Here is a 56,758-nt window from a genome sequence, read left to right as displayed (position 1 = left end):
TCGCCCGCCGTCAACTGGCACCGGCAGGGCCGCTACAACCTCCTCGCCGAGCTGAGGCGGGACGGTGCCTCCGCCGCGGAGGCCGCGACCGCCCTGGACCGCCGCGAGACCGGCCTGGAACTCCTGCGGCGCGGCGCCACGTACGAGGAGTACGTCCGCGCCGTCGGCGACCCGAAGGGCATGACCGCCGCCCGCTGGCGGTTCGTCTCCAAGAACCACACGGCGGACGCGAGCGCAGACCTGCCGGCCCTGCGCGCCACTCCCGTTCTCCTGGTGCTCGCGGGACACGACGTCAACGTGGACACAGCGGAGACCGAGGCCGCGTACCGACGCCTGCTACCGGGACCGGCCCTGCGGGTCGCCCACTACCCCGATGCCGCCCACGGCCTGGTCAAACACGCCGTGGAGGATTCTCCGCTGCGCCTGACCCTGACCGCGCTGTGCGCGCCCAGAGCCCTGTTCGCCGAGGGATTCCTCGCCGACCAGGAGCGGTTTTTGACCTCCGTCGGCCCCGAACGAGCCGTGCGATGACCGGGGGCCCCGCCCCGCTGCCCGCGACGCTGCTCCTGCTCCCGCCGTGCACCGATCCGTCCTCGCGCCGGCGCCCCCGGGGCCGTTCGCCGTCACCGGTCCGGGGCACTCGCCCAGGCCGCGGCGCTGCGGGGCTGCGAGGGCTCGGCGATCGGCGCGCATCGGGTGGGTGATGAGCGCCTGCGGCGGGCGGGCACCGGCGGCCCTCGACGCCTCCAGCGGGCCGACTTCAACGCACGGCATTGCGGCCGGCCCGCCCGGGCGCACACCGCGCAGGCCACTTCGCCGCCGCGTAAGCCGCCACGGTGCTGCGGCTGCTCGCCGCCCCGGCCTCGGCGGCCGCCCCGGCCTCGGCGGCGCCCGCCGAGCGGACGGCGCCCGCGTCCCTCCCGGGCCCGCAGCCGCCCGCCGGTCGGCCCCCCAATCCTGCAACCGGTGGAAGGTGCGCTGCGCTCCGGCCCGGCGTCGGCGCTCGAAGGGGGGCGCCGTGACGGCTGCTGCGGACGCACGGCCTACGGCGTCAGCCGGTGGTAGGCGGAGCGGGCGTGCGCGAGCCGGGCAAGGACGGTCCCCGTGCCGGCGGCCGCGAGGAGGCAGACGATCCGGCCGAGGTCGTACGGCGCCTCCCAGGTGAGAGCGCCGATGGGGGCGGTCGCGAAGACGTTGAGCACCAGCCAGCAGAGCAGGGCCGTTCCCGGCGCCGCGGCGAGGCGGGCTCCCGTACTGACCGCGGCCACGGTGACGGAGATCGCCGCCAGGTCGAGGGCGGGGTCCCCCTGTCCGTCGAGGAGATTGAAGACGACGACCAGGGCGAAGGCGGTCGTGGCCGCGAGGGCCCAGATCCTCGATGTCGAGGCCGGAGCGGGCACGGGACGGATGCCGGTCCGGATCTGCTTCCATTCGAGCACGCAAAGCCCCCTTCACGCGGTCCCCGCTCCTTCGCGGCCGAACCGATCGACGCCGTCGCCCACTGTAACGGCGCACACGGCGTGAGGAGTTCGTCGGTATTCGGCATCACATGTCCGAGGATGTGTCGAGGTTCGAGACCGGGGCGGGGATCAGGCGGCGGTGTAGTGGGCGGCGTACTCCCCGCCGGGTGGGACGACGGTGATGACGTCGATCAGTACGCCGTCGGGGGCGCCGAGGACGAAGTGGCGCTGACCGAACTCCTCGGTCCGCAGCGGCAGCAGCGCCTGCAGGCCGGCCGCCACCACGAGCCGCTGGTACTCGGCGTCCACGTCGTCCACCTCGAAGTTCAGCAGCAGGCCGCCCGCGAGGGGGACCCGGTGGCCCTCGGGGACGGTCGGGTGGGAGTGGTCGAGGAGCGCCAGCTCGTACTGAGGTGCGTCGGGACGGCGCAGGCTGACATACCAGTCCGCCTCGAAGGTCACCTCGAAGCCGAAGTGCCGGGTGTAGAAGTCCCGGGCTGCCGCGACATCCCGCGTGGCGAGCACCGGGTAGAAGCCGCCGAGCCCCGTCGCGGGCGTGGTCGTGGGTTCGTTCGTCATGGCAGCCGCCTTCCGGTCCCTTTCGCATACCCGGGGTATGCGAGCTGTGGGGTTAGCATACCTCCGGTATGTGAAACGGGAAGGCGGGTGCGTGCGATGGCGGTCAACCGTGCAGAGCAGCGGGCGGCCACGCGGCGGGCGCTGCTGGCCGAAGGGCAGCGGCGGTTCGCCGCCGACGGCTACCACCACGTGGTGCTCGCCGACGTGGCGCGGGCCGCCGGGGTCACCAAAGGGGCCGCGTACCACCACTTCGACAGCAAGGCAGGGCTCTTCCGGGCCGTCGTCGCCCAGGTCCAGCAGGATCTGGGAGACCGGGTCGCGGCCGCCGCCGAGCGGCACGAGGACCTCTGGGAACAGCTCCGGGCCGGCTGCCGGGCCTTCCTGGCCGCGGCGACCGACCCGGCCGTCCGACAGATCCTGCTGGTGGACGCGCCGACGGTGCTCGGCTGGGACGAGTGGCGGACCCTGGACGACGAGTCCTCGGCCCGGCACCTCGCGGAGGCTCTGACGGCGCTCGCCGCGGCCGGGATCATCGCCGACCGGCCGGTGGAACCCCTGGCCCGGCTGCTCTCGGGGGCGATGAACGAGGCCGCGCTCTGGATCGCCCGGGGCGGAGACGCGCAGGGCGTGGAGCAGGCGCTCGACCAGCTCCTGGCGGGGCTGCGCATCCCCGCCTGAATCCGGCCGAAGTCCCGAGGGGGCCCGGCGGTGCGCCGTGACGACCCTGCTCAGCCCGCAGAGGGACCCTTCCCCCGAGCAGGTTCCGCCGGCGGCAGACCGTGGTCACGTCGGCGAGGCGGCAGAGCTGTTCGAGCGGCGGCCGCTCGTACCGCCTCCCGCGGGTCAGACCTGCACGGGCGCACCCCGGGCGGGCCGCGGCGGGACGACGTGAAGGGGAGTCAGTCCTGCGATCCGGGCGCCGGTGCTGTCCGGTCGCCGCGTCCTCCGGCCTCACGAGGTGCTGCGAGGGCGCTTGCCGTGCTGTCGGCTTCCGCGGCATCGGCGAGGGCCTCCGCAGCGGCTTCCGCCGCCTGTGCCGCGTCGTTCGCCGCCTGGACGGCCAGGTCGTCGGACGACGCCTCGCGGGTGGCGGCGGACTGGGGGAGGATCTCGGTGAAGGCGCGGGTGACGTTCTGGAGGGCGGAGGTGACCTCGCCGGGTATCACCCAGAACGTGTTGCCGGGGCCTTGTGCGATCTGGGGGAGCATCTGGAGGTACTGGTACGCGAGCAGTTTGGGGTCGGGGTCGTTGCGGTGGACGGCCTGGAACACCTCGTCGATGGCGCGCGACTGACCTTCGGCCTTGAGGATCTCCGCGGTCCGGTTGCCCTCCGCCCGGAGGACGGCGGACTGCTTGTCGCCTTCCGCGGTGAGGATCTGGGACTGGCGCTGCCCCTCGGCTCCGAGGATGGCGGCCCGCTTGTCCCGCTCGGCCCGCATCTGCTTCTCCATCGCGTCCTTGATGGACTGCGGCGGGTCGATCGCCTTGATCTCGACCCGGTTGACCCGGAGCCCCCATTTGCCGGTGGCCTCGTCGAGCACACCGCGGAGCTGGTTGTTGATGGTGTCGCGTGAGGTCAGGGTCTTCTCCAGGTCCATGGACCCGACGACATTGCGCAGCGTGGTGACCGTCAGCTGCTCCACAGCCTGGAGGAAGTCGGCGATCTCGTACGCCGCCGCGCGCGGGTCGGTGACCTGGAAGTACAGCACCGTGTCGATCTCGACGACCAGGTTGTCCTCCGTGATGACCGGCTGCGGTTTGAAAGAGACGACCTGCTCGCGCAGGTCGATCACAGGATGGACGCGGTCGATGTACGGGATGACCACGTTGAGTCCGGGCTTCAGCGTGCGGTGGTAGCGGCCGAGACGTTCGACGTTGCGGGCGCGGGCCTGGGGCACGATCCGCACCGCCCGCAGCACGGTGAAGACGGCGAGCGCCGCGACGAGCAGACCGGCTATGAGGAACGCGGAGACCTCCATGGCTCACTCCCGGGGATAGACGAGTGCGGTGGTGCCTTTGATCTCGATGACGTCGACGGTCGTGCCGGGAGGGATCACCAGCGTCTCGTCGTAGGCGCGCGCCGTCCATTCCTCACCGCCGATACGGACTCTGCCACCCAGTTTCGACACCTCCGATGTCACGTAGGCGGCCCCGCCGACCAGGGCGTCCACGCCGAAACGCCCGTCCGGCGGCGGAGACAGGCGGCGGATCGCGATCGGGCGGATGAAGACCACGCCGACCGTCGATACGACCGCGAACACCAGGAACTGCAGGGGAAGGGGCAGACCGATAGCGGCGAATGCGGCTGTGACCAGCGCCGCGCCGCCCAGCAGGCCGAGCGCGGCGGTGAGGGTGAAGATTTCCACGGCGCCCAGAACCAGAGCGACGATCAGCCAGATCAGCCAGGGATCCATGCCTTACGCCTCCGCACGAGGGAAGGGGTATGAATATTTCCATACCTTTTGTGAGGTTTTACCCGTAAGTTCTGTACGGAATCAGGCGGATCTCTCGTCTCCAGCGGCCTGCGGTCGTCGGTGCCCGTCGCCGCCCGTCGGGCGGGCGAGCGGGGGGCGAGCGGGATGGGGGCGGTGACGCGACGGCAGGCGGGCTCACGGCTGGGGCCGGGCGCGTATCCGCAAGGGTCGCCGGCCGGCCCACGGACGGCCGGCCCGACCAGATCCAGGGCGCGGTCGGAGACGTGCACGCCGTGGGCGGCCCGCACCCCGGCCTTCAGGAAGTCCGGGGCTCGTCAGCAGGGGCAGCCGGCCCGCTCGGCGAATGGTCGTCCGCCTCACGCGAATCGGCTGTCGTCGTGTGTCGACGGCGCAGGGCCCAGCCGGCCAGGACTGCGGCTCCGGCGACTGCGTAGGCAACCGTGCCCGTCGCGCCGCCGAGGGACCTGCCGGTGATGTAGACGGCCGCGCCCGCGAGGGCGACGCCGAGCCATTCCCAGCGGCCGTCGAGCGCGACCAGGGCGATCAGCAGGAGCGCGTACCAGGAGTAGCCGGGGGTCAGGAGCAGGAAGGCCGTCCCGGTGACCAGCAGGGCCCCGCTCCAGGGGCGTTCGGGGTCCCCGCGGCGCAGGACGTGGGCGATCACGGCGAGCATGCCGACGACGACCAGCGGCAGCGCCCAGGCGTCCGGGAAGAGGAGACGGAGCAGGGCGTAGCGCCCGCCCGCGGTGGCGTCCTCGTAGCCCTCTTCCTCGGCGTAGCCGCCGAGATAGCCGAACACGGACGATCGGGAGCCCAGGACGTACGGCAGGTAGGCGAGTGCGACGACCGCGGCGGCGGGCAACAGCACGCCGGCCGCGTCTCGCGCACGCCGTACCCCGGACAGGGCACCCGGCAGCAGGACCGCGGGCAGCATCTTGGTGGCGATCGCCAGGCCGAGCAGCGCGCCGCCGGTCACCTTGTGCCGGGCCACCACCCCGAGGGCGGCGACGGACAGGAGCACGGCGAGGACGTCGACGTGTGCGTTGTTCACCGCCTCGATCGGCACTGCGGGGCACCACGCCCAGTAGACGGCGTGACGGGGATCGCCCCGGCGTCGCAGGACGAGCACCAGCGCACAGGCCGTCGCGACCGACAGCAGGGCCGCGCCGGTCTGCAGTGCCGTGTGCCGGACGTCCGGTGGCGAGAGGGCATGGACCAGCAGGAAGTAGCCCTCGGCCACGGGCGGGTAGATCGTGTGTACCCGGGGGCGGTTGATGCGGGTACACGTCCCGTCGCCCACCGGTGCCCGGTCCGGCCCCGAGCAGGCGGCGGAGCCCTGGGGGAAGAGCCAGCCGTCGCGCAGCCGGGCGAGCGCCGGGTCCGCAGGAGGATGGTCGTACGGGGAGATCCCGGCGGCCTGCACCCGCCCGTCCCAGGCGTAGCGGAAGGAGTCGGTGCTCGTACGGGGAGCCGCGACCAGCCCGGTGGCGGCGACCGCCACGGCGCCTGCGAGTACCAGGGGGACGACGTGCCGGGCGGGGACCCGGCGCAGGGCCCACGCCGCAGCGGCGAACAGCGCCCACGTGGCCGCGTACCACCAGAAGAGTCCGACAGGGTCGGCGAAATAGCCGTCCTTGCGTACGGTCGGCACGAGAGTGGCGGTCAGCGCCGCCAGCAGCAGGGCGGCGACGGCGGTGTGGCGGCTGTTCATGGCGACAGCCTGGCAGCGCAAGGGTGCCGGGCCTGCCCCGCCCGGCCCGACGTACGCGTTTCGTAAGGTGTCGAAGGCACCGCCGGACGACCGCGGGCGCTGTGATGGAAAGCATGACTCCCCGAACGCGCCGGCGCCCCCTCCTTCCGTCCGTGCGACCGCCCACCTTCTCGGGACGCCTGCATGACGCACGTACCGCCACGTCCGTCGGACGGTGGCTGGGCCTCGCTTTCGCCGTGTGCTTCGTGACGGGGCTGATCAGCCACTACCTCCAGCACCCGCCGGGCTGGCCGGCCGGCGAACTGCCGAGCCGGCCGGTCTGGGGGTACCGGCTCACGCAAGGACTCCACATCGCCTCCGGACTCGCCGCGATCGTGCTGCTGCTCGCGAAACTGTGGGCGGTCTACCCCCGCTTGTTCGTCCGGCCGCCGGTCCGGTCGGTGCGGCACGCCCTGGAGCGGCTCTCGGTGGCGGTACTGGTGGCGACCGCGGTCTTCCAGGTCTTCACCGGACTCCTCAACGTCGTCGAGTGGTACCCGTGGCCGTTCTCCTTCGTCCCCGTGCACTTCGCCGTGGCCTGGGTGGTGGCGGGCTCGATCCTGTTGCACGTCGCTGTGAAGTGGCCGCAGATCAAGGCCCATTGGGCGCGGCGATCGGCGGGGACCTCGGAACTTGCGGCCGAGGACGCCACGGACCGGCGCTCGCTCCTGCTGGGTGTCGGCGCGGCGGTCGGGGTGGTGACACTGACCACGGTCGGACAGTCCTTCACCCCGCTCAAGCGGCTCGACCTCCTGGCCCCGCGGCATCCCGACCACGGACCGCAGGGGCTTCCGGTGAACCGTACGGCCGCGGCGGCCGGTGTGACGGAAGCGGCCCTGCGCGACTGGCGGCTGGAGGTGACGGGGCCGGTACCGTACAGCCTGACCCTCGACCAACTGCGGTCGCTGCCCCGGACAAAGGTGCGGTTGCCGATCGCATGTGTGGAGGGCTGGAGCGCGGAGGCCCGCTGGAGCGGCCTGCGGGTGCGTGACCTGGTGGCACGCGCCGGCGGGCGGCCGGGCGCCGGAGTGCGCGTGGTCTCTCTGGAAGCGCAGGGTGCCTACCGGGTGATGGAAATGGGCCGGGAGTACGCGGAGGATCCGCTGACCCTGCTCGCTCTCACCCTCAACGGCGAGACCCTGTCGCCGGACCACGGCTACCCGGCGCGGATCATCGCGCCGAACCGGCCGGGCGTCCTGCAGACCAAGTGGGTCACCCGCCTGGAGGTGTTGTGAACAGCGAGGACGCCGGTGCTCGTGCCGTGGGAGCGGTCCGCTACGGCGTGGGCGCCCTCGGACTGCTGCTGATGGGAATCGGAGCGTGGCACCTGTCCGTGGTGCCGGACCCCTGGGAGGTGGGCGTCTGGCTCGTCGGTGCGCTGGTCCTGCACGACGCGCTGATCGCACCCCTTGTCCTGGTCCTCGGGTTCCTGGTCTCGGCCGTCCCGGCCAGGGGAGTGGTGCGGGGTGCCCTGATCACAGGCGGCGCGACGGTGCTGATCACGCTCCCGTTGCTGCTCCGACCGGGCTCCCCGCCCAACCCGTCCGCGCTGCCCCTACCTTACGGGCGGAACCTGCTGCTGGTACTCGGAGCGGTGGTGATCTCGGCCGTCGTGGTGGCGGTGGCGGGGCGCCACCTTCCACGGCGCCCTCGCGGCGGGGGCGGCTCCGCCGCCCGGCCACAGCCGGCAACCGGGCACGGGGCTGCGCCGGACACCGGGTCGGGTCAGCCGCCGGAGCCGGGCTCCGGACCGCAGCGTCGGCCTCGGGGCGGGCCCGGGGATCAGCCGCCAGGAACCGGGAAGACTGCCGAACCCGGGCCCGATCCAGGGTCCGGGCCCGGGCCCGGACCGGGGCGGAAACCCGGGCCCCGGGCCTCCGGCGACGGGTCCTGAGGACGCCGTGAGAGTTGCGCGAACACACGCCCCGCGACCGACCACTCCTGCGTGACGTGCCAGCCGGTGACGCGGGCGTACTCGTGGAGCGCCCGGGCGCCGAGCCGGGCCCAGGTGAAGGGCTCGCCGAGCGCGCCGCTGCCGTTGTCGAGCCGGACCTCGCAGCACTCGTCCACGTCCACCGGTACGCATTCCGCGATGACCCGTGCTGCCGGGCCGGTGACCGACCCGAGTCGGCCCAGCAGCGCCGTGGGATCCCCGCCGATGCCGATGTTGCCGTCGATGAGGAGGGCCGTGTCCCATCGGCCCTCCCCGGGCAGCGGTTCGAAGACCGACCGGCACAGTGCGAGTCCGCCCAGCCGTTCGGTACGGGCCACCGCGGCCGGGCTCACGTCGATGCCCAGCGCCCGGTGGCCCCGGGCCGCGAGGGCTGCGGCGAGGCGTCCGGGGCCGCATCCGATGTCGAGGACGGCCCCTCGGCAGCGGGCCAGGACGCTCTGGTCCGCGGCGTCAGGAGCGGCGCACCAGCGCTCCACATCCAGGGGCAGCAGCCAGCCGTCGCTGCGACGCAGGAACAGAGGGCCCCGCCCGCTGTCGAGCGCGTCGGCGTACGGGTCCTCGCGCCAGGCCGCCGGCCGGGGCAGGCAACCGGGGGCGACGGCCTCGGCGGGAGCCCCGCGCCGCCTCACGGGCGCACCGGGCGAGAGGCGGACGCTGCCGAGGCCGACGCGAACCGGGCGTATCGGGCGGCGAATCGGGTGCCGGCGGCCTCGCCGGCGACCAGCCGAGCGTCCTCGGCGGTGTCCGCGTCCCGCAGCCGGGGCAGCAGCCCGACCCGCAGGCCTGCCGCCAGGAGCCGGCCGTACTGCACCGCGCCCGTCTCGCTCACCGACATCGGAACCCCGCGCAGCAGCGCGGGGTCGGGCGCGGCCAGCCCGAGCGCCCAGAATCCCCCGTCGATCGCGGGGCCGAACCAGGCGTCGTGCTCCTGCCAGGCGTCCGGCCCCGTCGCGGGCGCCAACAGGGCGGGCGTGACCTGAGGGGTGTCCATGCCGATCAGCAGGGCCGGCCCGGAGCAGCAGGCGAAGGCTGCGGCGAGCCGCTCGTCCAGCCCTCCGGAGCACTGCGGGACGACCTCGATACCGGGTGGGAGCCAAGGTCCCGGGCGGCCGTCCAGGACGAGCACCCGGCGTTCGGCGGGGGCCGCGGCGACGGCTTCCAGGGTGTCCGCGAGGGCGGCTTCCGCGAGCAGGGACGCCTGGGCCGGAGTGAAGGCGGGCGTGAGCCGCGTCTTGACCCGCCCCGGCACGGGCTCCTTCGCGATCACCACAAGAGTGGTCACCTCCGGCCCCCCGTCACGGCCGCGGAAGCCACCGGCTCGGCGAGTACGCGGCTCATGTCGCGTACGGCCTGGTAGGTGCCGCGCCATGTGCCCGTGACCTTGGACTTCCCGGCACGGGGCAGGTACGGCACGTCCACCTCCCGTACCTTCCAGCCGCCGTCGGCGGCGCGGACCACCATCTGGAGCGGGTAGCCGCTGCGCCGGTCGGTGAGTTCCAGGGCGAGGAGGGCCTCACGCCGAGCGGCCCGCATCGGGCCGAGGTCGTGCAGGCGCAGCCCGGTGCGGCGGCGCAGCATTCGGGACAGGGCCAGGTTCCCGGCCCGGGCGTGGAGGGGCCAGGTACCCCGGCCCTGGGGCCGGCGCCGACCGAGTACGAGGTCGGCCTCACGGTTCTCGACCGAGCGGACGAAGCCGGTCAGGAGTCCCGGATCGAGCGAGGCGTCACAGTCGCAGAAACAGACGACATCGGCCTCGGCGGCCATCAACCCGGCGTGACAGGCGGCCCCGAAGCCACGGCGCGACTCATGGACCACGGTGGCGCCGAGACCGCGAGCGATCTCGGCGGAACCGTCGTCGGAGCCGTTGTCGACGACTACGGCCCGCCAGCCGGCGGGGATGCGGGCGAGCACCCAGGGCAGCGCCTCGGCCTCGTTCAGACAGGGAAGTACGACATCTACGGTCACGGATTTCACCGTAGGGATGACGGGCCGCTCAAGGAGACATCGACTCCTTACGAAACGCGGACGTCACCCCGGGCGCCGCCGCAGCGGGGTCGGAGCCGGACCGGACGGTGCGACCCTTGACCGCATGAGCATCGAGAACACGTCGGCCCGGGTCCTCGTCGTGGACGACGATCCGACGGTCGCCGAGGTCGTGACCGGCTATCTGGCGCGCGCCGGATTCGCCGTGGAGCACGCCCCCGATGGCGCCACGGCCCTCGCGAGCGCCGGACGGGCCCGGCCCGACCTCGTGGTCCTGGACCTCATGCTGCCCGGGATGGACGGGCTGGAGGTGTGCCGCAGGCTTCGTGCCGCCGGACCGGTACCGGTGGTGATGCTCACCGCACGGGGCGACGAGGAGGACCGCATCGCAGGACTGGAACTCGGCGCCGACGACTACGTCACCAAACCGTTCAGCCCGCGCGAGCTCGTCCTGCGGGTCGAGTCCGTCCTGCGCCGCAGCAGGGGCCGCGGCAAGGAGGTGACCGCGGCACCGGAGCCGGCGCTGGGCGGCGGGGGCCTGACCCTCGACACCGGGACCCGACGCGCATCCAAGAACGGGACGGAACTCGCCCTCACCCTCAGGGAGTTCGACCTCCTCGCCTACTTCCTGCGGCGCCCCGGCCGGGCGCACGGCCGGGAGGACCTGATGCGGGAGGTGTGGGGGTGGGACTTCGGCGACCTGTCCACCGTCACCGTCCACGTCCGCCGGCTGCGCGCCAAGATCGAGGACGATCCCGCCCGGCCGCGCTTCATCCAGACCGTATGGGGCGTCGGATACCGCTTCGAGCTGCCGGTCGGGACCGGGCAGGCGGGGGCGCTGTGAAGGACCTGCTGCTCATCGCGGTCTTCGCCCTGGGCGGGGCCACCTGCGCGGGTGCGCTCGGCGCGGTCGTGCTGCGTCTGTTGCGTCACCGTTCGGTCGCAGTCTCCCTGACCGTGGTGGCCGCGGTGACGGTCACCGCGATGCTCGCGGGAACCCTCGCCGTCGCGCAGGCGATGTTCCTCTCCTCGCACGACCTGACCGTCGTCACACTGGTGGTCGCGATGGCTGCCGCCGTCTCCCTGGCGACCGCCCTGCTCCTCGGCCGCTGGGTCGTCGCCCGCAGCCACGACCTCACGCTCGCCGCACGCGACTTCGGCGACGGCGGCAGCTTCGCCGTTCCGGCCGTCCCCGCCACCGCGGAACTGGCCCTGCTCTCGCGTGAACTGGCCGCCACCAGTGCGAAGCTGGCCGCGTCACGCGAGCGGGAACGTGCCCTCGAGACCTCGCGCCGCGAACTCGTCGCGTGGATCTCCCACGACCTGCGTACGCCACTGGCAGGCCTGCGGGCCATGTCGGAGGCGCTGGAGGACGGCGTGGCCGCCGACCCGGCCCGCTACCACCGGCAGATCGGCGCCGAGGTCGAACGCCTCAACTCCATGGTCGGCGACCTCTTCGAACTGTCCCGGATCCACGCCGGCGCCCTGACCCTCACTCCCACCAGGATGTCGGTCTACGACCTGGTGGGCGACGCGCTCTCAGGCGCAGACCCGCTCGCCCACGCGCACGGCGTACGGCTCGTGGGAGACGACGTCGAACCGGTGCCGGTGGAAGTGGACGGCAAGGAGATGACCCGGGTGCTGGCCAACCTGCTGGTCAACGCCATCCGCCACACGCCCGCCGACGGCACGGTCGCCATCGCAGCCGAACGCCGTGCCCAGGCCGTGGTCCTGTCGGTGACCGACGGTTGCGGCGGGATCCCCGACGAGGAACTGCCGCGGGTCTTCGACACCGGCTGGCGCGGCACCGCTGCCCGGACCCCGCCCGCCGGCGCGGGCCTCGGCCTGGCCATCGTGCGCGGCATCGTCGAGGCCCACGACGGTCGCGCCGACGTGCGGAACGTGCCGGGCGGCTGCCGCTTCGAGGTGACCCTGCCCGCCCCGACCGGCTGAGCCGGTCGGGGCGGGCAGGGGAAGGGGCGAACGGCCTCACCGCAGCGGAGCAGCCCGGCCGTACCGAGCGTGCGCCAGGTGGCCCGTGTCTCGGGACTCCCGTGGCTGACGATCACGGCGCTGCCGTGGCAGTGGGCCGTACGCAGCGCGTCGAAGAGGACCTGGGTGATCCGGCCGGCCCTGTTCCGATCAGGCTCCTCCGCAGCACGGGGGCCGTGCGGTCCGGCTTCTGCGCCCCCTACGGGACACCGGACGAGGCCCGCTGCTGCGCCCCCGCGAACTCCGCCATCCCCTCGGCGAAACCCACCCCGGGCAGCCACCCCAGGTCCCGCCGCAGCCGCGTCGAATCGGCGGTGACGTGCCGGACGTCACCGAGCCGGAACTCCCCCGTGACCACCGGCTCGGGGCCACCGTGCGCAGCAGACAGTGCCGCGGCCATCTCACCGATCGTGTGCGGCTCGCCCGAGCCGGTGTTGTACGCGGCGAACGAGCCTGCCGCGCGGCCGCCCGCCGACTCCAGCGCCACCGCATTGGCCGCCGCCACGTCCCGTACGTGCACGAAGTCCCTTCGCTGGGCGCCGTCCTCGAAGACACGAGGTGCCTCGCCCCTGGCGAGCGACGACCGGAAGAAGGACGCCACCCCGGCGTAGGGGGTGTCACGGGGCATGCCGGGCCCGTACACGTTGTGATAGCGCAGCGACACGGCGCGCCCGCCGGTGGAGCGCGCCCAGGCAGCCGCCAGGTGCTCCTGCGTCAGCTTCGTCGTGGCGTACACGTTGCGCGGATCCACCGGGGCGTCCTCGTCGACCAGGCCGGGCACCGGCTCTGCCCCGCACACCGGGCAGAGGGGTTCGAACCGCCCCGCCTCCAGATCCTCGAGCGCGCGCGGACCGGGCCGGACGACGCCGTCCCGCGGACAGTCGTACCGGCCCTCCCCGTAGACCACCATCGACCCCGCCAGCACCAGCCGGTTCACGCCGGCCTCCGCCATCCCGGCCAGCAGCACGGCCGTCCCCAGGTCGTTGCAGCCGACGTACGCGGGCGCGTCCGCGAAGTCCTTCCCCAGCCCGACCATCGCCGCCTGATGGCACACCGCGTCCACGCCCCGCAGCGCCGCGCGCACCGCTTCCGCGTCCCGGACGTCCGCCACGACCATCTCGGCGCCCGGCAGACCGGGCGGCCCGGGGTGGGCGGTCGGCAGCAGCGCGTCCAGTACCACGGGCTCGTGACCACGATCGGTCAACGCCGTGACGATGTGCGCGCCGATGAACCCCGCGCCTCCGGTGACAAGTACTCGCATGCCCCGGACGCTACGGAACGCGACCGTCTGAAGCCCCGCTCCACGCCCGGACGTAAGACTTCCGTCATCGGATGGTCCACCCGCCTGCCCGACCGTCCACCGTGAGGACCTTACGGGAGGGGGCCCGGGAGGGCGGCGTGGGACTGGATCGTCGGCCTCGCACCACGGGAGGCCGCGATCCCGGCACGGGGTGCGCCTTGGCGCCGGCGTCGAAGGGCCTGAATCCCGCTCCCGCAAGCGGACCCCCGACCCGTACCCGGCTCGGGCGGACGCTGTGCCCTGTCGGCCCGGCGGAACGGAAGGCGTCCCGGTGTCCCAGGAATCCTCGTCCCGTGGCACCCTGGGCCCCGTGTCAAGAAGGCGTCATGGGCGCCGGGATCAGGGGGAACGGTGGCGGGGGCGGAAGCTGCGGAAGTGGAACTGGCGGCGTACGCGCGGATGTTGCGGGACGCCTGTGCCACGGGACGCCTGCTCACCCGCGCCGAGCGTGACGCGCGCAGGGCCGAGGGAGAGCGGGCCGCGGGGCGGACGGGAACAGGGCTCCGCGGTCTGATACGCGAGCACCTGGTCGTCGCCCGGGAGGTCTTGGCGCAGTTGCCCACCGACAGGGCCGAGCCCCTGTTGGCCGCGGTCGAACAGGCCGTGGACGCGTTCGCCGAGGGCTACGAGCGTGCCCAGCAGCAGGCAGTACGACAGGAAGAGGCGGCCCGCCGGGAGTTCATCGACGATCTCCTCTACGGGGGTAGCGACCTCGGGCGGCTCGTGGAGCGGGCCGAGCGGTTCGGGCTGCGCCTGTCGCAGGCGCACGCGGTGGCCGTAGCCACCGGCCCGGAGCCCTACGGTGACGGATACCCCGTTGCCCGCGGCATCGAGGAAGCCATGGTGGCGAGGTTCGGCAACCGCAGGATCCTGCTCGCGACGAAGGACGGCCGACTGATCTGCGTGGCTCCCGGAGACGAGCCCGACGTCCTGGCGTACTTCGCCAAGCAGGCCTACGGAGCCACCGACGGAGGCCAGGTGGCCATCGGCCGCTCCCACCAGGGGGCCGGAGGAGTGGTCCACTCGTACGAGGAAGCCCTCAACGCCCTCGACCTCGCCGCGCGCCTGGAACTCGACAGTCCGGTGCTGTACGCGGCCGACCTGCTCGTCTACCCCGTCCTCACCCGGGACCGGCAGGCCATGGCCGACCTGGTCGAGAGCGTACTGGGCCCGCTCCAGCGGGCCCGCGGCGGTGCGCAGCCCCTGATCGACACTCTCCACGCCTACTTCGACAGCGGCTGCGTGGCGACCGAAGCAGCCCGTCGGCTTTCGCTCAGCGTGCGGGCGCTCACCTATCGGCTGGAACGGATCCACACCCTCACCCAGGCCGACCCGACCGACCCGCAGCACCGCTACACACTGCAGACCGCTGCCATCGGTGCCCGTCTGCTCCCTTGGCCGGGTGTACCGGCCTGAGCGGCGGCGGGGACCGGTGAACGCGCATCCGAAGTCCCACGGCACCGATCCCGCTGTGGTCACCCACCGCGGGCCGAAGTCTCGTTCGTGCTCCTCGGCGCTTTCAGCGCCTCGGCTCGTGGCGTTGCGGTGAAGGAGACGGTCTGCCGGCGTCCGGTCGCGTGGACGCGCGTGACGTGCGAGACCGGGAGGCGGGGGAGACCTCTTCGCTTGTCGCGGGTGGTGCGAGGGGTACTCACCTGCTGAAAGGCGTAAGGAGCGGGTCCGTGCACACCAAGGCGCGAGATGTACGTCATCTCCGGCGCCCACATCTGGGACGCCTCCTCCGTGGCGGCCCTCGACGCCGTCCGGACCAAGGACGCCCAGCGGGGGAGTCGCCTCAGGGGTTACCGGGCCAGCACCTGGAAGAGTGGTGGATCAGGCAGCCGGTATCGCCCAGCCCGGGTAACCGGGATGGGACCGGGACGCCCCGCCTCTCACAGGGCCGACCGGTGGCGGGGGTACGTGGCCCGGGTGATGGCGCTCTCCACGGCGGCGACGCGGTCGGCCAGCAGGCCGAGGGCGGCGACCGCTCGGCCGAGCGGGTCGTCCCCGGCGTTGCCGAGGGCCTGGCTGCGGACGTAGGCAGTGGTGATCTCGTTCCAGCGGGCTGCTTGTCGAGGGCTGTGGGTGCCGCGGAGGACGCCGAGCTTGAGGAGGTTGGCTTCCGCTCCGGTGGTGAGCGTCTGGGCTTCTGCCGTGTAGTGGTCGTCGATGACGGCGGCCAGCTCTGCGTCGTTCATGACCGGTGAGAGCCGGGCGGCGATCTTGTTCATGTTGCGGTAGGAGCCCTGCAGCTGGAAGGGCGGTTCGGTGCGGCCGGCGTCGCTCTGGGCGGCGGAGGCGATGTAGGCGTCGTTGACGGCGAGGACCGTCGTCCGGGCGGTGAGGAGATGCCGCAGGACGGCGAGGATCCGGTCCAGTTCGGCCGGGGAGCAGAGGTGGGTGAGGCGGTCCCGGCGGGCCGTGGGGTCGCCGGCAGCGAGCCGTACGAGGAGCTCCAGGTCGGCGCGGTCCCGTCCGGCCAGCGGGGCGAGGAGCGGGTTCGAGGTGAGGGCGTTCTCGACGAAGCTCAGGGCGAAGGCGTCCTCCTTGCCGGTCAGGACGTCGCCGAGGTTCCACACGTCGGCGCGGTTGGCCAGCATGTCGGGGACGCGGAAGCGCTGCCCGGATTCGGTGTACGGGTTGCCGGCCATGCAGACGGCGAAGCGCTTTCCGCGCAGGTCGCGGCCGTTCAGGGTGCGGGTCGCGTCGCACAGCGGGATGAACTTCTGGAGCAGTTCCGGCGAGGTGTGCTGGATGTCGTCCAGGTAGAGCAGGACGTTGTTGCCCGCGTCCACAGCGAAGGCGATCTTGTCCAGCTCGTGGCGCGCGGTGGAGGTCGGGGCGGCCTCCGGGTCGAGCGAGGTCGTGTCGTGCCCGAGGGAAGGACCGTCGATCTTGACGAGGAGCAGACCGAGGCGCTCTGCGACGTATTCGACGAGGGTCGTCTTGCCGTAGCCGGGTGGTGAGAGAAGCAGCAGCAGACCGTTGCTGTCGGTGCGCTTGGCGGCTCCGGCCGCGCCGAGCTGCTTGGCGAGGTTGTCGCCGACGAGGGGGAGGTAGACCTCGTCGACCAGGCGGTTGCGGACGAACGCGGACATGACCCGGGGCCGGTAGGCGTCGATCCGCAGTTGTTCTCGCGCGGTCTCGGCGAGGGCGCTGCGCTGCCGCTGGTAGGCGCGGAACCCCGGGACGTCGTGTGCGGCGAAGTCCGCCGTACGGGCCAGGAAGTCGTCCAGGCGCAGGACGAGTGAGCGTTCCCTGATCCGCGGATGGGTGCCGAGCAGTCCGGAGACGGTGGCCGTGACGGTGCCGCCGGCCTCGTAGCGGTCCAGTGCGGGGCACAGTTCGACGGCGGCGGCCTCGGCGATGTCGGCTTCGTCCATGTCCTCGCCGGACGCGGCCGCGTAGGAGGTGAGCCAGCCCTCGACGAGCTGCCGCCGTCCCCGCAGGTCCGGGAGCATCGCGAGGTCCTCGTCGTACGGTGGGGTGCCCACGCTGCGCCGGAACTTGTCCAGGAGCGTGCGGGCGGTGGTCGACACCGCGAAACCGATCGGTGTCGATGTCAGTTCTTCGAAGAGGTACGCGGCGGCGCGTGCCGGGTCGGCGGGTCCGGGCGTGAACATGTCGATCGCGTCGGCCAGTTCGTCCTGGAGAGCACTGATGGCGGGTGAGGGCCCGAACGTGTCGCGGGCCCGGGCCAGGGACACCGCGCGGCGGGTGAAGGAGTCACGCTCCGGCTTTGTCGTGCCGTGGGCCCAGTACAGTGCGGCCGTGGCCCTTTCGCGCGGCGGGTAGCGCAGCAGCCCGGCGCTGTCGTGCAGCCGCAGGAGCACGCGCAGGATGGCGGTGGCGTCGTGGTCGTGGACTCCGCGCTCGTAGCCCTCGTCGTACGAGGCCTCGGCGGCCTGGCGTACGAGCGTGTCCACTTCCGCGTCGGTGAGCGTGTCGGCGCCGTGCTCGGCCAGAAGGCGAGCGGCCAGGTACTCGGCCCGGTAGACCTCGGGGGACTCGGAGGCCAGGGTCCGGGTCCAGTAGGGCCGGGTGGCGGCGAACCGGGGATCGGTGACCGGGCGGCGGTAGTCGGTTCCGGACAGCGCGAAGGCGAGACCGTCCCGGTGCGGCACGAGCGTCAGCTCGGCCGGCTGCCGGGTGACCGCGAACCGGTGCCGGCCCAGGCGGATGGTGTCGCCGCCGTCGTCGAAGAGCTCCCTGCGGTCGCGGAGCGCCCGCCCGGCTTCCTGGCGGGCCGCGGCCAGCCGGCCATCCAGTTCCTCCGCCCTCACCGAGTCGCCGAGTTGGCGCAGCTCGTCCGCTGCACGGCGGACCTTGGCGATCATCGGATCGGAGGCGAAGTACGCGTTGACGTCGTCGGGATCGTCCAGAGCCGAGGCCCTGCGGGTGACGGTCTGCAGTACTCGGCGCGCGGAGTCGGCGAGGGCCTCGGCGCGCCGGGCGCGGGCGTCCTGCAGGCTCTGGCGGCGAGCCGAGACGGCGTCGTGGACCTCGGCGCGCTTCTCGGCGATCTGGGCGAGGAAGCCGTCGTGCTCGGCGAAGCGGGATTCCAGGTTCTCCAGCTGGAGCAGCAGGCGGGCGAGCTGGGCCTCGCAGTCCTCGGGCGTGGCGGCAGCGGCCAGAGCGCCGGTCACGGCCTGGCCCAGGAGCGCGAACTCGGCCGCGAACCCGGCCCGCCCTTCCCGGTCGAGCAGCTCTCGGCGGCGGGCGGCGAGGGTGGCGCGGGCGCGGTTCACGCTGCCGAGGACTTCGGCGACCCGCTCCAGGATGGCGGTGCGCACGGTCGCGTCGCCGGTGTCCAGGCCCGCGACGACCTCGGCGAGGGTCTGGAGGCCGAAGGCCCGCTCCTCCAACCGCTCCGTCACGGGGGCGGCCTCGGCGACGGTGGTGATGGCCTCGGCGTCGGCGGCGAGCTGCTCGGCCTCGGCGCGACAGGGGGTGAAGGCGTCCTCGCGGCTGAGGAAGGCCACGGCGCGCCGGGCCGCGGAGGCGATGTCGCCCTCCACGTTCGATGCCAGGTGTTCGATGCCTTCGGTGTCCGCGTACCGCATCTCCTTGAGGGTGACGAGATGGCCTTGCGCGCGGCGCAGCTCGGTGATGCGGTCGATCCACTCCTCGGCGGTGGCCGGGGCCTCGCCGCGTATTCGGCGGACGAGCCGGGCGATCGACTGAGCGGATTCGGCGAGGGCGTCGGCAGCCTGCCGGGTGAGGAGCTGGACGCTCTCGAACTCCTCCAGCACTTGTGCGGTGGTGGACCGGATCGCTTCCAGGGGGCCGTGCAGGTCCCCGGTCTCCGCGTCGCCGAGCCAGGGGAACCGGTCGGCTGCCCGTACGCAGGCGGCGAGCAGCGTTTCGTACACAGCCCCGGCGGGTGTGGCTCCGGTCTCGGTGGCCTGCCGGGCGATGGAGAGGCAGTCGGCGATGCCCCGGACCAGGTCGGCGTTGCCGATGCGGGTGAGCGGCCCGTTGCCCGAGGGGGCGGTGTGGGTGTCGGAGGTGTAGGGCGTCTGCCAGATCTGAACGGGGTGCGTACGGGCGGGCTCCGCGCCCTCGGCGCGCAGGACGACGAGGGTGCCGTCGTCGAACAGGGCGTGGCCGCGGCAGGAGACGGGGGCGGCGACCTCCTTGCGGATCACGTTGTAGGAGAGCAGCAGGCCGCGTCCCTCGGCGCGGGCGTGGAAGGTGAACAGCACGTCCTCACCGTTGGGGGAGCGGATGACACGTTCGAATTCCAGGCCCGTCGTGTCCGTGTCGAACGTCTTCACCGTTCCGGAGGCGAGGCAGTAGCCGCCGGGGAAGACGATGCCCTCGTCCTCCGGCAGGCGGCGGCAGGAGACGCCGACACCGTCGAGCCGGACGATGGTGTTCGTGACGGTGTTGTAGACCAGGTGGCGCCTGGTCTCCTCCTTGTAGGGGCGGATCCGGAGCAGGATCAGCGGGCCCACGGTGGCGTACGCGACCTCCGCGTCCGCCAGGGACTGGAGCGGCTCGTCGACCGGCTCGCGGTGGACGCCCTCGCCGGTCTCGGTGTCGTTCTCGGTCTTGACGGTGAGTGCGCCGCCGACCGTGGAGACGTAGAGCCGCCCCTCGATGGAGGTGTGCGGGTGGCGGCCGAGGACGTGGTCGTCCCGGGTGGTCTCCCGCCACTCGACGTCGTGGGCGGGAGGGAACACGTGGTCGCGCTCGCCCTGGGCGTCCAGGAAACGTGCCTCGCCGGCGGGGGTGAAGGACCAGCGCAGGACGCGGAGGTCCTCGGCCTGCTCGCCGGTCCGGAAGACGGCCAGCAGCTTGCCGTCGACGTGGCGGAGCCGGAGCAGCCGTGCGCCCCGGTAGTAGCGGTGCAGCGCACCGAATTCCCGGATGAAGCCGGGGTCGTCGAGGAGGCCGGGCGCCGCGCTGTCGGGGAGCGGGTTCAGGTCGCGGTCGTACAGTCCGAGTACGGCCCCGACGGACTGCTCGGGTCCCGTGCCGGTGGAGCCGTTGCAGCCGAAGAGCAGCAGGTCTCCCACGGCGACGAGGTCGCGGGCCACGCGGCTGTGCTCGGTGCGGATGCGCTCGGAGCCGGCGAGCGTGAGTCCGGTCCCGCCGAACTCGGCGATCCGGGCGGCGTTGAGGGCCTCGGAGCGCCGTGCCAGCTCCCCGGCCTGTGCCGCGAGCCGGTCGCGCAGCACCTCGTACGTCCCGGCGTCCATCGTCGTGGCCGTGGTCATGTGGTCCAGCTCCCTCGTGTACGGATGGTGATACGGGTGCGGAGCCGCCATCCCCTCCTCGGCGGCTCCGCACCCCTCGACCGCACCCCCGTGGCGGTCAGCTCTTGACGGCACCGTTCAGGACGGTGCTCTTCTGCCCGGCGAGTTCACTGACCGGCAGGTCGGCGAGCCCCAGCTGCCGTGCCTTGGCCATCAGTTCGTCCAGCTGCCCGGATCCGGCCGGCATGAGCTTCATGAGCAGGGCCGAGACGGTCAGGTGCTGCACGTCGGAGGCCGACACCGAGCCGAGCACCTTCGCCAGGTCCTCGGTGAAGGAGCCGGAACCGTCCAGCCAGGGCCCGGCCAAGGTCCGGGCGGTCTGCGAGTTGTCCATGAACCCGTCGACCGCGCGACCCATCGACATCGCGCCGACGATCCGGTCGAAGAACGCCGACTCGCCGCCGATGATGCTGATGTCGGCGCTCTCCAGCCCGGTCGCCAGGACGGATGCCTGCGCCTGCGCGACCTGCCGCCTCATGTCGAGGCCGGCGAGCCGGACCTCCTTTTCGGCCTCCAGCCGCAGCCGGTACTCCTCGTGCCCGCGCGAGGCCTCGTCGAGGGCGGCCATCGCCGCCGCTTTGTCGGTCAGGCCCTCGGCCTCCGCCTTCAGCTTCTCGACGATGGCCACCGCCTCGGCCATCGCCATCTCGCGGGCGCCGTCCGCCTCCGCCTTGAGCCGCGCCGCCGTGGCCCCGGCCTCGGCCCGGCCCGTCTTCTCGATCGCGTCCGCCTCCTTCTCCCGCACGGTGACCGCGGCCAGCCCCTCGGCTGCGGCCTCCGCCCGGATGCCTTCGGCGAGGCGGATCTTGGCGCGGGCGTCGAGGTCGGCGGTCTGGTTGCGGGCCTCGGCGAGGGTGAGCTCCTCCGCCGCCCGGTGCACGGCCGCCTGCTCGGCGGCCTCGGCCGCCTTGATGTCCTTGACCAGCTTCTCCTGCGCCTCGGCCTCGGCGGCGATGACGATCGCCTGCCGGGTCCGCTCGGCCTCCTCCACCGTGCGCAGCCGCTTGATGGACTCCTCCTGCTCGGCGACCGTACGGTCCACCGCGATCCGCTCGCGCACGACCTCGGCGATGTCCCTCCTCTCGGTCTCGACCTCCTTGTCGGCGGCGATCCGCGTCAACTGCGTCTCCCGCTCCCGCGCGATGACCTCCAGCAGGCGGTCCTTCTCGATCCGCTCGTTCTCGATGGCGATGACCCGCTCGCGGTTCTTCTGCGCGACGGCCACCTCACGGGCCTGGTTCTCCCGCTGGATGCCGAGCTGCTCCTCCGTCTTCAGGAAGGCGCTCTGCGCCCGCAGCCGCTCCTCCTCCAGCACCCGTGCCGTCTCCGCCTCCTCCCGGGCCCGCACCGTCTCGATCTCGCGGCGCTGCTTGCTCTCGGCGTCCGCCTGGCGGCGCTCCAGCTCCAGGATGGCCTCGCGGGCGTCGACGTTCTGCCGGGTCAGTTCCTTCTGCTCGTGCTGGCGGAACTCGTTGGTGCGCACGCTCTCGACGGCCGTCAGCTCGGTGATCTTGCGGATGCCCTGGGCGTCGAGGATGTTGCCGGCATCCAGTTGGGAGAGCGGTGTCTGCTCCAGGTAGTCGATCGCCGCGTCCTCCAGGCTGTAGCCGTTCAGATCGGTGCCGATGATGTGGATGATCCGGTCGCGCAGTTCGTTGCGCATCGTGTAGAGGTCGGTGAAGTCGAGTTGCTTGCCGACCGTCTTGAGCGCCTCGGAGAACTTGGCGTTGAACAACTCCTGCAGGGTCGCCTTGTCCGAGGCCCGCTGCGTACCGATGGCCTGGGCGACCTTGATGACGTCCTCGACGGTCTTGTTGACGCGGACGAAGAATGAGATCCGGATGTCGGCCCGGATGTTGTCCTTGCAGATCAGGCCGTCGCGGCCGGTCCGCGAGATCTCGATGGTCTTCACCGAGATGTCCATGATCTCGGCCTTGTGGAGCACGGGCAGAACGACCTGCCCGGTGAAGGTCACATCGACCTTCCGCATCTTGGAGACGATGAGGGCCTTGCCCTGCTCGACCTTGCGGAACAGCCGGGTCACGACAAGCAGCGCGGCGACCGCGATGACGAGAACGACGACGACGAGCGTGCCGAGGCCCAATGAGATGGCGTCCATGAGGAGTCCCCACGTGAGAAGTCGAAGCTGAGAAGCCCGGAGGGCTGGATTGCGCGGCGCTCAGCCGCGCGGGTCGAGCGCCGTGTCGAAGGGCGCGACCCAGAAGAATTCGCCTGCGTCGTCGTACGCGTAGAGCAGCGCGGTACTGCCGAGCATCAGTGGATCACTGCCGTGCTGGCGGACCTGGACGAGCGCCGTGCAGCCGTCGCCTGCCGCGACCTCGGCCTGGCCGAAGCCCGCGTCCACCCGCCCCGTGCGGATGACGCAGGTCAGGCCGACGAAGTCCAGCCGGGACGGCCCGGGTTCGTCAGGGAAGAGTTTGGTCAGGGGTCGTACGAGCACGCGCGTCACGCGCCATGACAGGAACGGTGCCCCGAACAGCAGCATGGCGCCGAAGAAGTGAACCAGGGTGTCGGGCCATCCCGTACGCGCAAGGAGCGCCGACCCGGAAAGACTCGCGAACCAGGCCACGCCGATCAGCAGCGAGGCGGACACGCTGACGGGCACACCGCCGAGGCCCAGAGCACCGCTGCCGACGTCCGATCCGGCACCCTCATGGTCCGCGGCCCCGCAGAGCACGAGCAGCCAGAAGCCGAGGACGACGACCAGGGCCGCGGTGAACAGCACGGTGGGAAAGCCGAGAGCGGCCTTGATGAACTCGTCCACGCGTCCCCCCTCCCTTCCGGCACCCGGCATCAGGTGCGTGGGCCCGTCCGGCCTCAGCCCATCCTGCCCTGACGTGCGCCGGTCCCACATTGCCGATCACCGGCAGTCTTAACGCGACTTTGACGCACCGGGCGGGGTGCAGGGTCGGGACGGCACCGCCACCCGCCTGTACTTGGAACTGCGCACAGGCTGCGCCCTGCTCACATCCGGGCCAGCCTCCGCAGAGCACGAGGCGGTATCCCACCAGCACCTAGGCTCGATCGGCTTCCCCCTGCTCCACGCGCCGGACGGCCGACAGCGCGCCATGCTGGTACGACCCGACACCACCTGGCCTGGCGCGGAACATCGCCGCCGGCCCTGGACGAGGCGCTGGCAACGCGTACTCGGCTGGCCCAGGGCTGCCAGAACACCACCGGCGAGGAGATCTCGGCTGCGGCCGGAATCCCTTACATGACGGTTCTTCCGACACTTCCCCACGAAAGAAGCAGCCGTCGAATCCGACGACTATGATCCGCTGATCGCCCGCCCCATCCAGGAACGACCACCGACGAAGACAGCCTCACGGCCCTGTGCAACGCCCTCGGACTTCTCTGCACCAACGGCACGAGTCGACTGCACTCGCTCTCATGTGGTGAACGTGGCCGGGGGTCGCTGGACCTCCAGAACAACTGCCGTGCCTGCAACGGACTGGTCCTCGTGCATGGTGATCACCTGGCCGGGCTGAAGGTGCTGCCACTGCGAGGGGTCCAGGGGTGCGAGTCGTACCGAGGCATGTCCCCCGGGCTCCAGGAAGGGTGTGAACTCCACCCAGAGCCGGGCAATGTTGAGAGCCGGTTCGCCGGTCGCAGTCTGGTGGCCGATGCTCCACATCGGTCGCAGGACGCCGACGCCGGAGGTGGGCGTCTGTCGTCGTGCTTCAGCGGCCGGACGGAGGGTGAGGTCGGCTCTGATGATCCCGTGGCGGGTCTCGTAGCTGCGCCAGTGATACCAGGCCGCGCTCTTCTCCAGCTGCATCTGTTCGGCTGCGGTGGCCAGGGTTTCCCAAAAGCTGAGCGGAAGCGGGTGGACGTCGCCGAGTTCTTCCAACAGATCGAGGGCTACTTCCCACTCGTCGTGAGCGAGGTACTCCCAAACGTCCTTCACCGTGATGTCGTTCTCGGTGGTGATCTTCTGAGGAACAAGCAGGGACGCGGCTTCCAGGAGTTTGGGGACGTCCATGCCCTGATGCTAGACCACGGTCTCCCGGCGACGGCAGGACGTGCCCGCTCACTTCCGTCGATCAGGTCGTGACTCTGGCGACCTTCGGCTCGCTGTGGGCGGTACTTTCCGTCGGCCACAACCTCGCTGATCACGTGTTCGTTCAGAGCGACCACCAGGCTTCGAGCAAAGGGGCGCCGTCGGCGGCACGCGCCGGTGGCCGATGCGGTGGCTGTTGCAGCACACCGGTTCCCCGGGCTTCGCGGAGCTACGGGCGGCCAGGATGAACGGCAAGTATGTGACCGATCTTCTCTGCACCAATAAGGGCGCGGCCGAGCGGAGGAGGTTAGGTCCTGTCCGATTTGGCGGCCACGAGGTCTGAGAGGACCGGCGGGCCGGATCGCGTAGGGGGTGCCGGTTGTCGAGCGCGCAGTGGCTGTCGTATGACGCAAGTTCTCTCGCGCACCTGGGTGTGGGCCGCGCCCCATCGCGGCGGCCCGATGGACTGATGGCGGGTTCGACCTTCGACATCACCAAGAGCTCGGGTCGCGGCCTTTTGGTGGGTGGCCGATGACAAGCGTTGAGCAGGCCGCCACGGTGGCGACATTCGGTTCGGTGTGGGCAGTCCACGAAGAGGGCAGCTCCCGGCCCGACGCCGAGGTGGTCGCCCGGTTCGCCGACACGGTGACGTTGGCTCAGCACAAGCGAAGGAGGCGGTCGACGAGTACAAGGCCTCAGTCAAGCTCTTTCCATCATCGGTCTGAGCTGGCCAAATACACGGTCAGGACGGCTTGGACCAGGCTTGTGATGCGGGCGGTCGGGCACCGCAGTTTACGGAGGAGTCGCCAGGACCTGAGGGTGGCGACGGCCTGCTCGACGAGGGCTCGGATTTTGGCGTGGGACCGCTTGACGGCCTTCTGGCCTTGGGAGAGTGTTTCCCGGCGTCCCCAGTACGGGATGCGGACCATGCCTCCGGCGCCTCGGTATCCCTTATCGGCGCAGCACTTGATGCCGGCGTCCGTGAGCATGCGGACGATGCCGTGTTCGCGGGCGGCCCGGACGTCGTGGACGGCTCCGGGCAGGGCAGGTGAGGCCCACAGCAGCCGGCCGGAGGGGTCGGCCAGGATCTGCGCGTTCATCCCGTGTTTCTTGTGCTTGCCGGAGTAGAAGGGACGGTCCGCGACGATGCGGTCGATCGGCAACAGGGTGCCGTCCAGCAGTACGAACGAACGCCTTCTTCGATGCCGTACGGGCAGCCTCCTCGAGGGTCGGGGCGAGTGCGGCCAAGAGGTCCACAGCCTCGGCAACGTATCGGGTGGGCGGTGGTGGTGCCGACGCCGAACCCGGCCGCGAGCTGGGCGTAGGGGTGGCCGTTGCGGAGGTGGGCGAGTGTAAGCAGGGCCTGCCGGCCTGGGCTCAGGCGTCGCCACCGGGTGCCGAGCTCCCGGCGGTGTTGGCGGAGCTTGGCGGACAGGAAGCTGGACACGTCGACCCCGGACGGGTACACAAGCACGCGAAACCTCTGGAGAAGACGGATTTCTTGGTCGAAGACCCGTCTAGCAGGGGATCGGCGGCTTGTTCGCGACAGACTTTCTCCACCTCGACACCATCAATCTGCACCGCTTGTACGCCCGGCTCGTCAAGGCATCGCGGGGGCATGCCGACGGTCGCTCCTCGCCATCGGAGTCCGCCGGTCATTCCGGGCGACAGTCCGGACCAGCGGGTGGCATCATTCGGCCATGTGCGAAGACTGCCTGGCCAGCTACACACACTGTGTTCACGTCACCACTGATGCCGCCGACGCGTACCGCCAGGCCATGCGGCTGTGCGCTCTGATGGAACACCGCGGCGACGAGGCGGAACTGCTGACGCACCTGGAGAGCGTCGACGAGGTCCGCCGAATGGCGGCGGCGCTACCGAACTCCCGCTTTGTGCACCACCCTTACCCTGGCACCCGACCCTCTTGCGGCGCCGGCGCCGGCGGCTGCGAACCGGACGTGCCGGTCATGGACGACCGTGAACTGGAGGCACACCTGCCGCTCGAAATGTCGGCACGGTTCGCACGGGGGACGGCTGAGGGCCGAGTCATCGCGGCACTGGGCGACAACGGCAACGCGGTCTTCCTCGTATGGTCAGGTCGCTGGCCGGACAGACCCGAGCACGGCCTGCACGGCTCCCGCCACGACGCGGTACAGGTCGCCTTCCGCGGCAACCACGCCGACCCTGCACTGCCGTCCGGCCGGCACGCCGTCCACGTCCACGTGTCCAAGCAGTCCGGCAACCGCGGCGTCGAGTATCTGGCTGGGCAGGCGGGCGTCCACCCGTGACCAACTCGACGCTCGTGCACGCCGCCGTCCGGTCCGCATCACTGCACTCGTCCGAGCCGTCCTCGCCCTTCATCTGACCAGCTCGGCGTGAAGTTGGAAAGAGCTCAAGGACTACGGGGCGGCCGTGACGGCCATCGTGGAACCACTGTCGCGCTTCCAGCGGGCCAAGGCCGCGCTTGAGCGGTTTGTGCCCGTGGCTTGGATCAGGTCCACAAGCGAAATCAACCACACCACCGGACTCGTTCAGGTGCCTTCACTCGGTTGGCGTTTCAGTGAACTCACCCGGGTGCCGTCGAGGCTGATCGACGAAGCCGGAGCGGACGGAGAAGAGTACGGTGATCTCAGGACGGCCATCAGCCAGGCGACCAGGGGTTCTGCATCGCCGCATCCGAAGACATCGAACTCATCATTCAGGCCATCGCCACGCAGCCCGCGCCGCCGACCGCAGCGCGGCTGTACGTGACCCAGCTCGCAAAGAGTTCAGCCGAGGAGTCGATGTGCGTAGTGGAGAGCCTCACTGGCGAGGCGAGGGTCGGCATGGTGTTCCGAGCCTTTGGCGGCCCGACGTTGAGGTTCGACTGACTGCGCTCCACTGATCAACCCCAGCCGGAGACCAGGAGGCGGACCCCCTCGCCAAGGTAACCCTCGCTGGTGACGTAGCCGAGCGGAGTCCTCTCAAGGAACTGCTCGTCAGCGTTCCCGAATACTGACTCGACCCGGCGCGGGTCCCGATCGGGGGAGTCGCAGGAGCGATCTCTCCCCAGAGTGTCCTGGGCATTGACGTTGACGACCTCAAGACGGCGTCCGCTGGGGTGTTCCAGCACGTGAATGTCACATCGCACGAGCGGATTTCATTGACGCCACGTGACTGCAAGCGCCCGCCAGAGCGGCAGGCGCCGGGCGGCCGCGGGGCTGAGCAGGGCTCAGTTCGGGGCCCGGACGACTGAGCCAGTACGGTCTGCGGCGAGCGAAGGACTGGTGGAACTGCGTCATGGCAGTACGGCACCCGGCCGGATGCAGAGGTTACGGCCCGGCCTGCGGTGACCGTTACTTGATCACGATGGGTAGTGAGGTGCTCTCTGGGGAAGCGGTCGGCCTGAACCCTTTGATCTGCATGGCGTGCCGCCAGGAAAGTCGCAGCTGGTCAGCATCGATCCCCCCACCATTCCGAACCGGCTGTCCGATGCGATGCCTCGTCGGCAGCGTCGCAACAGGCTGGTGCCCACGGAAGCGCCGGCCAGGAGCTGTCGCCTCAGAGTCAATCGATTTTCCGCAGAACCTCCGATCCCAGGCCTGCCGGTGTAGAGTGCAGGACGCCCTTGACCTGCAGAAAGCAGGCAGGGAGCCGTCTTCCAGGAGTTCAACATGCTGCGTACCATGTTCAAGTCCAAGATCCACCGGGCTACCGTCACCCAGGCCGACCTGCACTACGTCGGGTCCGTGACCGTTGACGCCGACCTGCTGGACGCCGCCGATCTGCTCCCCGGGGAGCTCGTCCACATCGTGGACATCACCAACGGCGCGAGGCTGGAGACCTACGTCATCGAGGGAGAGCGCGGGTCCGGCGTGATCGGGATCAACGGGGCCGCCGCGCACCTCGTGCACCCCGGGGACCTCGTCATCCTCATCAGCTACGCGCAGGTCGAGGACGCCGAGGCGCGGGCGCTGAAGCCCCGCGTCGTACACGTCGACGCCGACAACCGGATCATCGAACTGGGCGCAGACCCCTCCGCACCGGTACCCGGTACGGACCAGGAGCGCAGCCCCCACGCCGTGGCCGTCTGACAGGAGCCGGGGACCATGCCGGAGAGCCCGAACAAGCCGATCGAGTTCCAGGACGAGCGCAGGGCCGGGCGGCTGCTCGCCGTCGAGGACGGGACGGCGGTCGGGTACATCGCCTACTTCGTGCTCACCGAGCCGCCCCACGCCCTGGTGGCGGTGCACACGGTCGTCGAGCCGGGCCACGAAGGAAAGGGTGTCGCCGGAGGCCTGGTGAGGACCTTCTACGGACTCGCCGCAGCCGAGGGCGTTCCCGTGGTCCCGCTCTGCCCGTATGCGGCGAGCTGGGCCGCCACACACCCCGACGAGGCGCCCGTCGCGCCGGCCGGGGTCGTCGCGGCCGCTAAGGCGCAGCTGGCGGCCGGCTCCGGCCTGCGGTGACGGCCTTCGACCTGACGCTGCTGCACACCTCGCCCGTGCACGTCCCCGTGTTCGACGCACTGCGTGACCGGCACCACCCGGGGGCCGTACTGCGGCACCTGGTGGTGCCGGAGCTGCTGAACCGGGCCCGCGCGCACGGGCCGCGGTCCGTGGCCCCGGCCCTGCTGGAGCTGCTCGCCGGAGCCGGTCCGGGCCCCGCGCTGGTCAGCTGCTCCACCATCGGGGCGACCGCCGAGGCACTGGCCCCGGCCCTCGGCACACCCGTGCTGCGGGTCGACCGGCCGATGGCGGCCGCCGCCGTGCGCACCGGCCCGCGCATCGCCGTCCTCGCCGCCCTCGCATCGACTCTCGTCCCGACCGCGGAGCTGATCGCCGAGGAGGCGGGCGGCCGGCCCGTTTCGGTCCGTACGCACCTCGTCGCCGGCGCCTGGGAGGCCTTTGAGGCGGGGGACACCGCCCGCTACCTCGCACAGGTCGCCGAGGCCGCCGACGCCGTCACCGGCGCGGACGTCATTCTCCTGGCCCAGGCCTCCATGGCCGGCGCCGCCGAGCTCGCCACGACCGGCACGCCCGTACTGGCCAGCCCCGGCCCGGGCCTCGCCGCCGCGCTCTCCCTCTCGCACTGACGGCCGCACCGCAGGGGGCGTACACGGCGCAATCGGGGGAAGCTGCCCTACATGGTGCGAACACTCGAAGACACGCAGCCTCCGGCCCCGGAGCCCGATCCGAAGCCGGCACCGAACCCGTTCCCGGACCCCGAGCCGATCCCGCGCCCGGTGCCGCCCGTACCCGGCCCCGTCCCCGAGCCGGACCCGGTACCCCCGCCCCCGGGACCCGCGCCGGTTCCCCAGCCCGGGCCCTGGAGCTGAGCGGTACGGTCAGTCCGTGCGGACCTCGGAGCGGTCACCGCTCCAGAGGGTGTGGAACGAGCCCTCGCGGTCGGTCCGCCGGTAGGTGTGCGCCCCGAAGAAGTCCCGCTGGCCCTGCGTGAGGGCCGCAGGGAGCCGTGGCGCCCGCAGCGCGTCGTAGTACGCCAGTGAGGCGGCGAAGGCCGGCACCGGAATGCCCGCACCCACCGCCGCCGTGATCACCGACCGCCAGCCCTCCTGCGCCGCCCCGATCTCCTCTGCGAAGCGCTCGTTCGCCAGCAGGCTCGGCAGGTCGGGCCGGGCGTCGTAGGCGGCGCGGATCCGGTCGAGGAACGCCGCCCGGATGATGCAGCCGCCGCGCCACAGGGAGGCGACCGCGCCCAGGTCCACGTTCCACCCGTATTCCTCGCTGCCGGCCCGGATCTGGTGGAACCCCTGCGTGTACGAGACGATCTTCGACGCGTACAGGGCTTCCTCCACCTGGGCGGCGAACGCGTCCGCCGCCTCCTGCGGCAGCGCGGCGGGTGCCGGGCCCGCGAGTCCGCGGGCGGCCGCCCGCAGGTCCGTGTGGCCCGAGACGGCGCGGGCGAACACGGCCTCGGCGATCCCCGACACCGGAACCCCCAGGTCCAGGGCGATCTGCACGGTCCAGCGCCCCGTGCCCTTCTGCTCGGCGGCGTCGGCCACGACGTCCACGAACGCCTGCCCGGTCGCGGCGTCGGTGTGGGCGAGCACCTCCGCCGTGATCTCGATCAGGTACGAGTCCAGGCGGCCCCGGTTCCAGTCGCGGAAGGTTTCCGCGATCTTCGCCGGGGAGTAGCCGGCGACGTCGCGCAGCAGGTGGTAGGCCTCGGCGATGAGCTGCATGTCGGCGTACTCGATGCCGTTGTGGACCATCTTGACGAAGTGTCCGGCGCCGTCGGGACCCACGTGGGAGGTGCACGGCGTACCGTCGGCGGCCTTGGCCGCGATCTTCTCGAGCAGCGGGCCGAGTGACGCGTACGACTCCGGCGAGCCGCCCGGCATGATGCTCGGGCCGAGCAGCGCGCCCTCCTCGCCGCCCGAGATGCCCACGCCCACGAAGTGCACTCCCTGCTCGCGCAGTTCCCGCTCGCGGCGCCGGGTGTCCTCGAAGTGCGCGTTCCCGCCGTCGATGATGACGTCGCCCTCCTCCAGGAGCGGGGCGAACTCGCGGATCACGGCGTCGGTGGGCTCACCGGCCTTCACCATGATGACGATGCGCCGGGGGCGCTCCAGCGCATCGACGAACTCCTTGGCCGACTCGGCGGCCACGAACGCCCCCTCGTGACCGAACTCCTCCACCAGCGCCGCGGTCCGGGCGGCGGTGCGGTTGTGGACGGCCACGGTGAATCCGTTGCGGGCGAAGTTGCGGGCGAGGTTGCTGCCCATGACTGCGAGGCCGGTGACGCCGATCTGGGCCGTGCTGGTGCTCATCTGTGCGCTCCTGCGTGCTTCGGTGTGCGGGCTGTGCCCGACGCTACCCCGACGAGGGGCGGGCGGTGCCGACGCCCGCCGTGTCATTGTCAAGTTCCGCTGAACAGCGCCCCGTTGCTCCCTTGTCATGCAATGATCCCGACGTTACGTTGTGCGATTCCTGATGTCTTCGATGGGGGCTCCCATGGGCGTACGGGGCCGGCACCGCCGGTATCAGCCGAGCAGTATCAACCGGGCCTCGCTGGCCGTGACCGCGGGAGGCGCCGGGATCGCGCTCCCCCTGATGGGTGCCTCGGTGGCCGACGCGGCCTCCGTTGACACCTGGAACAAGGTCGCCGCCTGCGAGTCGACCAACAACTGGCGCATCAACACCGGCAACGGCTACTACGGCGGACTGCAGTTCAGCCAGAGCACCTGGCGGGCCTTCGGCGGCACCGCGTACGCCCCGCGCGCCGACCTGGCCACCAAGGAACAGCAGATCGCGGTCGCCGAGAAGGTGCTCAAGGGCCAGGGGCCCGGGGCCTGGCCCCACTGCGGCAAGGGCGCCGGCCTCACTCGCCAAGGCCCGTCGCCGGCCCTCGCCGCACAGGTCCCCACGCAGCCCCAGGCCGGTTCACAGCCTCGGACCCAGGAGGTGAAGGCGACACCGGTGCAGGGCACCGCCCCGCGCCCGACCGGGACCTCGGTCCTGCCCAACCCGTACGTCGTCGCGCCGGGCGACTCGCTCTCCGCGATAGCCACCGAGCAGCACGTCGAGGGCGGCTGGCAGGCGCTCTACGAGACCAACCGGGCCGTCGTGGGCGACAATCCGAACCTGATCTTCCCCGGCCAGCGCCTCACGGTGCGGGTCACCACCGCCCCGCCGGCCCCGCCCGCGCAGAATCCGGAGAAGCCGCCGCGGACCGCCGAGCCGGTCAAGCCGGGTGGGCCGGCGGCCGAGAAGCCGGCGGAGCGGCCCGCGCCGAAGCCGGCCGAGAAACAGGCCCCGAAACCGGCCGAGAAGCCCGCCCCGAAGCCCGCCGAGAAGCCGGACACGCAGCCCGCCTCAGCGCAGCAGAAGCCGGCCTCGGGCGCCTTCTCCGCTCCCGTCGACGCAGCCCTCGGCACCGCGTACCGCGTCTCGGGATCCTCCTGGTCCAGCGGCTACCACACGGGCGTCGACTTCCCCGTGGCCACCGGCACCACCGTCAAGTCCGTCGGACCCGGCCAGGTCGTCTCCGCCGGTTGGGCCGGAGCCTACGGCTACCAGGTCGTCATCCGGCACACCGACGGCCGGTACTCCCAGTACGCCCACCTCTCGGCGCTCGGCGTGAAGTCCGGCCAGCAGGTCTCCGGAGGCCAGCGGATCGGCCGCTCCGGCTCCACCGGGAACAGCACCGGACCGCACCTGCACTTCGAGATCCGCACGGGCCCCGGCTACGGCTCCGACATCGACCCCCTGAAGTACCTGCGGGGCCACGGCGTCCGCATCTGACCCGCGCCGCCCGGGCGGCACGGCCGTGAGCAGGGCCAGGCCGGCCGCCGCCACCACGGCGCTGGCCAGTGCCGCCGCCGTGCCTGCGGCCCCGTGGCGGAAGCCCTCGTCGAACAGCGTGATCCCGACCGTCGCCGCGACCACCGGATTGACCACCGTCACGGTGGCCAGCGGCGCGGTCAGGCCCGCGCCCCGGTAGGCGGCCTGCGACAGCAGCAGCCCGCCCGACGCCAGCACCGCGATCGCCGCCAGGTCCGGCCACAGACCGGCCGGCGCACCTGCTCCGACGATCTCGGCGACCGACTTGGTGAACACCGAGGCCATGCCGAAGGCCGTGCCGGCCGCCGCGGCCAGCAGCACGCTGTGCAGCACCAACCGGTGCATCCGGTGCGCCGCCAGGAACAGCGCCGCCACCGCGGCCCCGGTCACCACCAGCAGCAGGCTCCGCTCGTCGCCCGCCAGGGCCTGCTCCGTCCGGCCGTCACCGCCGGTCAGCGCCAGCAGACCCGCGAGTCCGACCGTTGCCAGCACCGCGCCGCGCCAGGCCGCCGCGCCCGCCCGGCGCCGTACGAAGACGGCCGCCATCGGCAGCGCGAACACGATGGTGAGCGCTCCCAGCGGCTGGACCAGGCTCAGCGGCCCGTACGCGAGCGCCACCACGTGCAGCACCGCGCCGAGACCGTTCAGCCCGACCGCCACCCACCAGCCGCCCCGGCACAGCGGTGCGTACCGCCGTTCCGGAGTACTCGCCGCGACCCTCTCCTGGACGATCGCGCCGCCCGCGTACGCCACGGCGGACACGAGGCAGAGCAGGACCGACAGCGCCAGTGCACTCATAAGGTCCACAATGCCCGACCCATCTGCGCTATTCCTCCGCCCACAGGTGGTCACGAGTCATACTCCCGACGTAGTACGGGAGTACGCAGCGTGGCCCTTCCACCAGCGCAGCGCGACCCCTACCGCGCCCCACGGTCACCGCCTGAACCCGTACGGTGACGGCCTGTTCGCGGTGTGTGAGGGTCTGGGCCGCGGGTTTGGCTCGGGGCGCGTCCGATCCGTACAGTTCCCCTTTTGAGACCTCCGCAGCAGGCGGATGCGGACGAGTGACCAAGGAACGGCAGCGGCCATGACGGTGACCGAAGACAGCCACGACCAGGCACAGGCCTACGGACCGGGCATCGACCCCGAGCGGCTGGCGCTCTGCCTCGACGTGCTCGCCGAACTCGACACGATCGACGTGGACCACCCGGACGCGATCGCCGTGCGGCGGGCCACGGCAGGCGTCTACCGCACGGTCAAGCAGCGCCGCCGCCAGGAGCGCCGCGCCGCCAAGACCGCCAACGACAAGGCCGTCACCGAGGCGACCGCGACCGGCTCCGCAGAGCGCATCGACGACGAGACCGAGGGCATCCTGCCCTCCTCGGTCACGGAGGCCGGCCGGATCGCCGGGATACTCCAGCGCCCGCGCTCCTGCTACGTCTGCAAGACGCGGTACGTCGAGGTCGACTACTTCTACCACCAGCTCTGCCCGGAGTGCGCCGTCGAGAACCGGGCCAGGCGGGAGGCCCGCGCCGACCTCGCCGGCAAGCGTGCGCTGCTCACCGGCGGCCGAGCCAAGATCGGCATGTACATCGCCCTGCGGCTGCTGCGCGACGGTGCCCACACCACGATCACCACGCGGTTCCCCAAGGACGCCATCCGCCGATTCAAGGCGATGGAGGACTCGGCGGACTGGATGCACCGCCTGGAGGTCGTCGGCATCGACCTGCGTGACCCGGCCCAGGCCGTGGCCCTCGCCGACCAGGTCGCGGCGGCCGGTCCGCTCGACATCCTGATCAACAACGCCACGCAGACCGTACGCCGCCTGCCCACCGCCTACGCGGCGCTGGTCGAGGGTGAGTCCGCCCCGCTGCCCGCCGGTGAGCTCCCCGCCCACCACGTGATCGGCGCCTTCAACTCCGGCGCCGTCGACGGCCTGGCCGCACTGCCCGTCGGGGTGAGCGGACTGGAGGCGCAGAAGGTCGCCGACCTCGCGCTGGTCGCCGGCAACGCCAGCCTGGAGCGGCACCTTGCCGGCACCGCCATCGACGCGGGCGGCCTGCTGCCCGACGTGGTCGAGAGCAACACCTGGGTGCAGACCATCGACCAGATCTCCCCGGTGGAGCTGCTCGAGACCCAGCTGTGCAACTACACGTCGCCGTTCATCCTGATCAGCGCCCTTCGGCCGGCCATGGCCGATGCCGCTCGGAAGTCGTCCAGCGGGCGCGCGTACGTCGTCAACGTCTCGGCGATGGAGGGCGTCTTCAGCCGCGGCTACAAGGGCGCGGGGCACCCGAACACCAACGCCGCCAAGGCCGCGATGAACATGGTGACGCGGACCAGCGGCCAGGAGATGTTCCAGACCGACCGGATCCTGATGACCTCGGTCGACACCGGTTGGATCACCGACGAGCGTCCGCACTTCGACAAGCTGCGCCTCGCCGAGGAAGGCTTCCACGCGCCCCTCGACCTGGTCGACGGCGCGGCCCGGGTCTACGACCCGATCGTGCGCGGCGAGGCCGGCGAGGACCTGTTCGGCGTCTTCCTGAAGGACTACGCCCCGGCGAACTGGTAACCCGGCGGTCCGCCGGCCTACTGCCTGCCTGTGACAGGCCCCCTCGGTGAACCGAGGGGGCCTGTCGCGTTCCCGGCCCGGCAGGACCCGGCCGCGACCAGCTCCAGCAGCGGGCGCCAGTCCTCCAGCACGCCCGTGTCCAGGCCGGACGCCCCCGCCGTCTCGACTGCCCGGCGCAGGGTGGCCGCCGCCTCCGCATCGCCGCCCGGACCGCCGGCCCCGCCGCCCGTCCCGCCCGGTGCCTGGAACCGCACGAGCCGGGCCACCCGCTCACCGAGCAGGGGGCGCACCGCTTCCGCAGCGAGTACGGCGTGTCGCACTCCGTCACCCGGACGGAGCATTCGGCCGATGTCGTGGAGCAGGCCCGCGAGCTGCAGTTCCTTGTCGGCGGGGTGGGAGCGGCGGAGCAGTGCCGCGGTCCGCAGGGCGTGATCCGCGCAGTCGGCACGCAGCAGCTCCATCAGCTCAACCACGCTTGTGATGTAGGGCACTTCGGCCTCCGCCGGTCCGGACCTCGCCATCGCCGACCCCCTCCGTCGCACCTCGCGCATCCGGGCCCGAGCACACCATCCGTGACGCACCCGCCGGCCGACGACTTGCTGAACTCGGGACGAAACTGAGAGGGCACAGCGGATTTTGCCTTCCTATCGAGCGGAGGTCCGCTCATATGTGTACTCTGGGGCATCAAGACGGCCCCCATCCGGGCCGCGCTCCACTAAGGCGCCACCGCGTCCGGAACCCTTGATCCCTTGCCCGGCTCGCGGTCAGCCTGCCGGGTTACGCGACACAGAGGAGTGCGCGGTGACTGAAAAGACGCAGCCCGAACCGAAGTTGCTGGAGCGGACCGGATCGCGTGCCAAGACGCGGTCCGACGAACTCGGAAGCCTGGAGGTCTGGGCGCGCTCCGCCCCGATCCGGCTGGCCGGGTACGAGGACGACCTGGCGGAAGCCCACATCCTGCAGGGCATCGACTAGTCCGCGTAACCCCGCACCGACCCGCAGAGCGGTGCAAGCGCCCCCTCGTGCCCATCCGCACCGGGGGCGCTGCCCTGTACGGCACGACGTCCCCTACGCCCTGAGCGTCATCGCCGAGAGCGATCACCGCTTCCGCGCGCCCGGCCCGCCGGTCCAGGGTGGGCCCATGAAGCTGCTGATGCTGGGTGGTACCGAATTCGTCGGACGCGCGATCGCCGAGGACGCCCTCGCCCGGGACTGGGAGGTGACCGTCTTCCACCGGGGGCGCCACGCGCCCCCGCCGGGCACCCGGGCCCTGCACGGGGACCGCACCGCTCCCGAGGGCCTGGCCGCCCTCGCCGAGGGGGAGTGGGATGTCGTCGTCGACACCTGGAGCGGCGCCCCCACTGCGGTGCGCGACAGCGCCCGGCTGCTGAGCGGCCGGGCCGGGAGGTACGCGTACGTCTCCAGCCGGTCGGTGTACGCCTACCCCGCCCCGGCCGGGCAGGGGGAGGACGGCCTCTTGGTCGGGGGCTCGCCGGACGCCGGGGCGACCGCCTACGCCGAGGACAAGAGGGGCGGCGAACTCGCCGCGCTGGACGCGTTCGCCGACCGCGCCCTGCTGGTCCGCGCCGGGCTGGTCCTCGGCCCCTACGAGAACGTCGGCCGGCTGCCGTGGTGGCTGAACCGCATCGCACGGGGCGGCCCGGTGCTCGCCCCCGGCCCGCGCGGGCTCCCGGTCCAGTACATCGACGTCCGCGACCTCGCGCGCTGGACCCTGGGCGCCGCCGATGCCGGTCTCGGCGGCCCGTACAACCTGGTCGCGCCGCTCGGGCACGCCACCATGGGCTCCCTCCTCGACGCCTGCGCCGCCGTCACCGGCGGCCGCGCCGAACTGCGCTGGACCGACCCGGCGCCGATCATCGCCGCCGGGGTGGAGCCCTGGACCGAGCTCCCGGTCTGGCTCCCCGAGGGCGAGTCGTACGACCACATGTTCGGCGGCGACGTGACCAGGGCGCTGGAGGCCGGCCTGAAGTGCCGCCCCGTCGAGGAGACCGTGGCCGACACCTGGGCCTGGCTGCGCAGCCTCGGCGGCCCGGCCCCGCAGCGCAGCGACCGGCCGGCCCCCGGACTCGACGCCGCACGGGAGGCCGCGCTACTTGGGCTCTGAGAGCCGGGCGTCCGCGAGCCGGGTCGGCGGGAGGTACTCGCGGACCAGCGTGCGGTGCCACCAGTCGCCGGTCTCGCGCAGCTCCCGCCAGGTGGTGAAGCGGTAGCGGTAGAGCAGGGCCCGGACGTGCACGGGCGGGGCGTCCGGGAACGGGTTGTGGCGCAGCAGCCGCAGCGTGTCCCGGTCGCCCGCCAGCAAGCGCTCCACGAACGGCCCGAACCAGTCGCGCGCATAGCCGGGGGAGATCGCCGCGAACCACATCAGCCAGTCCAGGCGCAGGTGGTACGGGGCGAACTGGCGCGGGAGCCTGCCCGGTTCGCCGGGCTTTCCCTTGAACCCGTACTCCTTCCATGCGCCGTCCTCGCGCGGTACCCGGTCCGCGGTGCCCTCCACCGCGACCTCCATCCGGACCCGGCCGACCGAGCCGAAGGCCCCGTAGGTGTTGACGAGGTGCAGGGCGTCGAAGGAGCGGTTCATCACCTGCCGGCGCGAGACCATGTTGAGCACCGGGTGGCGGCTGAGGAACAGGACCAGGGCGGTCACCGCGCAGACCAGGACAACGAACCACACGGGAGCGGGCCGTGAGGCGGCGGCCGGGGGCGGTCCGGCGAGCCCGGTGAAGTCCACGGCCGACACGGCGAGGGTGATCGTCAGCCAGTTCAGCCAGGCGAAGTTGCCCGACAGCACGAGCCACAGCTGCGTCGCGATGACGGCCCCCGCGGCGTACGAGGCGACGGGCTGCGGGGTGAACAGCAGCACCGGGACGACCAGTTGCGTCACGTGGTTGGCGGCGCACTCCACCCGGTGCAGCGGTTTGGGCAGGTGGTGGAAGAACCAGCTCAGCGGCCCCGCCATCGGCTGCGTCTCGTGGTGGAAGTACAGGCAGGTCAGCTTGCGCCAGCAGGGGTCCCCCCGCAGCTTGATCAGCCCGGCCCCGAACTCCACGCGGAAGAGCACCCAGCGCAGCAGCCACAGCACCAGCACCGGCGGCCCGGCCCGGGCGTTGCCGAGGAACACGGCGAGGAAGCCCACCTCCAGCAGCAGCGACTCCCAGCCGAAGGAATACCAGGTCTGGCCCACGTTCACGATGGAGAGGTAGAGCAGCCACAGCGCGGCCCACATCGCCATGGCCGCGGCCAGCGGCACCTCGTCCCCGGCCCCGGCGGCCAGGGCCGCGGCCAGCGCGGCCCCGGCCCAGGCGCAGCCGGCGAAGAGCCGGTCCGAGTAGCGCAGCTGGAACAGGCTGGGTGCGCGCCGGAAGGGCACGTGCCGTACGTAGCGCGGCACGGGCAGCATGCCGTGCGACCCGATCAGGGCCCGGAACTGCAGTGCGGCCCCGATGAAGGCGACGAGGTAGACGCCGGCCAGGGCCCGCTGGAAGACCAGCCGGGCGAGCCAGTACCCGGGAGCCGTGAACCAGTCCATCGCCTCCAGTATCCGGCCGGCCGACCGGAACCGGCCAGTCTGCGCGGCAGGCGGCAGGCGGCAGGCGATCCCGCGGGCGACGCGGAGGCCCGGCCCGTACGGCGCCGACGCCGGCCCGCTCCCGCGGGCCGGCGGGCCGGTGCGCGGCGAAGGGCCGATGTCCTGAACGCGTTCAGCTCCCAGGGGCGGGTCTGCGGGGTCCTTCGAGTGTGTTCAAGGTGCGCTCCGGTTGCGGCTTGCGTGCGGATGCGGCAGACAAGAGGGAGCACTCGGGGCGAAAAGGGAGAAATCTGTGAACGGACCGTCACTTCCGACACCTCGTCAGGCGTCGCGTCGTCAGGCACCGGCCGGCGCCGCCCTCTTCGCCCTCCTCGGCCTGTTCGCCGCGGCCTGCGGCGGGCACCACGAGCCGACCAGCGCGGCCGGACCCGAGAGCCAGGAGGTCCACCTCCAGCCGGTGGCCAGCGCCGGCCCCGACCCCTTCACCGCCTCCTCGGCCACCGGCGAGTCGGCCCCCGTCCAGCCCCCGCTGCCCAACCCCACCGGGCAGGGCATCCGCACGGTCAACGCGGCCACCCCCGGCCTCTACGGCGGCACCCAGCGGCTCGGCAGCTGCGACGTCGAACAGCAGGTCGGCTACCTGACGCAGGACGACGCCACGGCCCGCGCCTTCGCCGAGGCGTCCGGCATCGAAGCGGCCAAGATCCCCGACTTCCTGCGCGCTCTCACCCCCGTCGTCCTGCGCGCCGACACGCGCGTCACCAACCACGGATTCCGCGACGGCCGTGCCGCCGGCTACCAGTCCGTCCTCCAGGCCGGCACGGCCGTCCTCGTCGACGAGCACGGCATGCCCCGCGTCCGGTGCGGCTGCGGCAACCCGCTCGGCGCCCCGCGGGCGGCCAAGGGGAGCCCGGTGCACAAGGGCGACCCGTGGAACGGCTACCAGCCCAACCAGGTCGTCGTCATCGAACCCACCACCCACGTGATCAACAACCTGGTGATCGTCAACATGGCGAACAACACCTGGATCGAGCGCAAGCGGGGCGACGACGGCGCCCAGGACCGGACCCCGCAGGCCCTGCCCCCGTACGACCCCGCCGACGGCATCCCCAGCGGCCCCGCCGCCTCGCCGGCGCCCTGCCCGAGCACTCCCGGCTCCGGTGCGGCGCAGTGCCCGCCGGACCCGCAGAGCCCCCCGGACACCGACGCGCAGCAGAGCCCCGCCGTGCCGCTGAACCCCTCCACCCGGCCGCGACAGCCGCAGCAGCCCCAGAAACGGCCGCCCTCGGAGGTACCGTCCGACCCGCTGACGCAGGACCCGGTCGATCCCGCGCTCCCGCCGTACCCGGACGGATCGACGCCCCAACCCGTCGACCCCCAGGACCCGTACGCCGATCCCTACGCGGACCCCTACACGGATCCGTATGCGGACCCGTACACGGACCCCTCCGGGGACCCCTACGCCGAGCCGGACCTCCAGCAGGCGCCCTCCGACGAGGGCCAGTCGCTGGAGAGCGCCTGACCGGCCCGTGTGTCATGGTGGACCGGTGCCGACCACCGTATCGCTGCCGGACGACTGGCCCGCACACCCGGACCGGTCGCTCTCGCTCAACCGCATGGGAAGTTTCGACTGGGACCTGGTCACCGGTCTCATGCACATGGACGAAGCCGCCCTCGACGTCTTCGACACGTCCCCCGAGGAGTACGACGGCCGGCCCGAGTCGCTCTCTCCGCGCGTCCCGCCGGCCGAGTCGGCCCGGCTCGACGCCATGGTCTCCTCCGCGCTCAAGAGCGAGGTGGACAGCTATGGCGCCTACTTCCGGATCCGCTGCCGCGACGGGCGGCTGCGCTGGACGCACACCCAGGGCCGCGTCATGCGCGACGCGGACGGGCGGCCGCACCGGATCATCGGCATCGTCCGGGACGCGACCGAGGAACTCAGCCACTCGGCGGAACGGCTCGGACTCGACGAGGAGCGGCGCCGGCAGACCTCGGTGGTGGAGAGCACGACCGCCGCCCTCGCCCACGCCCGGACCGTGCAGGACGTCATCGACGCGCTCGGCGACGCCCACGGCCTGGAACGGCTGGGCTCGATGGGCATGGTGATGGGCCTCGTCGAAGCCGGCCGGATCCACCTCGTCGCCGAAGGGCCGGAGGGCAGCTTCGTCCCGGGGACCCGGTACACCCGCATCGACGAGCAGTACCCGATGAGCGAGGTCGTCCGCTCCCTCCAGCCGCGCTTCCTCGACTCGGCGCAGGAGTTCGCCCGGGACTACCCGGCGCTCTGGACGAAGATCTCCTACATGAGGATCTCGGCGGCCGCCTACCTGCCGCTGATCGCCCAGGCCCGCCCGATCGGCGCCATCGGACTGCTCTACCAGGACAAGGACGGCTTCACCCAGGAGGAGCGCAACCTCCTCGTCGCCCTCGGCAGCAGCATCGCGCAGAGCCTCCAGCGGGCCATGCTGCTGGAGCAGGAGCACGACCTGGCCGAGGGCCTCCAGCAGGCCATGCTGCCCAGGCGGATCCCCGCCGTCCCCGGCGGGGAGATCGCCGTGCGATACCGCTCCGCCCGCATGGGCCAGGACATCGGCGGCGACTGGTACGACGTCATTCCGCTGCCCGGCGGCAGGGTCGGCGCCGTCATCGGCGACGTCCAGGGCCACGACACCCACGCGGCCGCCGTGATGGGCCAGCTGCGGATCGTCCTGCGCGCCTACGCCGCCGAGGGGCACTCGCCCGGCACCGTCATGGCCAGGGCGTCGGTCTTCCTGCACGAGCTGGACACCGAGCGCTTCGCCACGTGCACGTACGTGGAGGCCGACCTCTCCACGGGGGTGCTCCAGATGGTCCGGGCGGGCCACATCGACCCGCTGCTGCGCACCCGCGACGGGGACTGCCACCGGCTCCCGGTGGGCGGCGGCATGCCGCTGGGGCTCTCCGCGGAGTTCGGCCGGCTCGAGTACCCGGTGACCACCGTGGAACTGGATCCGGGAGAAACGCTCCTGCTGTGCACCGACGGCCTCGTCGAACACCCCGGCGCCGACCTCGACGACGGGATACACGTGCTGTCCTCCCACATCCGCAGCGGCCCCGCCGACCTGCAGCTCCTCGCCGACCGGCTGTGCGAGATCGTCACCGAGCGCGGCGGGAACGACGACATGGCCCTGCTGCTGCTGCGCCGCCGGCCCGCCCCCGCCCCGCCCGGCGGCGGTCGGCTGCAGCAGCACGTGGCACCGGGAGACCCGGAAGCCCTGGTGGCCGCCCGCCACATGATCGGGGCGGCGGTGCGTGCCTGGGGCGCGCGGGAGCGGGCCGATGAGATCGAGCTCGTCGCGGACGAGCTCATCGTCAACGCGCTCATGCACACGGACGGCCCCGCCATCGTGACCCTGCGCATCCTGGCGGGCCACGAACACCGGCTGCGCGTGGAGGTCGCCGACCGCTCCAGCGCGCTCCCGCGCCGACGGGAGGCCGGGGACTCGGGCGTCTCGGGCCGCGGTCTCATGCTGGTGGACCGGCTGGCGGACGTATGGGGCGTGGAGCCGCGCGGCAGCGGCAAGTGCGTGTGGTGCGAGTTCGTCATGGGCTGAGGGCAGCGCCCGGGACGGCCGCGGGGAAAGTCCGTTGCGGGGGCGCCGGGCCATCGCCGAGGATCGGAGGCGATGACCAACGCCATGGACGAAGTACGCCGCCTGCTGAAGCAGGACGATCTGCCCGGAGCGGTCCGGTCCCTGCGGCCGCACGCCGAGACGGCACCGATCGCCGAACTCGCCGAGGCCGCCAGGGCCCTGGCCGACAAGGCCGGGTTCGAGGACCTGGCCGACGCCGCCCGCAAGGCCGCCGAGCGGACCCGCGAACCGCAGTCCCTCTACGACTTCGGGTACGCCTGCGTCGAGCGGGGCATTGCCTTCCTCGCCGTCGCGCCTCTGCGCGAGGCCCTCGGCCTGCTCCCCGACTCCCGCACGCTCCTCACCGAGCTGGTCTCCGCCCTGGAGGACGAGCGCAGGCACGCCGAGGCCGCCGCACTGCTCGCCGGCCGCGGCGACCGGCTGCCCGCCTGGCCCGAGACCTACCTCCTCGCGCACAACACCCTCTTCGCGGGGGACCTGGACACCGCCGAAGGACTGGTGTCCGCCCTCCCCGCCCCCGAGGACCCCCAGTGGGCGCCCGCACGGGACCGCCAGGCCCGCCAGGTCCGGCGCAGCGGCCGGTCCCGCCGCGCCCAGCGGAGCGCCGGACACCCCGACCCGCTGGGCCCGGCCGACCTGCGCGGCTGGCACTACGGCCTCACGGGCGGGCTCCTCGGCACCCTGTCCCCGTACGGCTGGGAGGCCGGGATGACCGGCCGGTACGCCTACCTGGGCGACTCCCACGAGCAGTGCCGCCACGGCCTGGCCCGCCTCGGGCTCGCCCTGGAGGCCGCCGGGCGCCGGCCCGCCGCCGTCTCGCTGCTGCCCGGCCGGTCCGACCGGATCCTCGGCCTCGCCGCCGCCGCAGTGCTCGGGCTGCCCGCCGTCCCCTACGAGCCGGACCGTACGGACACCCTCGTCGTCGCGTACGACCTGAACGCGGCCGACCCGGACCTCGTCCGCACGCTGCACGCGCGCGCCGACGGCCAGATCCTCGCCGAGCACGCCACCTGCTGGACCGATCCGCCCGCGGTGAGCGCCGATTTCAGCACGCTGCTGTGCCAGTACGCGGCACCGCCCTGGCGGGACGACGACCGGTGCGAGGAGGAGATCGCCCGCGACGTCGCCGCGGCGGACCCGGCCCCGGACGGCGGCGACGGGGCGACCCCGCCCGATCCGGACGAGGCCTTCCGCGCCTTCGCCGCCGGCGTCGCCCCCGGCTGGCTCGCGGGCCCCCGGGACCGGGTCGCGTCGCCCGGCCCCGTGCCCAGCTCGCGCTTCGCCTGAGGCGGCGGCAGGCTGGGACCATGCCGGAGCTGCCCGAGGTCGAGGCCCTGCGGGAGTACCTCGACGAGCACCTTGCCGGGCGGGTGGTCGAACGCGTCCTCCCGCTCGCGGTGAGCGTGCTCAAGACGTACGACCCGCCGCCGACCGCCCTCGAAGGGCAGCCGGCCGGAACCGTCGCCCGCCACGGGAAGTTCCTCGCCCTGCGGATCGGCGAGCTCCACCTCGTCACCCACCTGGGCCGGGCCGGCTGGCTGCGCTGGCGGGAGGCCCTGCCGGCGCAGCCGCCGCGGCCCGGGAAGGGGCCGCTGGCACTGCGCGTCGTGCTCGAGGGCGGCGGCGGCTTCGACCTCACCGAGGCCGGCACCCAGAAGCGGCTCGCCGTGTACGTGGTCCACGACCCCCAGGAGGTGCCCGGCATCGCCCGCCTCGGCCCCGATCCGCTCGCCGAGGACTTCGACCGGGACGTCTTCGCCGCGCTCCTCGCGGGGGAGCGGCGCCAGATCAAGGGTGTCCTGCGGGACCAGAGCGTGATCGCGGGAATCGGCAACGCCTACAGCGACGAGATCCTGCATGCCGCGAGGGTGTCGCCGTTCAAGCTCGCCTCCTCCTTCGGGGAGGAGCAGATCACGCAGCTCCACACTGCGGTCCGGGACACCCTGCGCGAGGCGGTCGGCAGGGCGCACGGGCTCGCCGCGGGGGAGCTCAAGGCGGAGAAGAAGAGCGGGCTGCGCGTGCACGGCCGGACGGGCGAGCCGTGCCCGGCGTGCGGGGACACGATCCGCTCGGTGTCCTTCGCCGATTCCTCGCTGGAGTACTGCCCCACCTGCCAGACCGGCGGGAAGCCGCTCGCCGACCGGCGGCTCTCACGCCTCCTCAAATAGCGGGGCGCTGCGTAGACTCCGGCACCATGGCCGAGGAGCAGCAGTCGCCGCCCCGGCGCGAGATCGTCACCGGGATTCCCCGGGGCGCCCGCCGCCGGGCGCCCGTCCACACCCCGGCGCGTTCGGAGATCTCCGAACAGACCACCCTCGGGGCCACCTACGTGCGCGCCCTCATGCGCAGCCAGTTGCGCGCGGGCCTCGGGGCGCTGGCCGCGCTGGCGGCGCTGGTCGGGTCGCTGCCACTGGTGTTCGTGCTGCCGCGAGTCCGGTCGGGCCCGCTGGTCTGGCTGGTGCTCGGTCTGCTCGTCTATCCGGTCATGTGGCTGATCGCCCGGTGGTACGTGAGCCGGGCGGAGCGCAACGAGGCGGATTTCACGGGCCTGGTCATGGACCCGGCCGACAGGTTCCCGTAGCGGGTCCCCCGAGGTCAGAACAGGTGCATCGCCAGGTGGCCCAGGGGAAGGCCCAACTGCCACGCCGGGGTCCACACGCGCGCGTTCTCGTCCAGTCCCGGCGGGGTGCCGGCGTGACCGTGCTGCCCCGGGTCGAGGTTGGTGGCGAACAGTTCGGTCCCGTCCAGCCAGCGCCACGCCGCCCGGGCCAGCTCCAGGTCGGGGTCCTCGCCGCGGCCGCGCTCCCGTGCCGCCTCGCCCAGGTCCAGGAAGCGGGTGTGCACCCAGTCGCGCCAGGGGTGGCCGTACGCCGTCAGCGACAGCCACTCGTCGAGCTGTGACACCACGCGGATCCCGGACAGCTCGCCGGCCGCGTCGGAGAGATAGATGGTCAGGGCGAGCGTGTCCCGTCCGGCCCGGAACTCCAGCGTGCTGACCGGGATCAGCCTGCCCGTGCGCAGCAGTTCGTCGGCGATGTACTCGGCGTAGAGCCAGGCCATGGGCACCGCAAGCCCGCCGTCACTGGTGCCGTTCGTACCCTCGGGCTGCACCGTTCCACCTTCTCCCGCGCGTCGAGCGTCCCGTCGTCAGCACCGAGCCTTCACCGAGCGGCTCTCGGAGCGGGGGATGTTTACTCAACTTGAACGGTCTTATGTCGAATTCGCGGCGCTTTTTGTCCGGTCCGCATCCGTTCGCGGCGTTCCGGGACGCGTCGCTCAGGCGCCGAGACCGTAGCCGTATCCCTGGAGGTCCTTCTTGAGGGCGCGTAGGGCGTAGTAGGTGCGGGACTTGACGGTCCCCGCCGGGATGCCGAGCTCGGCGGCGGCCTCCGCCACCGACCGGTCCCGGAAGTAGACCTGGAGCAGCACCTCGCGGTGCTCCGGACCCAGGGACCCGACGGCCCGCCGCACATCGATCGCCGTGACCGAGCCGGCCACCGCGTCCTCGGGCGCGGGCGCCTGTTCCAGCCCCTCGGGGTCCACCTCCAGGGGCCGTGACAGCCGGGCCCGCCGGGCGTCGATCGCGAGCCGCCGGGCCACCGTGAACAGCCAGGGGCGCATGGAGTCGTGCCCGCTGGCCAGGGCCTCCGGGTGCTGCCAGACCCGTACGAGGGTCTCCTGCACGAGGTCCTCCGCGCGCTGGGCGTCCCCGGCGGTGAGGCCCACCAGGAATCCGAACAGGGCCCGCCCGTGGTCGCGCTGGAGTTCGGCCAGTGCCTCGGGATCCGTACGCGGGAGGGTGGGGGAGAGCGGCACGAGTGGCTCCTTCCGGGGTGCACGAGGGTCCTTGGGGGCGGCGCTCCGTCCACCCTGACCTGCGCAGAGCCCTCCCGGAACCGCCGGAACCCGGCGTTGCGCCCAAGCACCCGGGTGGTCCGACGGGCGGCCGTGCCGCTCGGTGAACGGTCGAACGGCGCGGCGAACGGCAGGGGCGCTGCCGTGTCCGCCGTCGGAGTGGGCGCGTCGGCGTGATGCGGATCCGATCCTTGACTTACAGCGTGTGGTTATGTGGATTGCAGATGATGACATGTCAGATAGTCGTATAAATGGGAGCCGATCGATGACCACGCGCACCCGGCCGAGGGCGGTCGCCCTGCTGTCCGCCCTCCTGCTGTCCGCGGCGGCAGGCTGTTCGGCCGCCGGGGACACCGCCCCCGCCCGCCTCGGGGACTCCGGCCCGCCGGCCCCCACCAGCGCCGGAGGGGCGCCCGCCGCCCACGGCTTCACCCTGGTCGCGAGCGGTGACGTGCTGCCGCACACCTCGGTCATCCGGCGGGCGGCGAACGACGCGCAGGACGACGGCTACGACTTCCGGCCGATGTTCTCCGGCATCAAGCCCCTGGTCTCGGGGGCGGACCTGGCCCTCTGCCACATGGAGACGATCTACGGGGAGGAGGGCGGGCCCTTCTTCGGCTACCCGGCCTTCACCTCCCCGCCGGAGGTCGCCGACGGCCTGAAGGACGCCGGCTACGACGGCTGCTCCACCGCCTCGAACCACACCCTCGACGACGGCGCCGCGGGGCTGCGCCGCACGCTGGACCGCTTCGACAAGGTCGGCCTGCGGCACGCCGGCTCGGCCCGTACGGCGGCCGAGGCGGCCGCGGTGACCACGTACACGGCGGGCTCCGCCAAGGTGGCGCACCTCGCGTACACCTACGACACCAACGGCTACCCGCTGCCGGACGGCCAGCCGTGGGCGGTCAACCTGATGAAGCAGGACAAGATCATCGCGGATGCCCGGGCGGCCCGGAAGGCGGGCGCGGACGTGGTGCTGGTGAGCGTCCACTGGGGCACGGAGTGGCAGACCGAACCGGACGGTACCCAGCTCTCGCTGGGCAGGGCGCTGACGGCCTCGCAGACCGCCGGCCGACCCGACATCGACCTCATCCTCGGCACCCACGCCCACATCCCGCAGCCCTACGAGAAGGTCAACGGGACCTGGATCGTCTACGGCATGGGAGACCAGGTGGCGGGCGAGATGTTCAACCACACGGGCGCCCGCGACCTGCGCGGCAACTACGGCTCGATCGGCCGCTTCACCTTCGCCCCGCCGACCGCGGCCGGGCAGCGCTGGCAGGTCACCAAGGCCGAGTTCGTGCCGCAGATGATGGACCTGTCCGCCGGCCGGGTCGTCCACCTCCCCGACGCCCTCGCCAAGAACCCCGGCCGGGAGGACTACGAGGCCGCCCGGGACGAGATCACCGAGGCGGTCCTCAGCCGCGGCGCCGCCAAGGACGGCCTGGTGGCCGCCCGCTAGCGGGCTCGGTCCGCCTGCTCCGCGGCGCCGACCACCACCGCGTCCGCCATCGGCTCCTGCGCCGCGCTCACCGGAGCGGCGTACGGGTCGCCGCGCAAGCTGTGGAACCACCGGCGGACCTCGTGGATGCCCCTGGGCCGCTCCACAGACGCGCGGATCTCGGCCACCGGGCCCTCCGCGCTCTCCCCGGCGGTCTCCGCCACGGGCGCGCCGAGCGCCGCCCCGGCCGGCACCACCGGCTGGACGTACACCAGGGCCGGCAGTGCGTTTCTGCCGCCGGGCGGGTCCGGCCGCGCAGGCCGCCGCCCGCGGGCGAGGAATCCGAACCGTCCACCCCGGCCGGGATCACCTTCGGGCCGCCGGAACCCGCGTTCGAACCCCGCGTTCAATGCTCCGTCACCCTGCGATGACAGGCTGACAGGCCGGGGCGGGCCGGACGCCCCCGCCCGCTCGGCGCGCGCACCGGCGCACCCCTCCCTACAGTGCGAACCATGAGTGTCACCGCAGAGGAGACCCACGGGACCCGGAACCGCTTCCTGAACCGGGTGCCCGACGGGTTCGGCGCGTTCTTCGGGACGATCGGCCTGCTGTGCGCACTGCTCTCGCTCTCCCCGACGCTGCGGCGCCTCCTGCGGCACGTCGTACGCTTCCTCGACCTGATCGTCGTACCGGTCAGCGCCAACCTCGCCTACGCCGTCTTCCTCTTCCTCTTCGCGGCCGCCCTCGGCACCCGCAAGAAGGTCGCCTGGTGGATGGTCATCACCTATCTGGCCCTGCTGATCGTCGACGACCTTCTGGACATCGCCGTCGGCGACTACTGGATCGGCATCTCGTCCATGGCCCTGGCCGTCGCCGCCATGGCCCTACTGATCGCCGCCCGCAAGGAGTTCTACGCCGCGTCCCGGCCCGGGGCGCTGTGGCACGCCCTGCTCGTGCTCGGCCTCGGCATGCTCGCCGCCGTCCTGCTGGGCTGGGCCCTCGTCGCCCTCTTCCCCGGCTCCCTGCCCCGCGGCCAATGGCTGGACTGGGCCGCCAAGCAGGTCTTCGGCGGCCTCTTCTCGGCCCGGCAGTTCGACGGCCGCCCGCCCCGGCCGCTGTACTTCCTCCTCGGCCTCTTCGGCGCCGCCGCCCTGCTCAACGCGGCCGCGACCCTCTTCCGCTCCCAGCGGCTGACCGCAGCTTTGCACGGTGACGAGGAACCAAGGATCCGCGCCCTCCTCGGGGCGTACGGGCGGGCCGACTCGCTCGGCTACTTCGCCACGCGGCGCGACAAGGCCGTCGTCTTCGCCCCCAACGGCCGGGCCGGCGTCACCTACCGCGTCGAAGCCGGGGTCTGCCTCGCCAGCGGGGACCCGGTGGGCGACCCCGCCGCCTGGTCCGCTGCCATCGACGCCTGGCTGGCCGTGGCCGGCCGCTACGGCTGGCAGCCCGCCGTCATGGGCGCCTCCGAGGACGGCGCCACCGCCTTCGCCCGCTCCGGCCTGAGCGCCCTCCAACTCGGCGACGAGGCCATCCTGCACGTCGCCCACTTCGACCTCGACGGCCGCGACATGCGCGTCACCCGCCAGGCCGTCAACCGCGTCAGGCGCGCCGGTGCGACCACCGTCATCCGCCGCCACTCGGCCCTCTCCGAGGAGGAGATGAGGACCATCGTCGACCGGGCGGACCGCTGGCGGGACACCGAGACCGAACGGGGCTTCTCCATGGCCCTGGACCGGCTCGGCGATCCGGCCGACGGGGACTGCCTGCTGGTCGAGGCCTTCGACGCCGGGGGCGAGCTGATCGCCCTCCTGTCCTTCGTCCCCTGGGGCAGTGACGGCATCTCCCTCGACCTCATGCGCCGCGACCGCACCGCACCCAACGGGGTCATGGAGTTCATGGTCGCCGAACTGTGCGCCGCGGCCCCCGGCCTCGGCGTGCGCCGGATCTCCCTCAACTTCGCCGTCTTCCGCTCGGCCTTCGAGGAGGGCGGCCGCATCGGCGCAGGGCCCGTCCTGAAGGTGTGGCGCAGGCTGCTGCTCTTCTTCTCCCGCTGGTGGCAGCTGGAGGCGCTGTACCGCTCGAACGTCAAGTACGGCCCCGAGTGGTACCCGCGGTTCCTCTGCTACCAGGACGCCGGCTCGCTCGCCCGGGTCAGCCTCGCCTCCGGCATCGCCGAGGGCTTCGTCTCCGTACCCAGCCTGCGCACCCTGTGGGGCAACGGCCACCCCCGGGGCGTCACCGCCCCCGCCACCACCGAGGGCCTGCCCCCGATCGACTCCCTGGGCCTGGAGACCGTGGGGGAGGAGCTCCCCGGCGTGCCCGTGGAGCGACTGCCCGAACAGGTGCGCGTCCGCCACGCCAAACTGGACCGCATCCGGGCCTGCGGCACCGACCCCTACCCGGTGGGGATCCGCCTGCGCACCCACACCGTCGCCCAGCTCAAGGCGGCCCACCCGAGCCACCCTCCCGGCGCCCGCACCTCCGAGCAGGCCACCCTCGCCGGACGCGTGATGGTCGTACGCGACCTCGGCGGCGTGGTCTTCGCCGTCCTGCGCGACTGGTCCGGCGACATACAGCTGATGCTCACCCGCGACGAGGCCGGCGCCGAGGTGCTGGACTCCTTCACCGCCCAGGTCGACTTCGGCGACCACGTCCTCGTGACCGGGGAACCGGGCGCCAGCAGGACCGGCGAGCTCTCCCTCGTGGTCCGGTCCTGGCAGCTCACCGGCAAGTGCCTGCGCCCCCTCCCCGACAAGCGCAAGGGCCTCGCCGACCCCGAGGCCCGCGTCCGGCGCCGCTACCTCGACCTCGTCGCCAGCCCCGAGGCGCGCGACGTCGTACGGGCCCGCTCCCACGCGGTCCAGGCCCTGCGCCAGGGGCTGCTCGACCGCGGCTACCTGGAGGTCGAGACCCCGATGCTCCAGCAGATCCACGGCGGCGCCAACGCCCGGCCCTTCCGTACCCACATCAACGCCTACGACCTCGACCTGTACCTGCGCATCGCGCCCGAGCTGTATCTCAAACGGCTCTGCGTCGGCGGCATGGAGAAGGTCTTCGAGATGGGCCGCACCTTCCGCAACGAGGGCGTCTCCTACAAGCACAACCCCGAGTTCACGATGCTGGAGGCCTACCAGGCCTTCGCCGACTACGACGTCATGCTCGACCTCACCCGCGAGCTGATTCAGGGGGCCGCGACCGCCGCCTTCGGCTCACCCGTCGCCCACAAGGCGGACGCCGACGGGAAGCTCGTCGTCCACGACATCTCCGGGCCCTGGCCGGTCAAGACCATGTACGGGGCCATCAGCGAGGCCCTCGGCGAGGAGGTCGACGCCGACACCGAGGAGGACGCGCTGCGCAGGCTGTGCGACCGCGCCAAGGTGCCGCACGGACCGCAGGACACCCGCGGCGACGTGGTCCTGGAGATGTACGAGCGACTGGTGGAGGAGAGGACGAAACTCCCCACGTTCTACAAGGACTTCCCGACCGATGTCTCCCCGCTCACCCGCCAGCACCGCAAGGACCCCCGGCTCGCCGAGCGATGGGACCTCGTCGCCTTCGGCACCGAGCTCGGCACCGCCTACTCGGAGCTGACCGACCCCGTGGAGCAGCGGCGCAGGCTGACCGCCCAGTCACTGCTCGCGGCCGGCGGCGACCCGGAGGCCATGGAACTCGACAACGACTTCCTGGACGCCCTCGAATACGCCATGCCGCCGACGGGCGGCCTCGGCATCGGAGTGGACCGACTCGTCATGTTCCTCACGGGCCTCACGATCCGCGAGACCCTCCCGTTCCCCCTGGTGCGGCGGGGCTGACTCCCTGGGGCTGGTCCGCACGGGTGAGCGAAACGGGGCGCGTCCGTGCCTCTCGACCTCTGCGCGGACGTCGTTGATACGTAGTAATAATGAAAAAAGACGAGCCGACAGTAGGGCGGCGCGTGCTCCTGCGCACCGCCGTCTTCCTCGGAGTCGCGGCCGCCGGACTGATCACCACAGGCAACGGCATCGAGGGCGGTGCGCCCGCCACGCCCGGTGCGCCGGGCGCGGGCGGAGCACCGGGGCCCGCCGCCGGGCCCGGCCCGAACCTCGCCGCGGGCCCCGGGACACTGCCCGGGACGATGCCCGAGAAGGCCTACCGGCTGCACCCCATGACGGCGGACACCCCCGCCCGCCCGCCCGCCGTGAAACCCGCCGTGCGGACCCGGCCCATCCTGCAACTCCCCGCAGACGCGGGCACGGACAGCTCCATGGTGCTCACCTTCGACGACGGACCGGACCCCCGGTACACCCCGGCCATCCTCGACACCCTCGGCCGCCACGGCGTGCGCGCCATGTTCTTCGTCTGCGGGGAGATGGCCGTGGAGAACCGGGACCTGCTGCGCCGGATGGTCGCCGAAGGACACGTCATCGGCAACCACACCTGGACCCACCCGCTCATCCCCAAGCTGAGCAGGCCCGCCCTCGCCGCCGAGATCGGCCGCACGAGCGAGGTCGTGCACCAGGCCGTCGGCGAGGCGCCGCAGTGGTTCCGGGCGCCCTACGGGGCGTGGAACCGGGCCGCCTTCGAGATCGGGGCCGAGCTGGGGATGGAGCCGCTCGCCTGGACCGTGGACAGCCTGGACTGGGAGGAGCCCGGCGTCACGACGATCGTCTCCCGGGTCCTGCGCGGCGCCGGGCCCCGCGCGATCGTGCTCTCGCACGACGCGGGGGGAAACCGGACGCAGAGCGTCCAGGCGATCTCCTCCTATCTGCCCCAACTGATCGCGCGGGGATACCGGATGACGCTGCCGACCCTGTCCGCCGTGGCGCAGAGCTGAGGCGGGGCCGGGGTCCGCCCGGCCCCCCGTTCAGCGGGTCTCCACCATCCGCGCGAAGACGACCACGTTGCCGTCGTACCCGCCCGCCTTGGAGTACCCGCCGCCGCAGGTGATCACCCGGAGTTCCGCGTGCCCGGTGTCCCCGTACACCCGCGCTCCGGGAAAGGCCTCCTTGGAGAAGACCTCGACCCCGTACACCTCGAACACGGCAGTGCGCCCGTCGTAGCGTTCCACCTCGACCCGGTTGCCCGGCTTGACCGAGCCCAGGCCGTAGAAGACCGCCGGACCCTGAGCGTTGTCCACGTGGCCCACGATCACCGCCGAGCCCCGCTGCCCCGGCGAGATGCCGTTGAGGTACCAGCCCGCGAGGTTGCGGTCCTGCGGCGGCGGTGCGTCGATCCAGCCCTCCGCGTCCAGCCCGACCGTCATCACCGGAGCATCCACGTTGATCGTGGGAATCCGGATGCGCTGCACGGAGGAGTGCTCCAGCAGCTCCAGGTCCGGTGGCGGCTTCGGCGGGTTCGCCGGCAACTGGTCGGCCGTCACCGCGACGGCGGAGGCCGCGGTGGGCTGGGGCGGCCCGTCGTCGATGTTCACGCCGTTTCGCACCATGGCGAGGCCGGTGAGCATGACCAGGGCGATTACGCCCCACGGTGAGCGTTTGCGCGACTGCCCTGTCTCGTCCTCGCCCATCGTTCTCCCTTCCCGACGCGGGGGTCCCGACCCGCGTTCCCGTCCCACCCCTGTACGCCCTGCTTCACGCACGCTAAGGCCGGAGCGGCAGGTCGGCGAGGGGGGAGGGGCGAACGGGTGGCCGCGCCCGCGGAGGGGCCGCACGGGGCCGGAAGGGATGCGCCCATCCAGGTAATCGTCACATAAATGCCTGACGGGTCGTGACCTGCGGATCCGTCGGCCCGGCCGTCCGCGCTTCGGCGTGTCGCTCAACCGGGCGGCCCAAAGCCGGAAATGCGGAGGTTGCGGGACACCCGGAGGGTTCGACGTGGGAGGCGTTCTCGTCGATCATCCGGGGCCGACGCTCCGGGGCGCTTCCCGCTGGAGGTTCCACCATGCGTGTCTTGCGCGCTCTTACCGTGACGGCGGCAGCCTGTGCCGTGCTCGGCCTCAGTGCCCCGCTCGCCTCCGCGAACCAGGATCCCGGGGGCCGGGGTGGGAATGGGGGCGGGAACGGCCCCAGCAACATCTCGGTGAACCCGTACGCCGTGCACCAGGGCTCCACGATGCAGGTGAGCGCGGCGGGCTGCGGTCACGGCGGTACCGTCACCTCGCACGGCAACTTTCCGCCGGCCAACCTGTCCGCGGGATCGATCGGCTTCGCCACCGTGCGGATCTTCAACCACGCCTCTCCGGGCACCCACACGCTGTCGGTCAAGTGCAACGACAGCAACCTGGTCGCCACGGCCCGCTTCCGGATCCTCGAGGGCAACCCCTCGCAGGGCGGCATCGGCGGATCCTTCGGCCCGTCCACCGCCGAGACGGCCATCGGCGCGGGCCTGGTCGGCGTCTCCGCCCTGGGGGCGGGCGCCCACGTGATGCGTCGTCGCCGTCCGCTCCGGGGCCGGAGCTGACCGGTCGGCCCTCCCGGTCAGGCACCGCCCGCTCCCGCCGGTCGCCCCGCGTCCTCCCCGAGGACCCGGGGCGACCGGCGGTGGAGGGGCTGGTGAGCGCGATTCAATGACCGCGGTCGGAGGCCCTGCGGCGCAGCGCGTACACGGTGCCTCCTGCGGCGGCGAGGAAGAGGCCCGCGCCCGCGCCGAGTTCCACCGGATCCATCCCGGCGACGCTGCCGCCCAGGCCGCCGCGGACACCGCGAGCGGAGGTGGTGGTGACGGGGGCCGTGGCGACGGGGGCCGTGGCGACAGGGGCCGTGGCGATCGGGGCCGTGGCCGGGGCCGTCGCGGGGGCCGTGGCCGTGGCGGTCCTCGTGGAACTCGTCGTGGGCCTGGTGGTGCCGCCGGCGATCGTCAGATCGGCCGAGCCCGTCTCCCCGTTGCACGTGAAGGAGACGGAGTACACGGCCCCGGGCCGGGCGTCCCGGTCCACGGTGGCCCGTACGCTCTGGCCGCGCGCGATGCTCACGGTGTCGAACACACCGGAGGAGGCGGTGGAGTAGGCGGCGTTGCAGCCGCTGACCGCCAGCACCACCTGGCCGCCGGGGGCGACGGTCGAGGGGGTGAGGGTGAAACCGAACGAAGTGACTTGCAGAACCTGGGCTTTGGCCTGTGTCTCGGCGGGGGGCCCGGCCTGGGCCCCGAGCCCTTGGACCCCGGGCGCCTCGGCCGCGGACGCGGCGGGCGCGCCGAGGGCTCCGAGCGCGAGTACGGCGAACGTGGCGCCGGCACTCAGCAGGGCGGTGGCGGAGGTACGTATCGCACCCATGGTTGATTCTCCGGATCCCCGAGGAGCAGCCGCGGAACGGTTTCCGCACGGTGGGGTTCGTGCGCCTCGATGTCCGCCACGCTAGGTGCGGGTACCGGCGCCCGCGATCAGGAACGGGCGAATGGGGCATGGCGCTGGGCCGAACCGGGGACGGAAGGCCCGTCCCCGGTTTGCCGGGCGGCGTCAGCCGCCCAGGTCGAGGTGCGAGAACTGCGTGAGGAACGGTTCGGCGGTGGCCGAGATGCCCCGCCCGAACGGCGCGTCGAAGTCCCAGATCAGGAACAGCAGGAACGCGATCAGCGCGCTGAACAGCCCGGCCAGCAGCAGCTCCCGGAACGAGCGCCTGATCTGGAGGGTGAAGATCAGGCCCACCGTGACCAGCGCCCCGGTGATCAGCCCGAACCAGACCACGCCCGGCATCGTGGCCCCGGCGCTCGAGGCGCGTGCGCTGCGTGCGTCGTCGGCCACCGCCACCTGGTCGACGAGCGGCTGGTACGCCTGGCCCTCGTGGTCGGTCTGCGGCTCGTAGTCGGTGACGTCGCGGCGGATACGTTCCAGCAGCTCCCCGCCGCGGTCCGTCAGCTCCCCCTCGTCGGCCATCGCCTTCCACTCCGTGCCGACCACGTGGGTCACGTACGCATCCACGTCGGACCGGATCTTCGCGCGGACCTCGGCCGGGTAGACCTGCGAGCGGACGCTGATCTCGTGCAGGGCCTGGGCTTCCTGGCGCACGTATTCCTGGGCGGCTCCGCGGCCCTCCCAGACGCCCGCGATCGCCAGGCCCAGCACGATCGCGTAGATCACCCCGATCATCATCGTCATGTACTCGATGACGTCCGGGGTCTCGTTCGGATCGTCGTCCTCGCCGATCCTGCGGTGATTGAAGAAGGCGATGGACAGCACCACGGCACAGGCCGCGGCCATCGCGAGGGACAGGACGAGCCATTCCGACAAGATGACTCCAGATCGTTCGGCATCGGGCGGATTACCGCGGGCGCAGCGCGACGATCGCGAGCACCGCGGGAGCCGCGGTCAGGAGGGTGAAGGTCACCGGTGAGATGTGGTGCTCGGCCGGTTTGCGGGCTGCCGCGCGGTAGGCCGGGCGGGCCACCGGTTTCGGGGCGGGTGCGGCCACCGCGGGTGCCTGCGGCGGCGGAGCGGGCGCCTTCGCCGCGCGCGGCGGTGGGGGTGCCGGCTTCGGCCGGGCCGGTGCGGGCAGGACGGGTTTCGGTGCGGGCTCGGGCGCGGCCTTCGGTGGCGCCGGCTCGGGCTTGGGGGGCGGGGGTGCGGGCGGAGGCGGCGGGGTCGGCACCGGGCTCGGCGTGGGCTTCGGCGGTGGCGGAGTGGGAGTCGGCTCGGGTGGCGGCGTGGGTTTCGGCGGCGGCTTGGGCGGACACGGCGGGGGTGGCGGCGGCGGGCAGTGGGGGCGGCCGTGATGCCCCCAGCCCCGGCCGTCACCACGGTGTCTTCCGTGGTCGCCGCGGTGGCCGTCACCGTGATGTCCACCACCCGGTCCGCGTCCGCGGCCGTCGCCGGCGGCCACCGCGACCATTGCGGTGGCGCGCGCGCCGTCGCCGGAGTCGGTCGTCGGGGAGGCGCTGCTATCAGCCACGGCCGGTGTGACGGACAGGGCCGCCCACAGCAGGACCGGGACCGCCAGCAGGCGCCTGGCACAGGCTCTGTTCACCCGGGGAGCATGGGCCCGCGCGCCCCCGCGCACGCGAGGCTCGGGCCCGGTTCGCCTGAACGGGTGGAGTGCAGACCGGAAAGGTTTGAGCCACCCGCGGAGCGGCCTCAGTCGAGACCGATCACCCTTCGGTCAATTCTCAAAAGGGATTTGTCGGTACCGGTCATTTGCCCGGGGGCGCCGCCGGCGCCTTTGGTGTGTGACGAAGAACGGATCGCCAATTTCCGCTTTTGCTCGCCCTGTTGGTCAATGATCAGTACATTCGGCTCGGACAGGAGTCCGACC

Annotated in this window: 45 protein-coding genes and 3 pseudogenes (1 of these 48 only partly in view); 23 read left to right on the top strand and 25 right to left on the bottom strand. The window is 72.4% G+C overall.

Annotation, left to right across the window (positions count from 1 at the left end; translation table 11 throughout):
* Window positions 1–531: the end of an alpha/beta hydrolase family protein gene (locus tag ACZ6JS_RS07710; protein ID WP_469296609.1), read on the top strand. Its footprint begins 543 nt before the window's first position; 531 of the gene's 1,074 nt are visible here — the last part of the coding sequence; its start codon lies off the left edge, out of view; it ends in the stop codon at window positions 529–531.
* A 512-nt stretch (window positions 532–1,043) separates the two neighbouring features.
* Here ACZ6JS_RS07710 and ACZ6JS_RS07705 read toward each other — a convergent pair.
* Both ACZ6JS_RS07705 and ACZ6JS_RS07700 read right to left on the bottom strand, forming a co-directional pair.
* On the bottom strand, window positions 1,044–1,439 hold the full coding sequence (locus ACZ6JS_RS07705) for a hypothetical protein (protein ID WP_469296607.1): 396 nt from the start codon (window positions 1,437–1,439) through the stop codon (window positions 1,044–1,046).
* 150 nt (window positions 1,440–1,589) lie between these two features.
* On the bottom strand, window positions 1,590–2,039 hold the full coding sequence (locus ACZ6JS_RS07700; protein WP_469296605.1) for a VOC family protein: 450 nt from the start codon (window positions 2,037–2,039) through the stop codon (window positions 1,590–1,592).
* A gap of 96 nt (window positions 2,040–2,135) precedes the next feature.
* Here ACZ6JS_RS07700 and ACZ6JS_RS07695 point away from each other — a divergent pair, with 96 nt between their 5' ends.
* Entirely contained in the window at window positions 2,136–2,717 is a 582-nt protein-coding gene (locus tag ACZ6JS_RS07695) for a TetR/AcrR family transcriptional regulator (RefSeq protein ID WP_469296604.1), read from the top strand.
* Between the two features lie 221 nt (window positions 2,718–2,938).
* Here ACZ6JS_RS07695 and ACZ6JS_RS07690 read toward each other — a convergent pair whose 3' ends face one another.
* From ACZ6JS_RS07690 to ACZ6JS_RS07680, 3 genes are all read right to left on the bottom strand, one after another.
* Window positions 2,939–4,018 (bottom strand): SPFH domain-containing protein, encoded by a 1,080-nt coding sequence (locus ACZ6JS_RS07690; protein ID WP_469296602.1) that lies wholly within the window; start codon window positions 4,016–4,018, stop codon window positions 2,939–2,941.
* Between the two features lie 3 nt (window positions 4,019–4,021).
* Window positions 4,022–4,453, bottom strand: a complete 432-nt coding sequence (locus ACZ6JS_RS07685; protein WP_469296601.1) for an NfeD family protein — start codon at window positions 4,451–4,453, stop codon at window positions 4,022–4,024.
* Window positions 4,454–4,769: 316 nt separating this feature from the next.
* On the bottom strand, window positions 4,770–6,185 hold the full coding sequence (locus tag ACZ6JS_RS07680; protein WP_469296599.1) for a glycosyltransferase family 87 protein: 1,416 nt from the start codon (window positions 6,183–6,185) through the stop codon (window positions 4,770–4,772).
* Window positions 6,186–6,298: 113 nt separating this feature from the next.
* On the opposite strand from ACZ6JS_RS07680, the gene ACZ6JS_RS07675 reads away from it, so the two are divergent.
* The gene (locus tag ACZ6JS_RS07675) at window positions 6,299–7,459 is read left to right on the top strand and encodes a molybdopterin-dependent oxidoreductase (protein ID WP_469296598.1); all 1,161 of its coding nucleotides are present in this window, start codon (window positions 6,299–6,301) and stop codon (window positions 7,457–7,459) included.
* Window positions 7,460–8,006: 547 nt separating this feature from the next.
* Here ACZ6JS_RS07675 and ACZ6JS_RS07670 read toward each other — a convergent pair.
* The 3 genes from ACZ6JS_RS07670 to ACZ6JS_RS07660 are packed head-to-tail and all read right to left on the bottom strand — an operon-like array spanning window position 8,007 to window position 10,152.
* Window positions 8,007–8,807, bottom strand: coding sequence for a methyltransferase domain-containing protein (locus ACZ6JS_RS07670; RefSeq protein WP_469296596.1), 801 nt, complete (start codon window positions 8,805–8,807; stop codon window positions 8,007–8,009).
* Window positions 8,804–9,460 (bottom strand): TIGR04282 family arsenosugar biosynthesis glycosyltransferase, encoded by a 657-nt coding sequence (locus tag ACZ6JS_RS07665; RefSeq protein ID WP_469296595.1) that lies wholly within the window; start codon window positions 9,458–9,460, stop codon window positions 8,804–8,806. Before ACZ6JS_RS07665 ends, ACZ6JS_RS07670 begins: the two co-directional genes overlap by 4 nt.
* Window positions 9,457–10,152: a glycosyltransferase family 2 protein gene (locus ACZ6JS_RS07660; protein ID WP_469296593.1), complete on the bottom strand. Its 696-nt coding sequence runs from the start codon at window positions 10,150–10,152 to the stop codon at window positions 9,457–9,459. Before ACZ6JS_RS07660 ends, ACZ6JS_RS07665 begins: the two co-directional genes overlap by 4 nt.
* Before the next feature lie 115 nt (window positions 10,153–10,267).
* Here ACZ6JS_RS07660 and ACZ6JS_RS07655 point away from each other — a divergent pair, with 115 nt between their 5' ends.
* Both ACZ6JS_RS07655 and ACZ6JS_RS07650 read left to right on the top strand, forming a co-directional pair.
* The gene (locus ACZ6JS_RS07655; protein WP_469296591.1) at window positions 10,268–11,005 is read left to right on the top strand and encodes a response regulator transcription factor; all 738 of its coding nucleotides are present in this window, start codon (window positions 10,268–10,270) and stop codon (window positions 11,003–11,005) included.
* Window positions 11,002–12,114 (top strand): sensor histidine kinase, encoded by a 1,113-nt coding sequence (locus tag ACZ6JS_RS07650; RefSeq protein ID WP_469296589.1) that lies wholly within the window; start codon window positions 11,002–11,004, stop codon window positions 12,112–12,114. Before ACZ6JS_RS07655 ends, ACZ6JS_RS07650 begins: the two co-directional genes overlap by 4 nt.
* 238 nt (window positions 12,115–12,352) lie before the next feature.
* Here the strand turns inward: ACZ6JS_RS07650 and ACZ6JS_RS07645 are convergent, their stop codons facing one another.
* Window positions 12,353–13,414: an NAD-dependent epimerase/dehydratase family protein gene (locus ACZ6JS_RS07645; RefSeq protein WP_469296588.1), complete on the bottom strand. Its 1,062-nt coding sequence runs from the start codon at window positions 13,412–13,414 to the stop codon at window positions 12,353–12,355.
* 438 nt (window positions 13,415–13,852) lie between these two features.
* On the opposite strand from ACZ6JS_RS07645, the gene ACZ6JS_RS07640 reads away from it, so the two are divergent.
* The gene (locus ACZ6JS_RS07640; RefSeq protein ID WP_469297154.1) at window positions 13,853–14,869 is read left to right on the top strand and encodes a PucR family transcriptional regulator; all 1,017 of its coding nucleotides are present in this window, start codon (window positions 13,853–13,855) and stop codon (window positions 14,867–14,869) included.
* 476 nt (window positions 14,870–15,345) lie between these two features.
* On the opposite strand, the gene ACZ6JS_RS07635 is transcribed toward ACZ6JS_RS07640, so the two are convergent.
* From ACZ6JS_RS07635 to ACZ6JS_RS07615, 5 genes and pseudogenes are all read right to left on the bottom strand, one after another.
* Window positions 15,346–20,175 (bottom strand): DNA repair ATPase, encoded by a 4,830-nt coding sequence (locus tag ACZ6JS_RS07635; RefSeq protein ID WP_469296586.1) that lies wholly within the window; start codon window positions 20,173–20,175, stop codon window positions 15,346–15,348.
* A 97-nt stretch (window positions 20,176–20,272) separates the two neighbouring features.
* Complete coding sequence (locus ACZ6JS_RS07630) at window positions 20,273–22,333, bottom strand: flotillin family protein (protein WP_469296585.1); 2,061 nt, start codon at window positions 22,331–22,333, stop codon at window positions 20,273–20,275.
* A gap of 60 nt (window positions 22,334–22,393) precedes the next feature.
* Entirely contained in the window at window positions 22,394–22,999 is a 606-nt protein-coding gene (locus tag ACZ6JS_RS07625) for a hypothetical protein (protein WP_469296583.1), read from the bottom strand.
* A gap of 624 nt (window positions 23,000–23,623) precedes the next feature.
* Window positions 23,624–24,217 carry a hypothetical protein gene (locus ACZ6JS_RS07620; RefSeq protein WP_469296581.1) on the bottom strand — a complete coding sequence of 198 codons (594 nt, stop codon included), beginning with the start codon at window positions 24,215–24,217 and terminating at the stop codon, window positions 23,624–23,626.
* Window positions 24,218–24,948: 731 nt separating this feature from the next.
* Window positions 24,949–25,709 (bottom strand): annotated as a pseudogene (locus ACZ6JS_RS07615) (transposase family protein).
* Between the two features lie 226 nt (window positions 25,710–25,935).
* Here ACZ6JS_RS07615 and ACZ6JS_RS07610 point away from each other — a divergent pair.
* The 4 genes from ACZ6JS_RS07610 to ACZ6JS_RS07595 all read left to right on the top strand — a co-directional run bounded on the left by ACZ6JS_RS07610 (window position 25,936) and on the right by ACZ6JS_RS07595 (window position 29,309).
* Window positions 25,936–26,523, top strand: coding sequence for a hypothetical protein (locus tag ACZ6JS_RS07610; protein ID WP_469296579.1), 588 nt, complete (start codon window positions 25,936–25,938; stop codon window positions 26,521–26,523).
* 1,365 nt (window positions 26,524–27,888) lie between these two features.
* Window positions 27,889–28,308: an aspartate 1-decarboxylase gene (panD, locus tag ACZ6JS_RS07605; protein ID WP_048475279.1), complete on the top strand. Its 420-nt coding sequence runs from the start codon at window positions 27,889–27,891 to the stop codon at window positions 28,306–28,308.
* Window positions 28,309–28,323: 15 nt separating this feature from the next.
* A complete protein-coding gene (locus tag ACZ6JS_RS07600; RefSeq protein ID WP_469296577.1) occupies window positions 28,324–28,683 on the top strand; it encodes a GNAT family N-acetyltransferase in 360 nt (119 codons plus the stop codon).
* Window positions 28,680–29,309 (top strand): aspartate/glutamate racemase family protein, encoded by a 630-nt coding sequence (locus ACZ6JS_RS07595; RefSeq protein ID WP_469296575.1) that lies wholly within the window; start codon window positions 28,680–28,682, stop codon window positions 29,307–29,309. The genes ACZ6JS_RS07600 and ACZ6JS_RS07595 overlap by 4 nt, the downstream gene beginning before the upstream one ends.
* 252 nt (window positions 29,310–29,561) lie before the next feature.
* Here the strand turns inward: ACZ6JS_RS07595 and gndA are convergent, their stop codons facing one another.
* Window positions 29,562–31,007: an NADP-dependent phosphogluconate dehydrogenase gene (gene gndA, locus ACZ6JS_RS07590; RefSeq protein WP_469296574.1), complete on the bottom strand. Its 1,446-nt coding sequence runs from the start codon at window positions 31,005–31,007 to the stop codon at window positions 29,562–29,564.
* Between the two features lie 184 nt (window positions 31,008–31,191).
* Here gndA and ACZ6JS_RS07585 point away from each other — a divergent pair, with 184 nt between their 5' ends.
* Complete coding sequence (locus ACZ6JS_RS07585; protein ID WP_469297153.1) at window positions 31,192–32,481, top strand: transglycosylase family protein; 1,290 nt, start codon at window positions 31,192–31,194, stop codon at window positions 32,479–32,481.
* Window positions 32,482–32,574: 93 nt separating this feature from the next.
* On the opposite strand, the pseudogene ACZ6JS_RS07580 reads toward ACZ6JS_RS07585, so the two are convergent.
* A pseudogene (locus tag ACZ6JS_RS07580) lies at window positions 32,575–33,318 on the bottom strand (DMT family transporter); the annotation flags it as partial.
* 289 nt (window positions 33,319–33,607) lie between these two features.
* Here ACZ6JS_RS07580 and ACZ6JS_RS07575 point away from each other — a divergent pair.
* A complete protein-coding gene (locus ACZ6JS_RS07575) occupies window positions 33,608–35,095 on the top strand; it encodes an SDR family NAD(P)-dependent oxidoreductase (RefSeq protein ID WP_469296572.1) in 1,488 nt (495 codons plus the stop codon).
* Between the two features lie 17 nt (window positions 35,096–35,112).
* On the opposite strand, the gene ACZ6JS_RS07570 is transcribed toward ACZ6JS_RS07575, so the two are convergent.
* Complete coding sequence (locus tag ACZ6JS_RS07570) at window positions 35,113–35,586, bottom strand: HD domain-containing protein (protein WP_469296570.1); 474 nt, start codon at window positions 35,584–35,586, stop codon at window positions 35,113–35,115.
* Window positions 35,587–35,896: 310 nt separating this feature from the next.
* Between ACZ6JS_RS07570 and ACZ6JS_RS07565 the strand changes: the two genes are divergently transcribed.
* The gene (locus ACZ6JS_RS07565) at window positions 35,897–36,070 is read left to right on the top strand and encodes a hypothetical protein (RefSeq protein ID WP_469296568.1); all 174 of its coding nucleotides are present in this window, start codon (window positions 35,897–35,899) and stop codon (window positions 36,068–36,070) included.
* 166 nt (window positions 36,071–36,236) lie between these two features.
* Window positions 36,237–37,220, top strand: coding sequence for an NAD-dependent epimerase/dehydratase family protein (locus ACZ6JS_RS07560; RefSeq protein WP_469296566.1), 984 nt, complete (start codon window positions 36,237–36,239; stop codon window positions 37,218–37,220).
* Here ACZ6JS_RS07560 and ACZ6JS_RS07555 read toward each other — a convergent pair.
* Window positions 37,206–38,645: a lipase maturation factor family protein gene (locus tag ACZ6JS_RS07555; protein ID WP_469296564.1), complete on the bottom strand. Its 1,440-nt coding sequence runs from the start codon at window positions 38,643–38,645 to the stop codon at window positions 37,206–37,208. The genes ACZ6JS_RS07560 and ACZ6JS_RS07555 overlap by 15 nt on opposite strands.
* A gap of 292 nt (window positions 38,646–38,937) precedes the next feature.
* Between ACZ6JS_RS07555 and ACZ6JS_RS07550 the strand changes: the two genes are divergently transcribed.
* The 5 genes from ACZ6JS_RS07550 to ACZ6JS_RS07530 all read left to right on the top strand — a co-directional run bounded on the left by ACZ6JS_RS07550 (window position 38,938) and on the right by ACZ6JS_RS07530 (window position 44,858).
* Window positions 38,938–40,167: a DUF6777 domain-containing protein gene (locus ACZ6JS_RS07550; RefSeq protein WP_469296562.1), complete on the top strand. Its 1,230-nt coding sequence runs from the start codon at window positions 38,938–38,940 to the stop codon at window positions 40,165–40,167.
* Between the two features lie 7 nt (window positions 40,168–40,174).
* The gene (locus ACZ6JS_RS07545) at window positions 40,175–42,238 is read left to right on the top strand and encodes a SpoIIE family protein phosphatase (protein ID WP_469296561.1); all 2,064 of its coding nucleotides are present in this window, start codon (window positions 40,175–40,177) and stop codon (window positions 42,236–42,238) included.
* A gap of 72 nt (window positions 42,239–42,310) precedes the next feature.
* Complete coding sequence (locus ACZ6JS_RS07540) at window positions 42,311–43,564, top strand: hypothetical protein (RefSeq protein ID WP_469296559.1); 1,254 nt, start codon at window positions 42,311–42,313, stop codon at window positions 43,562–43,564.
* A gap of 20 nt (window positions 43,565–43,584) precedes the next feature.
* Window positions 43,585–44,445 (top strand): Fpg/Nei family DNA glycosylase, encoded by an 861-nt coding sequence (locus ACZ6JS_RS07535; RefSeq protein WP_469296557.1) that lies wholly within the window; start codon window positions 43,585–43,587, stop codon window positions 44,443–44,445.
* 26 nt (window positions 44,446–44,471) lie between these two features.
* A complete protein-coding gene (locus ACZ6JS_RS07530) occupies window positions 44,472–44,858 on the top strand; it encodes a hypothetical protein (protein ID WP_469296555.1) in 387 nt (128 codons plus the stop codon).
* Window positions 44,859–44,872: 14 nt separating this feature from the next.
* Here the strand turns inward: ACZ6JS_RS07530 and ACZ6JS_RS07525 are convergent, their stop codons facing one another.
* Window positions 44,873–45,337, bottom strand: coding sequence for a hypothetical protein (locus tag ACZ6JS_RS07525; protein WP_469297152.1), 465 nt, complete (start codon window positions 45,335–45,337; stop codon window positions 44,873–44,875).
* Window positions 45,338–45,553: 216 nt separating this feature from the next.
* Window positions 45,554–46,093 (bottom strand): sigma-70 family RNA polymerase sigma factor, encoded by a 540-nt coding sequence (locus ACZ6JS_RS07520; RefSeq protein ID WP_469296553.1) that lies wholly within the window; start codon window positions 46,091–46,093, stop codon window positions 45,554–45,556.
* A gap of 304 nt (window positions 46,094–46,397) precedes the next feature.
* On the opposite strand from ACZ6JS_RS07520, the gene ACZ6JS_RS07515 reads away from it, so the two are divergent.
* The gene (locus ACZ6JS_RS07515) at window positions 46,398–47,594 is read left to right on the top strand and encodes a CapA family protein (RefSeq protein ID WP_469296551.1); all 1,197 of its coding nucleotides are present in this window, start codon (window positions 46,398–46,400) and stop codon (window positions 47,592–47,594) included.
* Between the two features lie 11 nt (window positions 47,595–47,605).
* Here ACZ6JS_RS07515 and ACZ6JS_RS07510 read toward each other — a convergent pair.
* A pseudogene (locus ACZ6JS_RS07510) lies at window positions 47,606–47,943 on the bottom strand (universal stress protein); the annotation flags it as partial.
* 142 nt (window positions 47,944–48,085) lie between these two features.
* Between ACZ6JS_RS07510 and lysX the strand changes: the two are divergent.
* Window positions 48,086–51,388, top strand: coding sequence for a bifunctional lysylphosphatidylglycerol synthetase/lysine--tRNA ligase LysX (lysX, locus tag ACZ6JS_RS07505; RefSeq protein WP_469296549.1), 3,303 nt, complete (start codon window positions 48,086–48,088; stop codon window positions 51,386–51,388).
* A gap of 89 nt (window positions 51,389–51,477) precedes the next feature.
* Window positions 51,478–52,389 carry a polysaccharide deacetylase family protein gene (locus ACZ6JS_RS07500; RefSeq protein WP_469296547.1) on the top strand — a complete coding sequence of 304 codons (912 nt, stop codon included), beginning with the start codon at window positions 51,478–51,480 and terminating at the stop codon, window positions 52,387–52,389.
* Between the two features lie 30 nt (window positions 52,390–52,419).
* On the opposite strand, the gene ACZ6JS_RS07495 is transcribed toward ACZ6JS_RS07500, so the two are convergent.
* The gene (locus ACZ6JS_RS07495; RefSeq protein WP_469296545.1) at window positions 52,420–53,082 is read right to left on the bottom strand and encodes a class F sortase; all 663 of its coding nucleotides are present in this window, start codon (window positions 53,080–53,082) and stop codon (window positions 52,420–52,422) included.
* A gap of 374 nt (window positions 53,083–53,456) precedes the next feature.
* Here ACZ6JS_RS07495 and ACZ6JS_RS07490 point away from each other — a divergent pair, with 374 nt between their 5' ends.
* A complete protein-coding gene (locus ACZ6JS_RS07490; RefSeq protein WP_469296544.1) occupies window positions 53,457–53,975 on the top strand; it encodes a hypothetical protein in 519 nt (172 codons plus the stop codon).
* 103 nt (window positions 53,976–54,078) lie between these two features.
* On the opposite strand, the gene ACZ6JS_RS07485 is transcribed toward ACZ6JS_RS07490, so the two are convergent.
* The 3 genes from ACZ6JS_RS07485 to ACZ6JS_RS07475 form a co-directional block, all read right to left on the bottom strand.
* The gene (locus ACZ6JS_RS07485) at window positions 54,079–54,786 is read right to left on the bottom strand and encodes a hypothetical protein (RefSeq protein WP_469296542.1); all 708 of its coding nucleotides are present in this window, start codon (window positions 54,784–54,786) and stop codon (window positions 54,079–54,081) included.
* A gap of 183 nt (window positions 54,787–54,969) precedes the next feature.
* Entirely contained in the window at window positions 54,970–55,740 is a 771-nt protein-coding gene (locus ACZ6JS_RS07480) for a bestrophin-like domain (protein WP_469296540.1), read from the bottom strand.
* A 31-nt stretch (window positions 55,741–55,771) separates the two neighbouring features.
* Complete coding sequence (locus ACZ6JS_RS07475) at window positions 55,772–55,921, bottom strand: hypothetical protein (protein WP_469296539.1); 150 nt, start codon at window positions 55,919–55,921, stop codon at window positions 55,772–55,774.
* Window positions 55,922–56,758 lie beyond the last annotated feature (837 nt).

It is taken from the genome of Streptomyces sp. NPDC046349, from assembly GCF_055587885.1.
Note: the sequence above shows the minus strand (reverse complement) of the source record. Positions and strands in the feature narration are given on the sequence as shown.

What these genes read in the sequence shown, in the direction of transcription:
- ACZ6JS_RS07700 (WP_469296605.1), bottom strand. Translation starts at nt 2,039, where the DNA reads ATGACGAACGAACCCACGACCACGCCCGCGACGGGGCTCGGCGGCTTC.
- ACZ6JS_RS07695 (WP_469296604.1), top strand. Translation starts at nt 2,136, where the DNA reads ATGGCGGTCAACCGTGCAGAGCAGCGGGCGGCCACGCGGCGGGCGCTG.
- ACZ6JS_RS07690 (WP_469296602.1), bottom strand. Translation starts at nt 4,018, where the DNA reads ATGGAGGTCTCCGCGTTCCTCATAGCCGGTCTGCTCGTCGCGGCGCTC.
- ACZ6JS_RS07685 (WP_469296601.1), bottom strand. Translation starts at nt 4,453, where the DNA reads ATGGATCCCTGGCTGATCTGGCTGATCGTCGCTCTGGTTCTGGGCGCC.
- ACZ6JS_RS07680 (WP_469296599.1), bottom strand. Translation starts at nt 6,185, where the DNA reads ATGAACAGCCGCCACACCGCCGTCGCCGCCCTGCTGCTGGCGGCGCTG.
- ACZ6JS_RS07675 (WP_469296598.1), top strand. Translation starts at nt 6,299, where the DNA reads ATGACTCCCCGAACGCGCCGGCGCCCCCTCCTTCCGTCCGTGCGACCG.
- ACZ6JS_RS07655 (WP_469296591.1), top strand. Translation starts at nt 10,268, where the DNA reads ATGAGCATCGAGAACACGTCGGCCCGGGTCCTCGTCGTGGACGACGAT.
- ACZ6JS_RS07645 (WP_469296588.1), bottom strand. Translation starts at nt 13,414, where the DNA reads ATGCGAGTACTTGTCACCGGAGGCGCGGGGTTCATCGGCGCGCACATC.
- ACZ6JS_RS07640 (WP_469297154.1), top strand. Translation starts at nt 13,853, where the DNA reads ATGTTGCGGGACGCCTGTGCCACGGGACGCCTGCTCACCCGCGCCGAG.
- ACZ6JS_RS07635 (WP_469296586.1), bottom strand. Translation starts at nt 20,175, where the DNA reads ATGACCACGGCCACGACGATGGACGCCGGGACGTACGAGGTGCTGCGC.
- ACZ6JS_RS07630 (WP_469296585.1), bottom strand. Translation starts at nt 22,333, where the DNA reads ATGGACGCCATCTCATTGGGCCTCGGCACGCTCGTCGTCGTCGTTCTC.
- ACZ6JS_RS07620 (WP_469296581.1), bottom strand. Translation starts at nt 24,217, where the DNA reads ATGGACGTCCCCAAACTCCTGGAAGCCGCGTCCCTGCTTGTTCCTCAG.
- ACZ6JS_RS07610 (WP_469296579.1), top strand. Translation starts at nt 25,936, where the DNA reads ATGTGCGAAGACTGCCTGGCCAGCTACACACACTGTGTTCACGTCACC.
- panD (WP_048475279.1), top strand. Translation starts at nt 27,889, where the DNA reads ATGCTGCGTACCATGTTCAAGTCCAAGATCCACCGGGCTACCGTCACC.
- ACZ6JS_RS07600 (WP_469296577.1), top strand. Translation starts at nt 28,324, where the DNA reads ATGCCGGAGAGCCCGAACAAGCCGATCGAGTTCCAGGACGAGCGCAGG.
- gndA (WP_469296574.1), bottom strand. Translation starts at nt 31,007, where the DNA reads ATGAGCACCAGCACGGCCCAGATCGGCGTCACCGGCCTCGCAGTCATG.
- ACZ6JS_RS07585 (WP_469297153.1), top strand. Translation starts at nt 31,192, where the DNA reads ATGGGCGTACGGGGCCGGCACCGCCGGTATCAGCCGAGCAGTATCAAC.
- ACZ6JS_RS07575 (WP_469296572.1), top strand. Translation starts at nt 33,608, where the DNA reads ATGACGGTGACCGAAGACAGCCACGACCAGGCACAGGCCTACGGACCG.
- ACZ6JS_RS07560 (WP_469296566.1), top strand. Translation starts at nt 36,237, where the DNA reads ATGAAGCTGCTGATGCTGGGTGGTACCGAATTCGTCGGACGCGCGATC.
- ACZ6JS_RS07555 (WP_469296564.1), bottom strand. Translation starts at nt 38,645, where the DNA reads ATGGACTGGTTCACGGCTCCCGGGTACTGGCTCGCCCGGCTGGTCTTC.
- ACZ6JS_RS07540 (WP_469296559.1), top strand. Translation starts at nt 42,311, where the DNA reads ATGACCAACGCCATGGACGAAGTACGCCGCCTGCTGAAGCAGGACGAT.
- ACZ6JS_RS07535 (WP_469296557.1), top strand. Translation starts at nt 43,585, where the DNA reads ATGCCGGAGCTGCCCGAGGTCGAGGCCCTGCGGGAGTACCTCGACGAG.
- ACZ6JS_RS07530 (WP_469296555.1), top strand. Translation starts at nt 44,472, where the DNA reads ATGGCCGAGGAGCAGCAGTCGCCGCCCCGGCGCGAGATCGTCACCGGG.
- ACZ6JS_RS07525 (WP_469297152.1), bottom strand. Translation starts at nt 45,337, where the DNA reads ATGGCCTGGCTCTACGCCGAGTACATCGCCGACGAACTGCTGCGCACG.
- ACZ6JS_RS07515 (WP_469296551.1), top strand. Translation starts at nt 46,398, where the DNA reads ATGACCACGCGCACCCGGCCGAGGGCGGTCGCCCTGCTGTCCGCCCTC.
- lysX (WP_469296549.1), top strand. Translation starts at nt 48,086, where the DNA reads ATGAGTGTCACCGCAGAGGAGACCCACGGGACCCGGAACCGCTTCCTG.
- ACZ6JS_RS07500 (WP_469296547.1), top strand. Translation starts at nt 51,478, where the DNA reads ATGAAAAAAGACGAGCCGACAGTAGGGCGGCGCGTGCTCCTGCGCACC.
- ACZ6JS_RS07495 (WP_469296545.1), bottom strand. Translation starts at nt 53,082, where the DNA reads ATGGGCGAGGACGAGACAGGGCAGTCGCGCAAACGCTCACCGTGGGGC.
- ACZ6JS_RS07490 (WP_469296544.1), top strand. Translation starts at nt 53,457, where the DNA reads ATGCGTGTCTTGCGCGCTCTTACCGTGACGGCGGCAGCCTGTGCCGTG.
- ACZ6JS_RS07485 (WP_469296542.1), bottom strand. Translation starts at nt 54,786, where the DNA reads ATGGGTGCGATACGTACCTCCGCCACCGCCCTGCTGAGTGCCGGCGCC.